48 protein-coding genes, 1 tRNA gene, 1 pseudogene and 1 riboswitch are annotated in these 57,671 nt (G+C 43.7%); of the genes and pseudogenes, 10 read left to right on the top strand and 40 right to left on the bottom strand.

The genetic code is table 11. From position 1 onward, the window contains the following. The first annotated feature begins 241 nt into the window (after positions 1–241). Positions 242–991 carry a PD-(D/E)XK nuclease family transposase gene (locus HUF13_RS09860; protein WP_173474966.1) on the top strand — a complete coding sequence of 250 codons (750 nt, stop codon included), beginning with the start codon at positions 242–244 and terminating at the stop codon, positions 989–991. A 569-nt stretch (positions 992–1,560) separates the two neighbouring features. Here HUF13_RS09860 and HUF13_RS09855 read toward each other — a convergent pair. The 21 genes and pseudogenes from HUF13_RS09855 to HUF13_RS09755 all read right to left on the bottom strand — a co-directional run. Continuing rightward, a pseudogene (locus tag HUF13_RS09855) lies at positions 1,561–1,665 on the bottom strand (transposase); the annotation flags it as partial. Between the two features lie 307 nt (positions 1,666–1,972). Continuing rightward, on the bottom strand, positions 1,973–3,085 hold the full coding sequence (locus tag HUF13_RS09850) for a thiamine pyrophosphate-binding protein (RefSeq protein WP_173474965.1): 1,113 nt from the start codon (positions 3,083–3,085) through the stop codon (positions 1,973–1,975). Between the two features lie 3 nt (positions 3,086–3,088). Further along, entirely contained in the window at positions 3,089–3,625 is a 537-nt protein-coding gene (locus tag HUF13_RS09845; protein ID WP_173474964.1) for a thiamine pyrophosphate-binding protein, read from the bottom strand. Between the two features lie 20 nt (positions 3,626–3,645). Then, positions 3,646–4,359, bottom strand: a complete 714-nt coding sequence (locus tag HUF13_RS09840) for a 2-C-methyl-D-erythritol 4-phosphate cytidylyltransferase (RefSeq protein ID WP_173474963.1) — start codon at positions 4,357–4,359, stop codon at positions 3,646–3,648. A gap of 10 nt (positions 4,360–4,369) precedes the next feature. Continuing rightward, positions 4,370–5,434 carry an NAD-dependent epimerase/dehydratase family protein gene (locus HUF13_RS09835; RefSeq protein WP_173474962.1) on the bottom strand — a complete coding sequence of 355 codons (1,065 nt, stop codon included), beginning with the start codon at positions 5,432–5,434 and terminating at the stop codon, positions 4,370–4,372. Positions 5,435–5,446: 12 nt separating this feature from the next. Further along, a complete protein-coding gene (locus tag HUF13_RS09830) occupies positions 5,447–6,277 on the bottom strand; it encodes a phosphorylcholine transferase LicD (protein ID WP_173474961.1) in 831 nt (276 codons plus the stop codon). Positions 6,278–6,338: 61 nt separating this feature from the next. Beyond that, the gene (locus HUF13_RS09825; RefSeq protein WP_173474960.1) at positions 6,339–7,544 is read right to left on the bottom strand and encodes a Coenzyme F420 hydrogenase/dehydrogenase, beta subunit C-terminal domain; all 1,206 of its coding nucleotides are present in this window, start codon (positions 7,542–7,544) and stop codon (positions 6,339–6,341) included. Between the two features lies 1 nt (position 7,545). Continuing rightward, positions 7,546–9,057, bottom strand: a complete 1,512-nt coding sequence (locus HUF13_RS09820) for an oligosaccharide flippase family protein (protein WP_173474959.1) — start codon at positions 9,055–9,057, stop codon at positions 7,546–7,548. Between the two features lie 262 nt (positions 9,058–9,319). After that, positions 9,320–10,060, bottom strand: coding sequence for an acyltransferase family protein (locus tag HUF13_RS09815; RefSeq protein ID WP_173474958.1), 741 nt, complete (start codon positions 10,058–10,060; stop codon positions 9,320–9,322). Next, complete coding sequence (locus HUF13_RS09810) at positions 10,061–11,179, bottom strand: polysaccharide pyruvyl transferase family protein (RefSeq protein ID WP_173474957.1); 1,119 nt, start codon at positions 11,177–11,179, stop codon at positions 10,061–10,063. Between the two features lie 15 nt (positions 11,180–11,194). Continuing rightward, positions 11,195–12,352: a glycosyltransferase gene (locus tag HUF13_RS09805; RefSeq protein WP_173474956.1), complete on the bottom strand. Its 1,158-nt coding sequence runs from the start codon at positions 12,350–12,352 to the stop codon at positions 11,195–11,197. Beyond that, positions 12,324–13,553, bottom strand: a complete 1,230-nt coding sequence (locus tag HUF13_RS09800) for an O-antigen ligase (RefSeq protein ID WP_173474955.1) — start codon at positions 13,551–13,553, stop codon at positions 12,324–12,326. Before HUF13_RS09800 ends, HUF13_RS09805 begins: the two co-directional genes overlap by 29 nt. Beyond that, positions 13,550–14,677 carry a hypothetical protein gene (locus HUF13_RS09795; protein ID WP_173474954.1) on the bottom strand — a complete coding sequence of 376 codons (1,128 nt, stop codon included), beginning with the start codon at positions 14,675–14,677 and terminating at the stop codon, positions 13,550–13,552. Before HUF13_RS09795 ends, HUF13_RS09800 begins: the two co-directional genes overlap by 4 nt. Positions 14,678–14,720: 43 nt before the next feature. Next, on the bottom strand, positions 14,721–15,827 hold the full coding sequence (locus tag HUF13_RS09790) for a glycosyltransferase family 4 protein (protein ID WP_173474953.1): 1,107 nt from the start codon (positions 15,825–15,827) through the stop codon (positions 14,721–14,723). Between the two features lies 1 nt (position 15,828). Next, positions 15,829–17,019 carry a glycosyltransferase gene (locus HUF13_RS09785; protein ID WP_304039059.1) on the bottom strand — a complete coding sequence of 397 codons (1,191 nt, stop codon included), beginning with the start codon at positions 17,017–17,019 and terminating at the stop codon, positions 15,829–15,831. An 11-nt stretch (positions 17,020–17,030) separates the two neighbouring features. Continuing rightward, the gene (locus HUF13_RS09780) at positions 17,031–18,200 is read right to left on the bottom strand and encodes an N-acetyl sugar amidotransferase (protein WP_173474951.1); all 1,170 of its coding nucleotides are present in this window, start codon (positions 18,198–18,200) and stop codon (positions 17,031–17,033) included. Between the two features lie 17 nt (positions 18,201–18,217). Then, on the bottom strand, positions 18,218–18,988 hold the full coding sequence (locus tag HUF13_RS09775; RefSeq protein WP_173474950.1) for an AglZ/HisF2 family acetamidino modification protein: 771 nt from the start codon (positions 18,986–18,988) through the stop codon (positions 18,218–18,220). Between the two features lie 2 nt (positions 18,989–18,990). Continuing rightward, on the bottom strand, positions 18,991–19,611 hold the full coding sequence (hisH, locus tag HUF13_RS09770) for an imidazole glycerol phosphate synthase subunit HisH (RefSeq protein WP_173474949.1): 621 nt from the start codon (positions 19,609–19,611) through the stop codon (positions 18,991–18,993). Between the two features lie 2 nt (positions 19,612–19,613). Then, positions 19,614–20,756 (bottom strand): N-acetyl sugar amidotransferase, encoded by a 1,143-nt coding sequence (locus tag HUF13_RS09765; RefSeq protein ID WP_173474948.1) that lies wholly within the window; start codon positions 20,754–20,756, stop codon positions 19,614–19,616. Positions 20,757–20,759: 3 nt separating this feature from the next. After that, positions 20,760–21,974 (bottom strand): glycosyltransferase family 4 protein, encoded by a 1,215-nt coding sequence (locus HUF13_RS09760; protein WP_173474947.1) that lies wholly within the window; start codon positions 21,972–21,974, stop codon positions 20,760–20,762. A 5-nt stretch (positions 21,975–21,979) separates the two neighbouring features. Next, positions 21,980–22,858 (bottom strand): NAD-dependent epimerase/dehydratase family protein, encoded by an 879-nt coding sequence (locus HUF13_RS09755; protein ID WP_173474946.1) that lies wholly within the window; start codon positions 22,856–22,858, stop codon positions 21,980–21,982. 140 nt (positions 22,859–22,998) lie between these two features. Here HUF13_RS09755 and HUF13_RS09750 point away from each other — a divergent pair, with 140 nt between their 5' ends. Next, a complete protein-coding gene (locus tag HUF13_RS09750) occupies positions 22,999–23,754 on the top strand; it encodes a PD-(D/E)XK nuclease family transposase (RefSeq protein WP_173474945.1) in 756 nt (251 codons plus the stop codon). 11 nt (positions 23,755–23,765) lie between these two features. Here the strand turns inward: HUF13_RS09750 and HUF13_RS09745 are convergent, their stop codons facing one another. The 6 genes from HUF13_RS09745 to thiE form a co-directional block, all read right to left on the bottom strand. After that, positions 23,766–24,398, bottom strand: a complete 633-nt coding sequence (locus HUF13_RS09745) for a sugar transferase (RefSeq protein ID WP_173474944.1) — start codon at positions 24,396–24,398, stop codon at positions 23,766–23,768. A gap of 17 nt (positions 24,399–24,415) precedes the next feature. Beyond that, on the bottom strand, positions 24,416–26,563 hold the full coding sequence (locus tag HUF13_RS09740; protein WP_173474943.1) for a polysaccharide biosynthesis tyrosine autokinase: 2,148 nt from the start codon (positions 26,561–26,563) through the stop codon (positions 24,416–24,418). Positions 26,564–26,626: 63 nt separating this feature from the next. Next, positions 26,627–28,699, bottom strand: coding sequence for a nucleoside-diphosphate sugar epimerase/dehydratase (locus tag HUF13_RS09735; protein WP_304039050.1), 2,073 nt, complete (start codon positions 28,697–28,699; stop codon positions 26,627–26,629). 74 nt (positions 28,700–28,773) lie between these two features. Then, positions 28,774–30,264, bottom strand: a complete 1,491-nt coding sequence (locus HUF13_RS09730; protein ID WP_173474942.1) for a hypothetical protein — start codon at positions 30,262–30,264, stop codon at positions 28,774–28,776. Positions 30,265–30,282: 18 nt separating this feature from the next. Further along, positions 30,283–31,107: a type III pantothenate kinase gene (locus HUF13_RS09725; protein ID WP_173474941.1), complete on the bottom strand. Its 825-nt coding sequence runs from the start codon at positions 31,105–31,107 to the stop codon at positions 30,283–30,285. A 141-nt stretch (positions 31,108–31,248) separates the two neighbouring features. Beyond that, positions 31,249–31,887, bottom strand: a complete 639-nt coding sequence (gene thiE / locus HUF13_RS09720) for a thiamine phosphate synthase (protein ID WP_173474940.1) — start codon at positions 31,885–31,887, stop codon at positions 31,249–31,251. A gap of 171 nt (positions 31,888–32,058) precedes the next feature. Here thiE and HUF13_RS09715 point away from each other — a divergent pair, with 171 nt between their 5' ends. Beyond that, complete coding sequence (locus tag HUF13_RS09715; RefSeq protein WP_173474939.1) at positions 32,059–32,838, top strand: Tfp pilus assembly protein FimT/FimU; 780 nt, start codon at positions 32,059–32,061, stop codon at positions 32,836–32,838. Between the two features lie 100 nt (positions 32,839–32,938). On the opposite strand, the gene thiH is transcribed toward HUF13_RS09715, so the two are convergent. The 8 genes from thiH to HUF13_RS09675 all read right to left on the bottom strand — a co-directional run bounded on the left by thiH (position 32,939) and on the right by HUF13_RS09675 (position 41,033). Next, positions 32,939–34,201: a 2-iminoacetate synthase ThiH gene (thiH, locus tag HUF13_RS09710; protein ID WP_173474938.1), complete on the bottom strand. Its 1,263-nt coding sequence runs from the start codon at positions 34,199–34,201 to the stop codon at positions 32,939–32,941. Between the two features lies 1 nt (position 34,202). Further along, complete coding sequence (locus HUF13_RS09705) at positions 34,203–34,973, bottom strand: thiazole synthase (protein ID WP_173474937.1); 771 nt, start codon at positions 34,971–34,973, stop codon at positions 34,203–34,205. A 16-nt stretch (positions 34,974–34,989) separates the two neighbouring features. Next, positions 34,990–35,634: a thiamine biosynthesis protein ThiF gene (thiF, locus tag HUF13_RS09700; RefSeq protein ID WP_173474936.1), complete on the bottom strand. Its 645-nt coding sequence runs from the start codon at positions 35,632–35,634 to the stop codon at positions 34,990–34,992. Continuing rightward, on the bottom strand, positions 35,634–35,840 hold the full coding sequence (thiS, locus tag HUF13_RS09695; protein ID WP_173474935.1) for a sulfur carrier protein ThiS: 207 nt from the start codon (positions 35,838–35,840) through the stop codon (positions 35,634–35,636). The genes thiF and thiS overlap by 1 nt, the downstream gene beginning before the upstream one ends. Continuing rightward, positions 35,831–35,935, bottom strand: a riboswitch (TPP riboswitch). It overlaps the preceding gene by 10 nt. Positions 35,936–36,231: 296 nt before the next feature. After that, a complete protein-coding gene (locus HUF13_RS09690) occupies positions 36,232–36,537 on the bottom strand; it encodes a hypothetical protein (protein WP_173474934.1) in 306 nt (101 codons plus the stop codon). Positions 36,538–36,724: 187 nt separating this feature from the next. Beyond that, entirely contained in the window at positions 36,725–38,626 is a 1,902-nt protein-coding gene (mnmG, locus tag HUF13_RS09685; RefSeq protein ID WP_173474933.1) for a tRNA uridine-5-carboxymethylaminomethyl(34) synthesis enzyme MnmG, read from the bottom strand. Positions 38,627–38,734: 108 nt separating this feature from the next. Next, entirely contained in the window at positions 38,735–40,051 is a 1,317-nt protein-coding gene (locus HUF13_RS09680; RefSeq protein ID WP_173474932.1) for an FKBP-type peptidyl-prolyl cis-trans isomerase N-terminal domain-containing protein, read from the bottom strand. Positions 40,052–40,142: 91 nt separating this feature from the next. After that, entirely contained in the window at positions 40,143–41,033 is an 891-nt protein-coding gene (locus HUF13_RS09675) for a DUF2914 domain-containing protein (RefSeq protein ID WP_304039049.1), read from the bottom strand. A 385-nt stretch (positions 41,034–41,418) separates the two neighbouring features. Between HUF13_RS09675 and HUF13_RS09670 the strand changes: the two genes are divergently transcribed. Further along, positions 41,419–43,113: a proline--tRNA ligase gene (locus HUF13_RS09670; RefSeq protein WP_173474930.1), complete on the top strand. Its 1,695-nt coding sequence runs from the start codon at positions 41,419–41,421 to the stop codon at positions 43,111–43,113. An 85-nt stretch (positions 43,114–43,198) separates the two neighbouring features. Here HUF13_RS09670 and HUF13_RS09665 read toward each other — a convergent pair whose 3' ends face one another. Beyond that, positions 43,199–44,371, bottom strand: coding sequence for a nucleotidyltransferase family protein (locus tag HUF13_RS09665; protein WP_173474929.1), 1,173 nt, complete (start codon positions 44,369–44,371; stop codon positions 43,199–43,201). A gap of 18 nt (positions 44,372–44,389) precedes the next feature. Then, complete coding sequence (locus tag HUF13_RS09660) at positions 44,390–45,565, bottom strand: nucleotidyltransferase family protein (RefSeq protein WP_173474928.1); 1,176 nt, start codon at positions 45,563–45,565, stop codon at positions 44,390–44,392. A gap of 148 nt (positions 45,566–45,713) precedes the next feature. On the opposite strand from HUF13_RS09660, the gene HUF13_RS09655 reads away from it, so the two are divergent. Continuing rightward, positions 45,714–47,006 carry a PAS domain-containing protein gene (locus tag HUF13_RS09655; RefSeq protein ID WP_173474927.1) on the top strand — a complete coding sequence of 431 codons (1,293 nt, stop codon included), beginning with the start codon at positions 45,714–45,716 and terminating at the stop codon, positions 47,004–47,006. On the opposite strand, the gene HUF13_RS09650 is transcribed toward HUF13_RS09655, so the two are convergent. From HUF13_RS09650 to HUF13_RS09640, 3 genes are all read right to left on the bottom strand, one after another. After that, on the bottom strand, positions 46,985–48,031 hold the full coding sequence (locus HUF13_RS09650) for an AgmX/PglI C-terminal domain-containing protein (protein WP_173474926.1): 1,047 nt from the start codon (positions 48,029–48,031) through the stop codon (positions 46,985–46,987). The genes HUF13_RS09655 and HUF13_RS09650 overlap by 22 nt on opposite strands. A gap of 281 nt (positions 48,032–48,312) precedes the next feature. After that, positions 48,313–50,841, bottom strand: coding sequence for a GH36-type glycosyl hydrolase domain-containing protein (locus tag HUF13_RS09645; RefSeq protein WP_304039048.1), 2,529 nt, complete (start codon positions 50,839–50,841; stop codon positions 48,313–48,315). Positions 50,842–51,031: 190 nt separating this feature from the next. After that, a complete protein-coding gene (locus HUF13_RS09640) occupies positions 51,032–51,628 on the bottom strand; it encodes a PadR family transcriptional regulator (RefSeq protein WP_173474925.1) in 597 nt (198 codons plus the stop codon). A gap of 362 nt (positions 51,629–51,990) precedes the next feature. Between HUF13_RS09640 and HUF13_RS09635 the strand changes: the two genes are divergently transcribed. The 5 genes from HUF13_RS09635 (at position 51,991) to HUF13_RS09615 (ending at position 57,531) form a co-directional block, all read left to right on the top strand. Beyond that, positions 51,991–54,477 (top strand): ATP-binding protein, encoded by a 2,487-nt coding sequence (locus HUF13_RS09635; RefSeq protein ID WP_173474924.1) that lies wholly within the window; start codon positions 51,991–51,993, stop codon positions 54,475–54,477. A 53-nt stretch (positions 54,478–54,530) separates the two neighbouring features. Further along, positions 54,531–55,208, top strand: a complete 678-nt coding sequence (locus HUF13_RS09630; protein ID WP_173474923.1) for a hypothetical protein — start codon at positions 54,531–54,533, stop codon at positions 55,206–55,208. Positions 55,209–55,227: 19 nt separating this feature from the next. After that, positions 55,228–56,922: a M3 family oligoendopeptidase gene (locus HUF13_RS09625; RefSeq protein ID WP_173474922.1), complete on the top strand. Its 1,695-nt coding sequence runs from the start codon at positions 55,228–55,230 to the stop codon at positions 56,920–56,922. 186 nt (positions 56,923–57,108) lie between these two features. Then, a tRNA-Ser gene (locus HUF13_RS09620) sits at positions 57,109–57,193 on the top strand. Between the two features lie 23 nt (positions 57,194–57,216). Continuing rightward, positions 57,217–57,531 (top strand): hypothetical protein, encoded by a 315-nt coding sequence (locus HUF13_RS09615; protein WP_173474921.1) that lies wholly within the window; start codon positions 57,217–57,219, stop codon positions 57,529–57,531. Positions 57,532–57,671: the final 140 nt, after the last annotated feature.

Genomic DNA, 57,671 nt, shown 5'->3' with positions numbered 1-57,671 from the left:
ATACTAAATATACTATCTAATGATTTTTTCTGTCAAGTAGCATTCGACTCAAGGCATGAAGGGAATACTCTTAAACTTTTGTAGAAGCACTTTCCCATTTTTCGGAAAATATTTTCGAGTAAAGCTTTAGCTGACAAAATGAACGATTTTGCAAGCGTTTGTTGGCAAAATTTGCAAAGTTTTGCTTTTTGAAAATTTTCCGTTTTAATTTAGAACCTCTAAACTTTACAGAGGTATAATTATGAACATAAAATCTTTTGACGACCTTGACATCACCGACCCGATTATGTTCGGGCTCGTTTTTAGCAACAAGCACATCGCGCAGCCATTCATAGAGCACCTGCTGGGCATCAAAATCGATCACTTAGAAACGCCTGTCCCAGAGGCGGTTTTGAGCTACGATGCGGAACACAAGGGTGTTCGATATGATGTTTTCGCACGAGAAACGAACGAGAACGGAGAAACGATTCGTTCCTTTGATTTAGAGATGCAGATGGTCGATACCAAGGAACTCCCGCAACGAGCTAGATACTACCAAAGCGTGGATGATGGAGTAGCCCTTTCAAAAGGTGGCTTTTACACCAATCTTAAAGATCAATACATCATTTTTCTGTCCCCCAAGGACATTTTTAAGCATGGATTCCCAGTTTACCACTTCGAAAATAGGGCTAGAGAGGACTCCAACATCACCTTGGGCGACCGTACCTTTAAGAATTTTTATATATTTAATAAATACGAAGAGTTCGAGAATCCGGTTGTAAAAGCTTACATGAAGTATTTTGCGACAAGGAATGCAGACTCCCGTGAAACAGAAACCATCGATGACCAGGTATCTTATTACAAAGCCGACACTCTCATAAGGAACAAGTATATGACTTACGAATTTGACCTTCATGAAAGCAAGGAAGAAGGAAAGACTGAGGCCAAGCTCGAAATGGTCGATGCCATGCTAGCAAACCCTAAATTGACAGACGAAGATATCGCCGTGTAATCAGTTTTTTTGATTACATTGCTATCCATAGGATGCCCTTTTGAGACATCCTATTTTTGCCCTTAAAAAAATTTGCGAAAGAAAATATACGTTACCTGAAGGGAATACTCTTAAACTTTTGTAGAAGCACTTTCCCATTTTGGGGAAACCTCTTAAACTTTTGTAGGAGTACTTTCCCAATTTTCGGAAACCCCTCAAACTTTTGTAGGAGCACTTTCCCACTTTTGGGAAAGCTCTCAAACTTTTGTAGAAGCACTTTCCCACTTTTGGGAAAGCTCTCAAACTTTTGTAGAAGTACTTTCCCACTTTTGGGAAACCCCTTAAACTTTTGTAGAAGCACTTTCCCACTTTTGGGAAAGCTCTCAAACTTTTGTTGAAGCACTTTCCCGTTTTGGGGAAACCTCTTAAACTTTTGTAGAAGCACTTTCCCACTTTTGGGAAAGCTCTCAAACTTTTGTAGAAGCACTTTCCCAATTTTCGGAAACCTCTTAAACTTTTGTTGAAGCACTTTCCCAATTTTCGGAAACATTTTTGAAAATTACATTTTACAAACCAGCAGAATGCTCTGCCACGACACGTTTCACCGTGTTGCGGGATACGCCCGCCGTCCTTGCGATGTTCCTCTCGCTGAAGCCGAGATGCTTCAGCCGGAGGATTTCGCGGTATTTGGTCATGTGACCTCCATTGGAAAACCCGTCGCGACATTGCGACGGGCTATCCCATTATAGAGTTTTTCTTGACCGTTTGTGGGATGGCTCTGTTCGACCGGAACGGTGGCTCCGCATTTTCCGGAAGGGTGGCTCTCTAGCACCGGACTCGAGGTACATAAACAAACTATTTCTGCGAAAGGCTCTTGACACTACTTGTTCCTCTCGCTGAACCCGAGATGCTTCAGGCGGAGGATTTTGCTGTATTGGGACTTATGACCTCCATTTGTAATTTCCAGATTGGCGACTCCGCCAATCCGGTATAATCAAAAAACTACCTTCCCAAAATAGCCTTTACCTGCATAACTATTGATTCATCTAATTTCGGGTTAATCACACCTGTTTCAAACTTGATTTTGGGAGTCAAGAAGCTTGCTTCTGGAAGTGAAATATCGAACAAACATGGTTCATTATCTGCAATCCATCTGGCATATTCATCCAACGCCTCATAAGATTCCAATTTTGCCGCACGGATTCCGTAGGCTTTAGCAACTTTCGTAAATTCGGGAACAGTATATCCGCCACTTACTGCCGTTGCGGCAAATCTATCATCATGATTAAAATGCTGAGTTTCGCTAATTTTGCCCAAGACCTTGTTGTTGAGAATAAATATCTTGATAGGCAGATTTTCTCTATGAACAGTTTCTAGTTCTTGAATGTTCATCTGAAAACCACCATCGCCAGCAATGCAATAGACTGGCTTCTTTTTTGAGGCTATGCAAGAACCAATAGCAAATGGTAAGCCACATCCCATTGTTCCGTACCCACCACTGATATGAATTCGCCCTTCATGTCCTTTTAAAACAAGAGACTGAGCGCACCAACATTGATGCATGCCGACATCTATAGAAACATTTGGATTTTCAGGTAACAATGATGCAATCTTTTCGACGGCCATGTTACCAAGCTGTTTATCGTATGCCGACAAAAACTGCTTTGCCTCTAAGCATTGCTTTTTCCATTCGGAGTAATCCGGAACGGATTCATTCATCAGCATACGCATGAAATCGCATGCATCTGTATGATATTTTTTCTCATTTGCCTTTATGTTTCGACTGAGTTCATATTCGTCAATATCACAACGAACTAGGTCTGCCTTGGGAGCAAAGTTCTTAGTAACTCGTCCTACCTGACGAATTCCAAGACGCGCTCCGACAGAAACGATCAAGTCGCATTCGTTAAGAATCATGTTTGCCACACGATTCCCGTGTGTACCAATAAAGCCGATACGCAAATCATCCTGAGCCAAATCAACGCCATTCATCGTTGTAAGTAAGGGAATATTTGTCTTCTGAGCAAATTCATGGACCAAGTCTACAGCCCCAGCTGTACGAACGCCATTACCGACCAATAAAATGGGCTTTTTATATTTCGATTCAAAAATCATAGACTAGTCCTCCTTTGAAATGAGAGCTTGTTGAATATCTAACGGAAAATCGATAATAACGCCTCCCTTACGCCCTAGCAAAGCCATGTTATATGCTCTACTTACAATATCGACAAATCCTTCACTCGTGTTAGCTGTAACAGAATATTTAGTGATGCTCCTTGTCATGGAAACAAGTTCCATTTCCTGGAATCCATTTTGACGAATACCCGAAAAGCCCTTCATTTCATTTGTCGGAACATTTCCACAAATACCCATAATCGGGAATCCGTCGAACCATGCATCAGCAAGTCCACCAAGCCCATTGACTGCGCCCGGGCCAGATGTCGTAAAATATACACCCAATTTTCCTGTAGTTCTTGCAAAACCATCAGCAGCTAGGGCACACCCTTGTTCATGATAGCAGACATGCGTAGTTATTTCGTCTTTGCGCTTATAAAGTGCATCCATGAAGGGCACAATATAGCCACCAGCGTAACCAAATACATCGGTTACACCATGTTCAATCAGAAAATCCACCAAATATTCAGAGCAGTTCATTTTTTTCTCCTATCTTAAAATCAGCTAAACAGCAGTTCTTCGGGTACTTTTAACAAAGCTCCGAATAAGGCCAAATCTTCTTTTTTAGTAACCTTGATGTTACTAGTCGTCCCTTTGGCAAAATACACGCGTTCACCATAGTGAATAAGCAGTGAGCTTGTAAATGTGAAATCATGCTTGTTTTCTTTTTCGGCTTTTTCATAGCATTTTAAAGCCAAGGAATACTTGTACACCTGAGGCGAGGCGGTAAGCATAACGTGCTCCCTATCAACATCTGTAATGCCAGATTTTCCGTCTTCCGTATAAACGATTGGCGGATGGCATGCTATCGACGAAGACGCATTGCCGTTTTCGTGAGCTACACGAAGAACTTCGTCAATCGCTTTTTGAGGAAGAATCGGCCTTACAGCGTCATGAACAATTATAAAATCATCAGCATCAATTTTGTCTTTCAAGAAAAAAACGCCGTTTCTTATGGAATCGTGACCAGTATTGCCACCTTCGACAATCCATTCAACCTTAGTAAGTGCGTATTTTGCAATCAACTCGCGTAGATGATCAATCCAATCCTTAACGCATACAACCACAATTTTTTCAATCTGTGGATTTTTCTGGAAGTTTTCAATGGAATAAACAATGATTGGTTTTCCATCAACTTCCATAAATTGCTTGGGAATGTCTCCTCCCATTCTTTTGCCAACGCCACCGGCCAATAATACCACATAGTTTTTCATAATTTTTTCCTTAACACTCTATTGATTTTAAAATGTTGATAGTCCTCTCAATTCCGGTTCTGATACCATACATGGGTTTCCATCCCAAAGCCCTAAGTTTGCTACCGTCTAACCTAGCCTTTGTAGCCTTGCTGTAGCCTGCAGATTCAACTTCATCGGGAATGTCAAATACAACTTTTTTCCCACAAACATCAGCTGTAATTGCGGCGAAATCTTTAAGCATTATATCACCGCTTTCGTCTGCAATATTATATGCTTCGCCATTTTCTCCGCACAACAGAACTGTTAATAAGCCACTTACAGCATCAGCGACATATGTATAGCTGAAAAATTGAGTTCCCTTAGATTTCAGAACTATATCTTCTCCCGCGACACCTTTTTTTATGAATTGGCTAGCAGCCTTCGTATCGGACATAGACATTGTTGGGCCGAAAGTTCGCGTCAATCGAGGTATGACAATATCAAGCCCTTTTTGCGCCTTGTACGCTTGACAAAGAGCCTCTCCGCATCTTTTGGATTCTGGATATCCGGCACGAAGCGTATTGCAGTTGATGTATCCGCAATAATCTTCGGTAAACAAATCAACATCGCCACGATTTTCGCCATACATTTCATTGGAGGATGCAAACGCAAAACGAGTTGCATGATGCTTAACTGAAAAATCAAGCATGTTCTTCACACCCATCATATTTGTTAAAATCGTGCCAATAGGATCCGTTGAATACAGCAATGGATGTGTATTGGAGGCTAGATGAAGAACATAATCAACATTGCCTAAATAAGAACAAGCAAGAGGTTCTTGTATATTGTATTGAACAAAGACTAGCCTAGCGTCATCAGCATATTTTGAAAAGCGTAATTTTAATTTGCCTTCATTTCGACCAAGAGCGTATACAGTGCAGTTGAGATTTTCAGAAATATTTTTCTCCATCAGAACATCAACGAGAAAACTCCCAATCATTCCTGTTGCACCTGAAATCAGAATGGATTTATTTTGTAGCTTAATCCAAGGAAGATTCAACACCACAACAGAATGAACATCTTCAAGATAATGTTTATTTGAGTATAGCGACATCACAAAGCACCTTTATTTCTGATAATTTGTATAGGGATTTTCTAAATCAATTTTGTCTGTATAATGATGCGAAATTCTTTTTTCAACAGGCGGTAAAGTCATATAATTTCCATAAATATGTCTTAAATAAAGATCGTATGCTGCCGGGGCCATCAATTGATACCCTTCAAATTCAAGTCTCACAAAATCATCAAAACATTCTGCAGGAACGATTTCTCTACGGCCCCAAGCACCATTATAGTTTCTCATCAATTTTGATTTTTTTCCTGATTTAATAATAAATTCCCTTGCAACAACAGCTTGTTTTGTTTTTTTGAAGATGACAGACAAGAAAAAATTTGCAATTTTTCTCAAAAATGTATGGTGCAATTTTTTTTCAAAAAAATAGATGCTGTAAAACCTTTGCGCAATAAAAACAAAAAGAAGGTTTTTTAAAGTTCCCCAAATTCTATTTTCTGGATAATAATCTATCGGAAATACATCTATGAACACTCCATGATTCATCTTAACATTTTTCACACAGGTTTCGATAAAAGTTGTTCTAGAATCCCTTATTTTCGTATAATTAAAAGGAACTTCAGAGTCAGTTTTATAATTTTGCACAAAAAGATTTTGGGGCAGGAATTTTTGTGCTTTATCAATAAAGATCTCATAATCTTTTCTCAGCATTCCTATGTCAATGTCGTCATCCCATGGAATAAATCCTTTGTGTCTAACGGCACCAAGTAGAGTACCTCCGACCAAGAAATATTTAATCCCAAGTTTGCTGCATACCGCATCAATGCTTAATAAAGCTTCTAGCTCTATTGATTGTAATTTTTTCACATTTACTTCTTCACTCATAAAAACATTATTCCCTATCCAACTGGATGACTTATTGAAATTTTTTTCATAAAATTCTCTGTTAACATTCAATTATAAACCAATTCAACAACTTTCTTTTTATTCTTCCAAGCATTCCTCTCACACGATAATACATTCGTTTCGCAAAGGAGGGAGGCGGACAATACATTGTTATTAATTGATTAAGGGTGTATTTATTCAAATTGGTAAAGAACATTGTCCTCTTTGGATGTTGTTGGCTAGAACGAACAATGCACAAATTTCCCGCAATGGCTTTTTCAACTTTTGACGCACATACTGATAATTTGCCTTCTACAGATTTGAATAGACTCAACCCGTGGGCAGTGTTTAGCAATACAACAGAAATTCCCTTATCATCATCCATTTCGGGATGAAATTGCGCAATATTCCAATAGTCCCCAAGCGTAATATCAGCAATTCGAGGCAATTTGCCATAATGGCAATCGGCGCAACTTGTGTTCAGGCAGATATTTTGCAAGAACACTCGCATGAACCGGTTTTCGCGAAGCGTTTCAGAAATTTGAAAACAGTCTCCAGAGATTGTACTCAATGACGAAGTCATTGAGTACAATTTCCACCCGTTCCGCTTATCGCGAAAACGGGTGGACTTCACAAGAGCCGACTTGTCGTTCTCTATTTCAGCAACATACTTTTCAAAAACTTTCACACTAGGCGAACCATGACACACAACATCAACCGTGAACAAGTCGGCAGAGGTCGCCGCATTACCGAGAACCGCATAAAGACCAGCCACCTGGCAAGGCGTCCCCGAAAACAGCACTTTGCGCCCAGTCTTGAGCAGGCTACGGACCTCTCGATACACAAGTCCGACATCGGCCTGCACATACTTGGATCCGCGCAGTTTTGCCACGTCAGCCTTGTTGTCAACAACAATATGCCCGAAACGGGTTGGAGCTGTCTGCGCGACACCAACCACCACCCCACCGTCATCCAAAATGCGCTCCGCCAAAACAGTGAATATTCCACCGCTGGAAGACTGCAAACGGACAGCCTCGTCTTTCGCATAGGCTGCCACCGTTTTGGGCGACACATCCGCGACATTCGGGTTTTCAACAGATTTATTCCATGGGCAAGCGCGTTCGCAAGCACCGCATTCGACGCACTTTTCCGCATCAATAACCGGGCGATAAAAGCCATCGGCATTCAACTGCATTGAAATCGCGCTACAGGAACAGATGTTGGCACAAGCCGCGCAGGAGGAGCAATTCAGGACGGGGATATTCATGTTACGCCCTCTTGAGAATCTTCTTTATAGGCTTTAAAATCAAATCGCGTTCGTAGGAGTTCATCGAAAACATAAAGAACAAGGGTAAATAAACCAACAGATAAAGAACTATGCCCGTAACGAGTTTCACAACCGAATCAATGGCGTAAAGATGCAAAACATGGTAGGTCAACACGGTCAATACAGCAGGAACAATAGACATCTTTACAATTTCAATCCAGAAACCGACAATATCAATTTTCTGCTTAATCTGATAATACACATTCATCACCAAAATTTGCCCTAGCACAAGCGCCCCGGCAATAGCACATGCACAACCTATTCCACCATAATATTTAGACAGAGGAATCTGTGCACCTAAGCTAACAAGAGAAATGATCAAATACAGGAGTGACCTGAATTTCATCTGATTGCGGGCTTGCAAGATTGTAATTCCCAAATTCTGAATCAGCGGAACAGTCAGTGGGACAAAGAACAGCATTGCGATAATATAGGCGTCATCGTAGCCGGCCCCAGCCCATAAATAAATAAACGGTCGACCAAAAAGGAAGAATCCCGTAAGTACAAGAATCATTACGCAATATTGAATTCTACCAGTTTTGATAAATAAGTCCGAAATAGATTTTCCATCGGAATCGCGCACTGCCATTGCAGTCACCTTTGGAAGAAAAACTCCACTAATAGCCGTTGAAAAACTCATATACATACTTTCCAACATTATTGCAACAGCAAATACAGCAACAACAGCTGTACCGGAATATGCTCCAAGCACGAACTGTCCCGTACTCCAATAAATACGGTCCATAATAGCATTCAGGAATATCCAAAAAGAATAGATTGATACTTCTTTCAAAAAATCCCACTTGAATCTAGCAAATTTCAGTTTGATTTTCAGGTAGTGCTTGCAATACCAGAAATTCAGTACAAGCGTCAAGACATTGAATATGGTCGTAACGACCACCATGGCAATCGCCTTGTAGCCAAAGTTCAGAAGGACAATCATCGTCGCAGTATTCAAGACAATGCGTACGATGGCGACCACCTTCTGGAACACAAACTGTTCGTACGCCGTGATGATAGAGCCAAAGAGGCTGAACGGAAACGTAATCGCCAAATTGAAAACCATCAGTGCAAGGATAACCTTTGTACGCGAAAGTTCATTCGCCGTCATGGACACATCAAAAATATTCTCAGCATTCCAATACAGAACTCCACCGGCTAGCAACGCAATCAGGCCAATACCGCAATACAGCAAGAAAAACATCCCGAACATTTCGTACTGTTCATCTAGTTTATCTTCGGCCCTGAACTTTGCCGTATAACGGACAATGGCGTTACCAAAGCCCAAATCAAGAATCGTCAAATACGCAACAATGGAGGCCGCAATAGAATAAAGTCCATACTCCGACTTGCCCATCATGCGAAGCATAAAGGGTGTGTAGAGTAACGCCACCAAATTTTGGAGAGCCAAAGCTACGTATGAAAGAAGTGCACCTAATTTAAGCTGAGACATGTATTCTCAAAATATTTTTTTAGTAAAAAAGACAGAAAAATTAAATTTAATACAATTAACAATGGATATAACCAACTCAACAAACCTATTTTATAGTCAACCTTGAAAAAGTGAAGACAAACAATGTTAAAAACAGAATAAACTAACATATGTATTATATAGATATTCAACGACAGTTTTTCTCCAACATATTCGAGCATTTTGCAATAAGATCTATTAGGCATTTTAAGTGCAATCATAAAAACGGCTATAGAATAAGCAATTATTCCAACACACGAGAAATCAATAGATGCTTTAATAATTTTTGACAAAACGGCAGCCCCCCCCAAAAAAAAAACAATAAGAAATAATAATACATATGGTATTTAACCAAAATGAATTTATGTTTATGAATTAAATAACCTAACAAAAAATACGGCATCGCTTCTGTCATAAAATTTGTATGAAACACCCATGAAATATTCAAAGAATCACAAATTAAATTAAGAATTATCATTAAAGAGAATAAAAACGGAATTGCCGATAAAAATTTATTTTCTTTATTATGTTTAACAACAAAATACCACAATGCATATGTTTCTGCCATGGCGATTAAATACCAAAGAACTGAAGCCAGCCAGTTGCAAAAAACAAAAGCCATAAACAAAATCTTTAATTGGAAAAAATGTATGAAGAATTCATTAAGAACACCTCGAAAAGCATAAGAAAATACATTTTGAATAAAATACAAAACGCTTCCAACAAAAAGAATTTTCAGAATTTTCTTTAATCTTCTTTTTATGATCAATTCATTCTTGTCAAAAGCGAAAAAGCCTGAAATCATAAAGAAAACTGGAACAGCAAATCTAGACAGTCTTTCAACAACAGAGCCAAACAATCCAGGAAAATTAACGTGGATAAACACAACCCCAATACAGCCAAAACATTTAAGAATGTTTAACACATAAATTTTTTCAGCTATTTGGCCATATTCATATTTTACAATATTTGACGAATTTTCCATTTATTCTACATTTTCTCCAATTACATTCCGAAGTTTTTGTTGAACATACATTTGTTCTTTAAAAAGAATGCTCTCAAAGAGATTGTAGTCAACATCTTTATCGTATTCATCTAGACTTCCTGAAAAAATTTGTTTCTCTAGGCCGTACTTTTTTAACATATCCGTAATTCGGTCATTCATTTTTGCAAAAGGTCCCGTCAAAAGTAGTGTTGTAAACCTTTTCCGATATATCATCGAAAATACAGTTCCATGGAATGAATTTGTCACAACCATTTCTGCATTTTCCACCAATTCAAGCCATCCTTCAATCGAAGGATATTCCTTAGAATATTTATCTGTTCGTCCTTGACTTGCTACATAAATCACATCAAGTCTTTTCTCTTTTGCATATTCATAAATCTTAGCGACATCAAATTGTAATTTATTTCCTAAAAGATAGAGCAATATGTAGGGTTTTCTTGAAAATAAAATTTTATCTTCATAAAGTTTTTTGTAATCATTCTTTGTAAGCAAGAGCGTCGGATCAGGTACACATTCTGCTTGACAAACATCATATTTTTTAAAGAATTCTAAAGCTTGTTTTTCTCGCAAAGAAACATAATCAAAATCTTTAACATAGTTTTTCAAAGCGATTCGTTCATTTTCGTTTGGTTTATATCCACCCATTGATGCTGCATAAGCTATTTTTTTTGCGCCATTTGGAGCGAATTGTAAAAAATAAAGTGGCGACAAAGAATTCCAAACTTGATCACTTCCTGTTATATAAGCGTCAAAGTATAATGGATTAGAAAAGAAATCTTCTATATAAATAACATCAGTTGATGGAATATGTTTTCTACGAAAATCATCGAAAAATCTTGGATGAGCATCATTCATAGCTCGACTTTTTTTTACAAGTTTTTTCTCCAAAAGAACATAAAATAGCTTGCTAGGAGTTTTTAATAAAGTTAAAAATGTTACAATTTTATGAAAAACAGTCGTTTTCACAACAGTTCGCATCTTTATCAGTTGCGGTTCGTATTCCATTTTTTTCAGAAATGAAGACAATGCAAAACACTGCAACAACTGCCCATAATTATCTTGTGAATTCCAGAAAGTAACAATTCCGATTTTTTTCATACAACTCTCATGAGGCTAAATAATAAATGTTGTTTCAAAAATAGATTTCAATCTTTGAAAGCCAGAATTAAAAGAGAAGTATTCTTCATATTTTTCTTGAATAAAAATTCTTGAAAAATTTTTTTCTTGAACATTCTCTATTAGTTCTATCAAATATTCTTTAAATTCCATTTCATTGTGAAAAATTTTAAAGAAAGGTGTATCGTAAAAAAAGTCATAACCTCTTGCCGCCTTTTCATGACAGAGCACAGGGATTCCGTTTCGTAAGCCGTCCATTACCCTTAATTTTAAACCGCCTCCAATTCTTGTTGGACAAAGATACACATCAGACTGTTGAATTACGTCATCCATATTTTCAGGGTTCTTTATTAATTTTACATTAGCATGTTCACGACAAAGCAGAATAATATCTTCTGTTGGATTTTTCCCCGAGATGATAACTTTGCATTTAGATGGCATGCAAGAAAATAACTTGCTAAAGAAATACTTAATTCCATCATTTGTTTGAAAACTACAAAGAGTTCCTGTAATCGAGAATGTTATACAATCACCATTTTCATTTTGTCTAATTTGGGGCAAATGAGTATTGGACATATATTCAAATGTTCCTAGAACCGCATTTTTGTTAAGAGAATGTTTGTAAACATTTTCGAAAGTTACAAGATCTTGTTTAGTCAAAAAAAGATTCAAATCAGATTTTTGATACGCTTTTTTTTCGTTCCTCACCACATGATGCAAAAAAAGCAATCGATTTAACCATTTTGAATTATCTTTATAATACTCGTATTCATAATTATGGTGTATAGTTATCGTTTTAACGCCATTTTTTTTCGCATAATCAACCAACTGACCTGCAATAGAGCTGTGGTCAAATACAACATATTCATAGTGTCCTTTTTTAATGATTCTTTTTGCAAATCTTGTGTATCGATTTAAACGACCTGTTACAACACTTAGCAGTTTATAAAAAAAAGGACGTTCAGGGGCAAAAAAAATTTTTCCCTTAGTAAAATTATCTTCACTATTGTTTTTTAATTCAATTTCATTAGAACATATTAAATCAATAGCACCATTAGCAAGTTTGCAGAACGCATTAAAATAAGCGTGAGATGCTAGGTCCCCTCCGTCTCCTCGCCCAAAAGGATTATGCATGCATATGTATAATATTTTCATTTTTTTTCTCCAAATTCAACCAAAAAAGAACTACTACACTCCAAAATTCGGAATGAAGAATTACTCCTTCAGTATTAAAGTTAACAAGCAAAATTCCTATCCAACCTATTGTAGCTGCTTTTGAGAAATCTAATTGTAACGTCATCATTATTATCATAAACAAAAAAAGAGCAAGTCCCCAAAGCCCCAACTCGGCAAGTATAACCAAATAGCAATTATGCGGCGCCGTTTTATAAACAGAGTTAATGCAATTCGCAATATCTTTATTTGGGAAAACCTGTCCCAATCCAACACCCATATAGTGAGATTCTTGAACAACATTTAAAGCTTTTTCAAATAAACGGTCTCTATTAGTCATAACATTTGCATCATATGATAATTGAACGTTCCTTTCTATTAAAGGATTAAAGAATCCTAGATGATAAGAACCAACAAACGCACCAAATATAAGGAAAATAAAGAAAATTTTTTTTACTGTTATTCCTTTTGAAAAATAGAACACCAAACAAACCGTAAACAAATAGATACTCCATGTAAAAATGGAAGCTCTGCTAATTGTAAGTAACATAGAAATTGAAGTAACCATATAAAGAAATATTTTAAGCATTATTGATATTTTATATTTCGAAGTACATATAAAGCCAAGAATCATCAAAATAAATGCCGTCCCAGTTGCAGATCCTATTGTTGTTGAAATTCTAAATATATTAGCAATCTCTTGATGTTCAATTTCATTTCCTGTTGACGATGTATAATTGAGAATTCCAAAAGAATACAGTATCGTTTCAACGCATAAAATAATTAATGTTGGAATCACAATATATTTAGAATTTTCCATCTGCTCTTTTGAAAGCGGATAAAATACAAATATGATTGTCACCCAAAGCCACGAAAAATCACTCGTCAAAGGTAAAAGTATCTCAGAATTATTATAGGCTACGCCTATAATAAAAGTATAGCCAATCAATAAAAAAGCAATAAGTTTAAGTTTTTTTTCAAAAGTAATTTGCCAAAGTCCCTTTCTAACTAGGCAAATTCTTCTTTGAAAATAAAGATATAAAAGTAAAGTTAAATCTGGTAAATATAGATTATAAAATTTAAAATCTATAACAAATAACGTTTCAATAGCAGAAGGAAAAATCCAACGGCTTATCATCGGAAAACAGAGTAAAAAAGGGACAATATAATTAATATAAATCATATTCGGTCAGATTGTTTATAATCATCGTCTTTAGAAATGAAACCGTTATATTTTTTGTACTCTTCATGAGATTGACTCGTTATTGCACCTTCTTTTAATTTCAATACAAATGTTTCTAACATTTTATTAGAAATTTGGTTATAAAAAGGGTAATCCTCTTTAAACTTCTCTACATTCTTTGAGGCGTTAAATTCAATTTTGGCTTTTTGCAGAGCTTTCTTTAACCCATCTTTGTTTTCGTAAACGACAAAATTTTCACCTAATAATCCAGCCGATTTTTTATTTATAGATTTATTTAAATAATGAGCGGGGACCCATTCTAAATAAGGCGTAAATATTTTTGCACCACACAACTGTAATTCAACAATTGGCAAACCAAAGCTTTCTCTACAGCTCACTAAATATACAGAAGCTTTTCTATAAATTGCTCGAATTTGTTTTGTTGTATAACGGCCGTGTAATTCGATGAATTTTACACCAAGTTCTTCTAATGTTTTTTTCTCTTCAGAACGTTTTATTTCATGCCCTGGACGAGGAAAATCAAGAAGTACGATAAAATCATCTTGTTCAGGATATAAATCTTTGCTATTTACATCCATGCCTATACAGGTATAAATTTTAGGAATTCCTTTCGGAATAGCAAATTCAGTCACCAAACCTACAGGAAGATACCAATCATACTGTTCTAAGCCCCTATAACCCTCATTCATGTATTTCCACCAACCTTGATTCGGTAAATAATGAAAATCGTAATTGACAATAGGCTTGTTAAATTTCTCTCTTAGCCAATCAATCCTTTTGTTTTTTAAAAATGCACTTGGGCAATTATTCACAATGATAATGCAATCACATTCTTTTAAAAGCTTTCGTCTTTTGGCTGTTAAGAAAAAAAACAAACCAAAGAATCGATAAATGAATAAATCTTTTTGTTTATGTTTTATATTTAAATAAATCCTATATATGTCAGCTATAACAACTTTAAAAAGATTTAAATCACTCAACCAATAAATTCCATTATATAGAATTTCAGAAGAGTGCCCCATTTCTATCAAAGTTTTTTGCAATCCATTTGCAAGAGGTTTTATGTAATTATACGATCTGTCTGCAAAAATAACAAATTTCATTATAGAAAACCTTCTTAAAGATGAAAATCAATGTGTCAACACCCTATGTATTAAAATTGTTCAAATAATTGTATATTACATGTGCCATATTTTCATAGCTATAATCTTTTATTTTTTCAAAATTATTCAAAGCCATCTTGTTACATAAATTTGGATTGTCAAGAAGTAAATCGATTTTTTCTACAAGAGCATTTGTATTTTCGGCAGGAACCAAAAAACCATTTATTCCATCATCGATTAATTCAAGACCAGCAACACATTTATCTGTCGTAATAATAGGCAAACCATAAGTCATGGCTTCATTTATTACTAGTCCCCAAGTGTCTTCTCTCGTTGGCAAAACGAAAAAATCTGCAGCCCTATAATATTTTTTCAAAGAGTTTAATTCAATATATTCCATAAAATGAATGTTTTTCAAGCCAAATTGGTCAATAATATCACGATATTCTTGAGTTTCTTTTCCGCCAATCAAATATAGACCAACTTCGGAATGAGTTATGGACAACGCATTCAACAAAACATCAACACCTTTTCTATAAATAAATTGTCCAACGAAAAGAACAACATTTTTTTCTTCTATTCCTAATTCGGTTCGTAAAATGCATTTTTCTTTTTGATTTAATAATCTGTTAGGAAAATCCTTTTTATATAACGAAGAAAACGGATACTGTTTTATTTTTTCTGTAGTTGCCCCATATGCTAAAAAGTAATCATGTTTCGGATTCATTCCACTTAGATACAAGGAGGCTCCTCGCATCACTATTTTCTTGAAATGTTCCTTTAGACCTTTGCCGTTTTTTGCAAGCCCACCTTCGCTTTGAATGATAAAGGGGATTCGCAACAACTTGCAGAAAAAAATGGATAGAATTCCACAAGGAGTTAAAGGATTTGCGATAATTATCCTTGAATTCCTATGTTTCCAAATTTGAAAAATAGGTTCAAAAGATATTTTATATATTCTGCCCAGAGGCAGTCCCTTCATTATAACTATTTTTTTCACATTTGGAGCTGAAAAAGACTTCCAGCTCGAATCTCGATGTTTAAAAGATTGTTTTTCGTATACAGCAATAACATTTGCTAATTTTCCCAACTCGTTTATATAAGCTATAGAATATGGAGAAGGAATGTTGGAAAAAAACAAAATATCCATATTACAGTTTCCCCACGAGTACAAAGAAGACATTTTCGATTTTCATTTTTTCAGCAAGTTGTAATATCCACTTTCCGCCTTTACTCTCCGACATGATGTTTGGGGCGACTGCAAGAACAACCTTACAATCTTCGGAAATTTTTAGTTCCTTTCTCAATTCATTTGCGTCAACAGGATGAAATACTCTTGTATCAATCCCATTGTGAATGACATTAATTTTTTTATCTTTCAAAAAAGATGTCTTTACCCTGTCTGCTAACCACTGCGACGGGGTGATAATCGTAAAGTTCCAATCACCGAGCAAATTCTTTTTCATTTCAAGCATTTGCCTGGTCTTATCAAGCCACAAGCTCTTGGGATAATCTTTTACAGCGGGGCAGTTGCCGCATTTATTTTGGTAATTTCTACATTCATACGCATGTCCACATTTGCCTGTATACATGTATTCACAATGGAATGTCCATACTACAGGAATATTTCTAGACTTGATATATTCGATAAGCGGTTTGATGTTTACAAAATAAGCATGAAGCTCATGAATGTGAATTAAGTCGGGCTTGAATTGTTCGATATAGTCTATTAGCCTTCGGGTCGAAAAATACGAGAAATATCCGTTGTACCCCGTAATACGAGAAAGCCCCGCATGAATATTCGTTTCCCAATCCAGACCAAATTTGTATATGTTTTCTTCTTCAATGTTTTTTCCACGACCATAGCAAATCGCAGCGGATCGTCCATCAGCTCGCAAGTTTGTGTACAAATCGTAAACAATCTTCCCTGTAGACGACCCCTTGCAGTTGACATCAATCAGCAAGACTCTTTTTTTTCGGCCTCCACGGTCGTATGTTTCCATGTACCGTTTGGACATGGTTTCCTTGGAATATTCCTTTTGGGCTTTTTCAGCAATATCTTTTGAATTACCGCATAATTTACACATCGTTTTTTCTGCAAGGGCGTCAATATCGCCGTAGCGTACAAAATCATCCTGAGATTCGATAGATGTTTCTTTTGTTCCACCAGTATCAAAACCAACCACAGGCGTTCCACAACATTGAGCCTCAACGCAAGTTGTCGGGAAATTTTCGCGCTTAGAGCAAATGGTAAACACATCGGCTAACGAGTAGTATTTAGCCAATAGCGTTTGGTCTGCTGTTTTGGGTAGAATTATATAGTTTTCCATCTTATGCTCAATTGCGAATTCGATTATTTCCTGATTCTCTTTTCCAGCCCAAGTAATTCGTACAGCCTTATTCCAAAATTGTAGAGTCTTTCCTGGCTTTTAAATTTTTCGGTACATGCAGGCATTTCATGGAACTTGGTGAGTTCATCTTCGCTAATTTCGAGTCGCCTTGCGACTTCCTTGAAAAGTTCCTTGCTTTCAGCTTCGCTCAAAGGTGGCTGTTCTAAAATTTCCAAAGCCTTGAGTCTATCCAATTGTCCCGTAACAACAAGGCTGCTCAGCTGCGCCCTTCTGATATCGTGGCCGAATCGGGTCGGTTGCCACCATCCTTCCAAAAATTTGGTAATCAGATCTTCAAAATGTTTCTGGCCATACGGCACATAGCCGTATTCGTCAGAAAGGGTCTTTATCATCGATTCCTTGGTGAATTCCACAAGGTTCAGCGGCTTGATGGTTTTTACACCCTTCAAATACGGAAGTACAAACTTGTGCTTAAACCCACTTGTGAAGGTATAGTTCTTTATAGGAATCTTGCAGTATTTCTTGATGACATCTCTGATGTAAGTACCATCACCAGTGGGACCCGCCCCCTTTTCCCAGGAAGCCGGATCAGCAACAATTTCGGTACAGATGTTGTAACCGTTCAGAATGTACTTGACACCAAGTTTCTGCGAATATTTGTCAATCAGCGAAATAAATGCATGGTCTTGCGGAGCATCGAGCATTTCGAGGCCCGTACGGAACCAAGCGAGTTGCATTTCGCGCATTTCGTTCCAGTCCATCTTATCGACATGGAGCTTGACGCCAAGTTTGTCAGTAAGTCGCTTGATATTCTCTTCGGCAACGGGAAGGTTCCAGCCAGCATCGATGTGGAATACGAACGGACGCAGTCCCCATTCTTTAACGGCAAGGTGCAGCATATAAGAGCTGTCGAGTCCACCCGAAAGACCAAGGATACAGTCGTATTCCTTGCCCTTACCACTATCCTTGATTGCCTGGATTAAATTCTGAAGTTGTTTTTCATGACCTTTGCCGTGATTCCATTCTGGTTCGATGCGTTCCTTGTATTCCTTGCAACGCATGCAGATGCCGTTTTCATCGAAAACAATGTCCTCGTCGCTGGTGTCCATAACACAGCACTTGCAAATTTGATAAGGTCTTTCAGACTTTGATTTAATTACGGGGTAATTCATCGTCAACCATGGCTCCTTCAATTTTTATAGATGCCTGCATCTGTCAATTCTTTTTCACTAGGTGCTGTTATCAGCACAGCTTTTAATTTGCCATAATAGACGAACATACTTCCGCCAGCTGCTGCATGGGCATGTCCTTGGTGCAGAACCTTTTGCAAATCACTTATTCCACCAGCACCACCAATGGCAATTACTGGGACCTTGACCGCACTAGCGATGCTTTGCACAAGGTTTATATCATAACCAGCCATCATTCCGTCATTATCGATTGAGTTGATGATGATTTCTCCAGCACCAAGTTCTTCGGCGCGTTTCGCCAAGGCAACTGGTTCCATATCAACTTTTTCAGATCCATCAGCAATAAAGCACTTGTATGCACCATCTACTTTCTTGGCATCGACAGATGCTACTATGCTTTGGCAACCAAACTGAATTGCAGCCAGTCGGACAAGTTCCGGATTACGGATTAGTCCTGTGTTGATAACAACCTTTTCGTAACCAATCGCGAGCAAATTACGGATTTGTTCTACAGTCTGAATGCCACCGCCGTAGCTGAGTGGCATAAACGCTTCACTAGCGATATCCTTCAGAAGTTCGTAGTCGGGCTCCCGGCCATTCTTTGTTGCTCCAATATCCAAAATTGAGAGTTCATCAATTCCCTTGCGATTGAATATCTTTACGGCATTCACCGGATCACCAAGGTATGTTCGCTTCCCAAACTGGACAGTCTTTATCAAGTCTCTGTCGTCAATGAGCAAAGTGGGGATAATTCTAGGTCTTGTAAACACAGTTAATTCCTCCTGCACATATCGACAAAGTTTCTAAAAAGAGCAAGTCCAAAATCATGGCTTTTTTCTGGATGAAACTGAACCCCGATTACATTACCATTGACGACAGACGCCGCAAATTCATAGCCATAATCGCATGTCATCAATACATTTTCGGCATGGTCACATACGGCGTGGAAAGAATGGATAAAGTAATATCTTTGTGTACCCTGCAGATTGTTGAGCAACGAGTGGTGTTGCTTGAAATCAACGATATCCCAACCCATGTGCGGAATCTTAAGTTCCGAGTCACTAGCGAAATTGAACCGTACGCATTCAAACGGAATTAGGCCAAGCCCAGGGAGTGTCCCTTCTTCGCTTTTTTTGCCTAATAGTTGCATGCCAAGGCAAATGCCCAAAATTGGGCGGCCCGTTGCCGCAAAATCTTTAACAACTTGGGCAAGCCCCGTTTCATTGAGTTTTTGCATTCCTGCATCGAACGCTCCAACTCCAGGAAGGATCAGTCCATCAGCCGCATTGATTTCATCATTACTGCTGGTTATTTTTGATTTTTCACCAATAACCTTGAGCATGTTGGCGATGGAGCCAAGGTTTCCAAGACCATAGTTGAGTATAGCAATCATCCTTAGACCCTCAAATTCCTGTTTTCAGAGCCCAAAAGTTTAGACAAAAAAACACCCAACTTTATAATCCACATTTGGTTCTTGTAGTCAGCCGGAGTCTTGTTTGGTTGAGCTATAATCTTGTCGAATTCAGCTGCCGTTATGCCCATTTTCTTTGCAACATATTCTTTGTCAAGTTCCATCTGTTCCGGGTCGTAAGGCGGTTTTTCTAAAACGCGCAACGCCTCGTCCCTGGTCATTGTCCCTGTTAAAATTTGCGTGGAGCAAACATTCTTTCTTGTATCAAAGCCAAATTTATGCGGAAGATAGTACCCTTCAAAGAAACGGGTGAACACATTTTCGTAATGTTTGTTCTCATACTTAGTCCATCCGTATTTTTCGTGCAAAAGCTCCATAGCCTTTTCTTTGTCGTAAACGACATAATCCAACGGGAACACGCGCTTCATGCCGTAGAAATAACGATAAAGAATTCGATATTTCAACATTCCACATAATGGATATGTTTTCAGGGGAACTTTGCCAAATCGCTTATGGATATCCTTAAGCATAACGGAATCATTCATATAAATCCATTCTACAGGTGGACGAATGAATTCCGTTGCACTGTTGGAACCTGTCAAAACGTATTTTATCTTGTGCTTTACGGCATAATTGTACAGGGCAGCAAAAATAGCATGGTCCTGCGGATGATCACAAGATGAAATAGAAGCCTTGAAGAAAGAAAGTTGCAAGTCAGCCATTTCTTTCCAATTGACCACCTCAGTATACATGTCGAGGTTCAGACCCTTAACAATCTTTTCGATATTTTCAACTGCAACATTTAAGTTCCAGCCGGTATCGACAACGAACACCAAAGGCCTTAAATGCATTATCTCTTTGGCGACGTATGCGAGGTAAGAACTGTCTGCGCCACCGGAAAGCCCCAAAATGCAATCATAGTCATGACCTTCGCCAGCTTTGCGAATTTGGGCGGCGATTTTTTCTAGTTCGTCAAAATGATTTTCTTGCGGTTTCCAAAATGGCTTGATGTTTTTCTCGAAATTCCGGCAATGATCGCAAACGCCATTTTCATCGAATACGATCTTGGAATCAGTCGTATCCATTACGCACTGGGTGCATCGTTGATATTTTCTTATTTCACCCATTCATTACCTCGTTACACCAAAATATTCTTCCAATTCGTCCATCAGTTTTGCCTTGCTGAAATGGACCTTGGAATATTCAACAGCATTTTTACCCATTTGAGGTAGAGCTGGGTTATTGATTAAACCGAGAATAGCTTGCGCCAAAGCTTCTGCATCGCCAATGGGCGCACACACACCACAATTTGCCTCGCACACAATGCGCTCAGTCTCTCCGCAGGCGCTTGCCACAATGGGCATTCCACAAGCCATGTAAGATTGTAGCTTTGCAGGAATAGTTTTTGCAAACAGAGGCGTATCCATGAACGAGATAAACGCGGCATCGCATTTGGCAAGTATCGCTGGGATTTTTTCGGCGGGTTGGCGGTCGACCATGGTAAACATGTCGCCAACATCATTCTGTTCAATCTGCTTGATAAGTTCCGCCTTGTTACGGCCATCACCCACGATGGTGAAGTTCACATTAGCCTTGCCTTTAAGGAGGGATGCCGTTTTCGGGAGGATTTCGAGGCCCTGCGCTTTGCCGATGTTACCGGTGAAAGCGATTTTGAAAACTTTACTGGATCCTTCGTCGTTACACTCCTCAGGATGACGAGTGGTGGCTGGTTTGTAGAAGTCTTCGGCGTATTGCGGGAGGTAGTGGACTTTCTGTTCCTGACCGGGACAATGTTTTTGGATGTCGATTACAAAACTCGGGCTTGTGGCGAAAATCGCATCGCAACGCTTGTAAATGTAGTTGACCATGCGACTGATAGGGCCGAGCACCGCCTTACTGTGGATTCCGGTCACGATTTCAACATTTTCAGGCCAAAGGTCTTGCACGTACAGGTAATTCGGAACTTTACGGCGCTTAGCAAACCACACTCCAAGCAAGGCCTGGGTCATGGGAGAAACTTCAAAGGTAAACACGTAATCTGCCTTGAGTCCCGTAAAATGCGACCAAAAGAACCCGCTCACCACGAAACTCAAGTAATTGAGCGCGAGTCGAATGGAACCTTGCCCGCGAGCGATAAGCGGTAAACGGATAATTTCTACACCATTCCATGTCTCGTGACGATTCTTGAACCAGCCGTAGCCTTTGTAAAATTCACCTTGCGGGTAGTTGGGGATTCCTGTAACGACGGTGACTTTGTGACCACGTTTAACCCATTCTTGACACATGTCATTAATCCGGAACTGCTCCGGATAAAAGTATTGGCTTATGACAAGAATGCGGGACATGTAGGTTACGTCTCCGTCCTTTCAATAGCCTCTTGTAGGCTGAATTTCTGATAAGGTTCCTTATACACGCTCATGGATTGGTCGTAGGCCAAGTTGCCAAACGCCTTGTTCACGAGGCCGGTGGCGTGGCTCAATAGTTTCAGCGCCCAGCCAAATCCGGGGATAAGCATACAACGCTTGTTGTGAGCGTTGGCAATGAGCGAGATGACCTCGCTGGTGTTGCTGTACTGCGGGTTCTGCGGCCAGAAGGTGCCGTGTTCGCCGTTTTCAATCATCAGGCGCACGAATTCCACCAGGTTCCCGATGTAGAGCATGCTGCGCTTGTTCTCGACCTTCGGGAACACGGGGAGTTTGCGGGCCAGCTTGCTGAGCAGCGGGTAGTTGCCCTTGCTGTTCTTGCCGAATATCATGGGCGGGCGGAGGATTACCACTTTGAAGGTGTCGCAGTCCAGCGGGCGGATGCCGTTTTCGGCCTGCACCTTGCTGTCGCCGTAGCAGTTGGCAGGGTTCACGGGGGTGTCGCGAGTAATCAGCTTTTCCTTGCCAATGGGGGCGCTGTCGCCGTACACGATGGCACTGCTCATAAATATGAACTGCTTTACGCCGGCGTCTTTCGCCTTCTTGGCGCATTCTACGGTCAAGTCGGTGTTTACCGCGTAGTAGAGTTTTGCGCGTTCATCGCTAATCTTGCCGTTGTCGCTATGGGCGATTCCCGCCACATGGTAAACGGTATCGTATGGGCTAAAATCAAAACTGCGCCAAGCGTCACCAATCATGTCGAGGGTATCCACCTGGTACTTGCCCGCAAATTCGGGTTGAGCGAGGTAATTCGCAAAGGAAGTGCCGATATAGCTGTTCGCGCCTGTGATGAGGATGCGGATCATGCGACCTCCGCATACGTATCAACAACAGTTTGCAAAATGATGTTATTTGCTAACGTTTGTTTGCAAAATTTGCAAGGTTTTACTTTTCTCAAATTTTTTGTTGTAGATTTGCGGGCGAAAAAACTGATGAAGGTATTTTTATGACCAAAAAGTTTCAAGGAAAAACTTATCTCGATCCCAAATACGATCCCGCATTCAAAGAACTTTTCGACGTTTTTATTACCACCAATTCCGGACGTTTCTTGAATATCGAAATGCAAAAGTGGAAGCATGAATTTTTTATTGATCGCACTGTACTCTACAATGCAGCGCTGGTAATCAAAGGCAAAATTGAATTGGATAATTCTGAAACGTTTAAGGCTTTGCTCGAAGCTGAACGTGAAACAAGACGTTACGAACTCCCGGAAACCATTTCTATTTGGATATGCGATTTTGAACTGCCTGGAATCGGAGATGAATATGTCGACGAATGGAGTATTTTCAGTCGCAACTCCGTAAAAAACGGTAGCATCATTCCAATTTTCAGCAAAAATAAGTATATTATGATTAGCCTGCCAAACTTCAGGAAGTCCGAAAAAGAAGTGCATTCCCATTTGGACGCTTGGCTTTACTTGATGAATCATGCGGGCACGGACAACATAGTTCCCGACTTTGGTAATAGAATCATCAGAGACGCTCTTGAACGAATTCGGGTGGACAAAGCAGACAACAAACTTTTGGCAAGGCAGGGTAACGCTATGAAACGTGACGAAGAATACCAAACGCGATTGGCAAGCGCTGTTGTCAAAGCCAATATCAAACTTCTTGGGGCTTTGATTGATGCAGGAAAAATTACTATAGACGATGCAGTCAAAGCTTCCGGATATTCCAAAGAAATGCTTGGATTTAAGCAATAGATTGGCCAACATTACAGGCCTCCCAATTGCGATTTACGCTGTTCGCGGTGCATTTCGCCGGTGCCGCCTTCCACGACGCCATCGCTCTTAAGCACGCTAATGAATGTGCCAAAGAAGCATTTACAATCAAACAAGAAGCTTTGGCGCTTTACGTATTCGCCGTCAAAGGCCGCCTTCACGGGAATTTCGAGTTCGTCGCGGCCGTTAATCTGCGCCCAGCCGGTCAGGCCCACGGGCACGTCGTTCGCGCCGTACTTATCGCGTTCTTCAATCAGGTCGTACTGGTTCCACAATGCCGGACGCGGGCCGATAATGCTCATGGTACCTTCAAATATGTTGAACATCTGCGGGAGTTCATCGAGGCTGGTCTTGCGGAGGAAGCCGCCCACCTTAGTAATCCACTTCTTGGGGTCGCTCAGTTCGTGCGTCGGGGCGTCCTTGGGCGTGTCGGTGCGCATGGTACGGAACTTGTAGATGTAAAAATGCGTCTTGTGCAGGCCAACGCGTTTCTGCTTGAACAGCACGGGGCCCTTGCTATCGAGCTTGATGGCAATAGCAATGACGAGCATCGGGAAAGCAAGCACCAGAATGCCAAAGCCCGAAAGAACAATATCGATAAAACGCTTGAAGAAATGCTTGTACATCAGAAAAAAATTAGTTCCTATTTCTTAGACTTTTCACCATAGTATCCGTAGTACCCATAATAACCATAGTGACTATCATGACTATCGCAATGGTTCAGTACAAAAGCCTTCGGCTTATCGCCATAGCGATCTAGGTTCTGCAACGATTCCTTAATGGCATCCATGGAATGGAGACCGTAATACAGAACAACAAGCGCCAAATCGACTAGCGGGTAAATCATGTAGGCATCGGCAACAAGGCCGGTCGGCGGGGTATCAATAATGATCAAGTCGTATTTCGGGCGGAGTTCATCCAGAAGTTTCTGGAGTTTATCGCCTCGCAATAGTTCAAAGGCAACCATCTTGAATTTTCCGGCTTCGAGAACATCAAGTCCATCGACTTCGACCCCCCTATAAACGGCTTCTTCAAAAGTCTTCTTGCCCATCAAGACATCGGTCAAGCCAATTTTTGAAAAACGGCATGATCCCTTACGCATATCGGCATCGATGTAAAGGACTTTCTTGCCAACAAGCGCATACGCTGCAGCAAGGTTTGTCGAAATAAAGCTCTTGCCCGCATTCGGAATAATCCCCGCCACCATGATAACTTGATGCTCCTTGTTCATGATGTACGAAAAATCAATCGCGGTGAGGATAGAACGGATGGACTCACTAACCGTATTATCCGGATATTGTACAACAAACGGTTTTCGGTTTTTCGTGTACTTGTGCATCACGTTCTTGTCGCCATTTTCGGGAACTCTTGCTATCACACTGGTATTCGTTTCGCGTTCAATTTCAGAGACGCTACGAACTCCGTTACGCATCATTCGCATAAAGAATACAAGCAAAACCCCAAGCATAAACGAAGCGGCCGTAGAGCAAATGATGATGTTCATTTTTTTCGGTTTGCTCGGTAAACGGTTGATTCGAGCCATATCGACGATACGCACGTTTCCGACTTCGCCGGCGCGGACGACCCGCAATTGCTGGACTTTGTTCAGCATTTCCGTGTAAACTTCGTTGTTCACGGCAACGTCTTCTTTCAGGCGCAAAACTTCCTGTTGCGTCAAGGGCATTTTTTCTGCATTCTTCTTGAGCTTGGATATTTCGAACCTAAGTCTATTTTGCTGCTTGACAATTGTTTGGACATTCGGGTGTTCTTCCTTAAACAAGCGCATGGCGGCCTGACGCTGCTGTTCCAAGTCCAGCAACTGCTTTTGCAATTCGCGTTCTTTTTCCAAGTGAGCCTGCGTTTCACCGGTCATGTCCACAGATCCAATGCTATAGCGGTAATCGGCCAAGATTTTCTCTGTGCTATCCAGTTTTTTCTTCACTGCGGGCAACTGCTTTTCCAAGAATTCAAGAGTCTTGGCGGCTTCGGCACTGCGCATTTCAACATTCTGGCGCAAGTAAGTCTTTGCAATTGTATTCATGATTGAAGCCGCCCTATCGGGATAGCGATGATTGTAACTCGCTTCGATAATTCCAGTCTGCTTGCCTTTTTCTGTAACTTTAAGTCCGTTTTTCAAAGCTAATATTGCCGCCAAGTCATCCGACTGAGAAAGTCTAAACAACTGATCCGGTTCTGTTAGCATTTGGGAAACATGGATATTGAGGGTATCACCACCATACGGAGCCCTAAACATCTCCCCCACTTTGCCCTGCAACAAAACGCGACCATCGGGAGCAATGACATCATAAGTTTCATATCCCGTAGCTTTCGCCATCCATTTTTCGGAGCGCGCCATTTCTGGAATATAAAGGGAATCGAGGTCCATGCGACCTTCTTTATGCCTAAAGCGGTCGCCAATTCCTACAGGAACGGCATTAAAGCAAAGGTGTTCCGTTTCTACAACATAGCTCAATACCATGCGGCTCTTGAGGAGTTCAATTTCGGCATCGGCGGGGCTTGCCACATCCAAGAGGGCACCCATCTCACCCATCGCCTTTCCGGCCTTGCCACCCTTGACATCGATTTGCAATAAGATGTCGCTTGTGTACTGCGGGCGTAACCAATTGGCAATAGTAAAGCCAACAGCAGCACCGACTACAAGGAACAACAGCAAAATAAATTTTTTATTCCAAAGAATTTGCAAAGCCTCAAGCAATGTAATGGTATTTACATTCTGGGGGATTTGAATAGCGGTTTGATTTATAACCTTTTGTTCTTCTTTTTCTACCATGTTATAAAATTAATTCTTTTTTGATAGAATATTACGTTTAAATTATTTTCAGAAGGCATTTTATTAATGTACCAACGGAACATATTCCACATGGCTATTGGGTACCATGCACGGTATATCGTCAACGAGGGTTTCATCAGGTACAACTTTGAGCGTTGGCGATTTCTTTTTGAATCCCCAGGCCTTCTTTGATTCCGATTTTTCCAGAACGGTTTTATTGAATTTTTCTGGAGTTGTGAACGAAGGAACAATAGCGTGTAATGCACGAATGGCGACTTCATCATTATTTTCGGATGCGGCGCACTTGAGTTTCCACAGCTCGTTAATAAACTTGGATGTATCGATATCGATTTGCTTTCCGATAAAGATCAGCTTGTTCTTTGTCTTTTTCAAGCCTTCTTCGTTCATCAAAAGTTCTTCCTTGATTTTTTCGCCAGGGCGCAGTCCCGTGAACTTGATGGGCACGTCCTTATAAGGCACCTTGCCGTACATACGGATCAAGTTTTCGGCAAGCGTTACGATTTTCACTGGCATGCCCATGTCTAGCACAAAAATTTCGCCGCCATGCGCAATACTTGCCGCTTCGAGCACAAGGCTAACGGCTTCTGGAATTGTCATGAAGTAGCGGATAATTTCGGGATGCGTAACGGTAACCGGCTTGCCTTGTTCAATTTGACGCTTAAACAGAGGAATCACGCTGCCGTTAGAACCCAGGACATTGCCAAAACGCGTGACGACAAATTCTGTACTGCTATCTTTGCACATGGACATGAAGCGCACAATCATTTCGCAACAACGCTTGGATGCTCCCATGACATTTGTCGGGTTCACCGCCTTATCCGTGCTGATCATCACGAACTTCTTGACGTTATTGAACATGGCAAGGGTCGCTACGTTGAACGTTCCGACAACGTTATTTTTTATCGCTTCCATCGGGTTGTTTTCCATAAGTGGCACATGCTTGTGCGCCGCTGCGTGGAACACCACATCTGGATGATAAGTCTTGTAGATCTTGTTCATGCGGAAATAGTCACGGACACTAGCGATAAGCGTCACTAGGTTCAATGAGTTTCCGTATTCCATTACAAGTTCTTGCTGAATATCGTAAGCGTTGTTTTCGTAAATATCGACAATGATAATTTGCTTAGGGTTGTATTTCGCTATTTGCCGAACTAGTTCACTACCGATACTACCACCACCGCCGGTTACCATACATACTTTATTCTCAATGTAGGCTCGAATATCTTTATTGTCGAACTTGATTGGTTCACGGCCAAGCAGGTCTTCAACCTTAATGTCTCGAATTTGAGTAGCGTAACTAGTCGCACCGTCTCCGATTTGAGAGGTATCTAAAAGGGATCCGACAAAAGGAATAACCTTCACCGGAAGTCCAGTCTTACCGCACGCATCCATGATCGTCTGGCGGTCTTTGGGCGGACAACTCGGGATTGAGAATATAATTTGTTCTATTTTTTCGTGCTTGGCAATTTTCGGGATATCGTTTGTAGAACCTGCCACCAATACACCCTCAAACGGTTTTCCGATTTTTTCACGGTCATCATCAATGAGGCAAACGGGGTTGATCCTTGCGGCAACCGATGTTGCAAGTCCCTTTTCGGCATCCAACGAACTATTCTTAATTTCGTTAAGCAAGAGCGCGGTTGCCTTCCCCGCTCCGATAATCATGGTGCGTTTCTTTAATGCGTCGCGGTGGCCCAATTCTACAAGAGAAATAAATGTATTGCGGAACATATAGCGGAAGAGGCATGCCCCAAAGCTAGCAATGCACGCTTGCACAAGGGCAAACTCCCAATGCAATGTTCCACGTACCAAATAGAAGAAAAAGTGCGTAACGATAAGACCCGAAAAAATTCCTTTTACACAGCTCAAAAAATCATAACGGTTGAGGTAGCGCCAAAGCTTGTTATATGAGCCAAAGAACTGTAACGCGCTAAAGCACATGATGATGCTCAAAAAGAAAATCGCAAACTGGTCGGCTCGGTCAATTGCCGTTGCATATAGAGGTAGCGGAAAGTTCGCGAACAACCCCGCAACAACAACGATAAATGCATCAGCAAATGCCAAAACTCGTTTACGAATCCTAAAATTTGCGAACAGTCCCATCACTTTAGACATGTTTAAACACCTATTTTTTTACTCAGAAAAGCTTACAATAAGCATTCTGTAATTTACAATATAGTTACAATATGCTACCAATGGAAGGTAGTGTTAACAAAAAAAACACTATTTTTTCCAAAAATCAGCTCTAATTCAAAAGAAGCATATTGCCCGTTATAGCTAAGCGAGGGCGAAATAGTGTATTGCAACGGGGCTTTTTCGATAAATTTTTTTCGAACCGTCTTGTAAGGGTCGTCTATGTCGCTCCCGTAATCCTTGCCTTTCCAAAGCCATTTGTTATGGATTCCCAAGAAAATATCGGTCCAGGGACTCCATAAAAGCCGGCTATAAACGGTCCAGTCGATAGCAAGAGAATTCGGACCGTTCGGGTTTCCTAGAGGGTGCCCCAAGTGTGCTATTTGCGCCTGGGCTGTATCGTAATGGCAATACGTAAACGGTTCTACGCGGGCTATTTCGGCTATAGTTCCGAGTTGAAGCACTTTGCCTTTTACTTCCATATCGTGAGCGACTTGGAAGCCAAACATCGCGGCCCAACGGTTGTTGCTGTAACGATTTTCGTAAACCGCATACGGCGATTCCATATCATCTAAAAAGAATTCACCATAGACGCGCGCCATTTTAAACAGTTGCACGTTAAAATCAAAGGCCACGGCACCATTGTTGACTCGTTCCGTATAATTCCCCTTTTCAATAAAAAGCGGAGCGATTGGCACAAAAAGCCAAGGTTTATTTTCGTTATAAAGGACTTGCAATTCCGAGATTCCGAAAGTCACATGCTTAAGAGCGACTTCATAGCGATGCGCGTAAAAATTGCGTTCGTTCAAATTATCTTTGCTGTAGCTCCAAGAATTTACGCGAAGGTCAGCATATACACTATAGATTCGCAAAGGGCCAAACGTCAGGTCTAGCGAAAGCATGTTGTACGGAAGCGCAAACTGGTTCAGCGAAAGATTGTTGTAGTAGCCTGGGCCCCAGTGCAAAACATCGCGAGCAAGCTGGAGGCGCGCCCACGCGTAGTTTAAAGCAAGGTGTGCGCGGTAACGGGCAAAGCTCACATAATCAATTCCCCCATCGCCTCGATCCTTGGACTGCACGTCGAAAACTTCGTAGTCGTAACTCTTGGGCTTTTTTGCTGAATGACCCTCAGAATAAATTCGCGCATCAAGATCAAAATCGAGGGAATCCGCATAGCCGCGAACATAAAGCCCGCCATCAATCGCAGGCCAAATCGTATCGCCAATCACGGTTGAGGATTTATATTCTATACCAAGTATCGGAGATACAGCAATAGCGAATTTATGGGAAGAATTGCTGTCGCTTTCAAAGAACGCCATCGAATTCTTGTGATTCTTGTAAAAATTCTTGCGAAATGTCGTATCGCGGCGCGGGTAAGTAAAGAAATGGCGCCCCTCGCCCAGCGTTTGGCGATGGTATTCCAAAAGCATTGGAGCGTATTCAAGGCCGCGCAAATTGCGGGTTCGCTCGGAACCGACGACTGTAGAAAAACCACTCTCGGCAAAAACTGCTGTTGCTAAAGCAAGACCTGCAAAAAATGCCCTCATTCTCCCCTCTCGAATAAATTATTCTTCGGCGTCCTTGTCGATGACTTCGGCAGCGGAATCTCCGCGAAGCGCAACAAGACGGACTCCGTCCAACGTTAAATATGGATCGTAAGTATCAATAATTTTTGTATGCCCGACGATGGTTCTACCCCAACCGCCAGTTGCAAAAACAGGAACATCCTTCTTACCCATTTCCTGCTTGATTTTTGCAACGAGCGTTTCGAGTTCGGCCATGAATCCGAACAAGAGGCCTGCGCGAATGGCATCGTCAGTGTTGTTTGCAATAAGGTGCTTAGGCCATTCAATGCTAACCGGCAAAAGGCGAGCCGCTTTTTCGGTAAGCACATCGAGGCTAGCGCTAATGCCAGGAATGATGATACCGCCGGCAAATCCGCCATCCTTCATTACGTCAAAAGTCGTGGCGGTGCCCATATCGATAACAATTGCATCAGAGTAGCCGCGTTCCTTGAGCGCAATAATATTGCAAAGACGGTCTGCTCCAAGCGTACTCGGGTTCGGGTATGCAATCGGGCAATTGAGGCAGTTCGTAGAACTCACCACTTGCACAGGGCGCTTGAGGAGCGTCTGCAAAGCCTTGACCCACGGGCGTTCAAGCGAAGGCACCACGGTCGAAAGCCCAACATGCGTCACCGATTCCGGCTTGATTTTCGAAAAATGAATGAGACCGCCTACGCGATTCATCACTTCGTCCGAAGTGGTTTCCTTGCGGGTCGTGAGTCTCCAATGGTCAACAACCTTGTCACCCTTGAAAATTCCAAGAACTGTATGGGAGTTTCCCACATCAACAACGAACGACAAAGAGTTCTTTAAATTCTTTTTCATCGCGGAGAAAGATAGTAAATAGTAGGAAGTTGGAAGTAGGAAGTCGGAAGTAGACGGTAGGAAGTAGGAAGTGGTTAGTAAGCAGGGATGTTTTAAGTGGTTAGTAAACAGGATCGTAAAAGGAACGTTCCTATTGTAATCCTAACCACCAACCACTAATTTCAAGAACGCTTGCTTCAATTCTCTTGTGGCGCGTTCTGGATCTGCGGCCTTCATAATTGCAGAAACAGCGCAAATGCCTGAAATTCCGGAGCCATTAAGCACATCGATATTATCCTTATTGAGCCCACCGATAGCATTCACCTTGATAGGCACGGCTTTTACAATCGCCTTGAGCGTATCGACACTCGTAAGGATCGTAACCACCTTTGTCGTCGTCGGATAAATCGCGCCCACGCCCAGATAATCGGCACCCTGCTCGTAAGCTTCAAGTGCCTGCGGAACCGTTTTTGTCGTCGCACCTATTATTTTATCTGCACCCATCAGCTGGCGAGCCACCGCCACTGGCATGTCCGTCTGCCCCACATGCACACCTTCGGCCCCGATGGCCAGAGCGACGTCAACACGGTCATCGATAATCAGCGGGATTCCATAACATTTCGTAACTTCGTGCGTTGCAGTTGCAAGTTCCATGTATTCACGTGTCGAGCGGTTCTTTTCGCGGAGCTGGATGAGGGTCGCCCCACCCTTACATGCGGCCTCAACCGTTGGCAAAAAACGATCCTCAGGTACACTTGTACTATCGGTAATAAAATAGAGCGTTGTATCAAGATTTTTCATGTTTTAAAGGTAGAAAATATTGCTCTGCTTTGGAATAGAGCATTTTATAGTTTAAAAATTGTGAAAAACTGCACAAAATTTACATTTTTATCACAATTATCTTTCCAAAATATATATAGTTATATATCTTTATGTAACAAGGATTAAGAATCCTAAAAACGGAGCGATATTATGAAAACTGTAAATTCAAAGAGGGGTATCACCCTCATGGAGCTTATGGTGGTCCTCGCTATTATGAGTATTCTTTCCACCGTGGCAATGCCGAAGATGTTCGGTGCCGGTGAAAAGGCTCGTGAAAAAATCGACCTGATGAAACTGTATGACCTCAGAAACTCAATCAATTTAGCGCTTATTGAGGATAGCGATGCCATGTCGCACTACGACCCAACCCAAAAGCAGAGTGCCGATAAGAAAAAAGAACTTTTGAGAAAACTGAATAACGGTCTTTCATCAAAACAAGGCGCAACACTATTCGTAATCGAGTTACATGGTAAGCTTTCCATAAACGTTCAGGGAAGCCATAATAGCGCTAATAATTCCAACAATATTAGCGAAATGATTGGCGAAGACGGAACATTCTATACAGCCTTGAAAGAAGCTAACTTCGATGGAGTCGCCGATATTATCGCCGACAGACTTAAAGGAGTTGGTAATTACAAAAATGGAGGCGAAACGTACACCTCTATTCCATGGCAAAAAGGCAGCACCACATACTACAGAACAGCACCTAAGAGAACGCTATTCCAAAGCAAAGCCCTTAATGCTGGAAAAATTAATGACAACACCCGTTATACGTTAAGTATCCGTTGGTCTGATGTAGATAATCCCGGCTATTCCGTAGAAGTATTCATTATTCCAAACGAAGGCGAGTGGAACTCGGCATACATGTCTGATTATGGAACTTGCTTCTCGACCTACGGCCGCAAAGGTTGTGCAAAGAGAAAGAAATAGATTGGTTGTTAAAGAACAAAAAGCTCCGGATCAAATCCGGAGCTTTCTGTATAGTTTCAATCGAAAAATCGTACTCTATGGCAAGAGAAATCTGTGCACGTTATACGTACAGGTAGTCGTTCAGCACAGGCTGCATGCCTTCGCCGCTCATGTCAGCGTACATTTTGTCGATGCTGCGACCATCGTTGATTTCGAACTGTTCGTCGCCGCCTTCCCCGTCATCGTGACCGCTGTACTTGCTCTCGTGGTCGCCGATACCCGTTGAAACGCCAGCAGAAACTTTCGTTGCGGCAATTTTCACGATACCGTTGCGGAATTCCTTGCTTTCGCGGCTCGAAACCGTGATGCCCACGAACGGGAGGAAGATGCGGTAAGCGCAAAGCACCTGGCAAAGTTCGCGTTCATGAACGTCGAGCGGGCTAATTTTTTCGTTATTCACGATTGGACGTAAACGCGGGCAGCTGAGGCTCATTTCTGCATGCGGATACTTCTTTTGTAAGTAGTAAACGTGCAGAGCGCTTGCGAGGGCGTCACGGCGGAAATCCGAAAGCCCGAGAAGCGCCGAGAATCCGCAACCACGCATGCCGCCCATAAGGGCACGTTCCTGAGAATCAAAGCGATAAGGGAATACGCGCTTGTGACCGAGCAAATGAAGTTGTTCATAACGCTTGCGGTCGTATGTTTCCTGGAACACCGTCACGTAATCAACACCGCATTCATGCAAATACTTGTATTCATCGACATTCACCGGGTAAACTTCGACGCCAACGAGCTTGAAATACTTGCGGGCAAGCTTGCAAGCTTCGCCGATGTATTCGACGCTGCTTTTCGCGCGGCTTTCACCCGTGAGCAACAAGACTTCTTCCATGCCGCTGTCGGCGATGACCTTCATCTCGTGCTCAATCTGCTCCATGTTTAGCTGCATGCGCTTGATGTGATTGTAGCAGTTGAAACCGCAATAGACGCAGTAGTTTTCGCAGTAGTTCGCGATGTAAAGCGGCGTAAAGAGATAGACGTTGTTGCCGAAATGGCGGCCCGTCTCAATCTTTGCCTTGGCGGCCATCTGTTCGAGGAACGGCGCTGCAGCCGGTGAAAGCAAAGCCTTGAAATCTTCGATAGAGCAAGTGTCGTGCTGCAAAGCGAATTGCACATCACGAGCCGTATATTTGGAAGCGTCGTAGTTTTCGAATGCATCGAGAACCTTGTCGCGGATGTCGGACTGGATGACTTCCATTCCCGGCAGGTATTCCATGATGTTCGTGCGAACAGACGGATCCGTTTCGATCCTGTGCTTGCGTTCAAGCGCCGCAGGAGAAAGATTCCCAGAATCAAAAAAGTAATTGTTGTCTTTGCGTTCAGCCATCTTAATCCCTCAAGAATCCTGTGAGCGGGTCAGATGCGGATGCGCCACGGGAAAGCACGCGACCAAGCCCAGCGAGGTAAGCCTTGCGGCCTGCTTCAATCGCCAGCTTGAATGCGGTTGCCATTTGTGTGAGATCGCCAGCCGTTGCAAGAGCGGTGTTTGCCATAATAGCGGCAGCGCCCATTTCCATGGCGGCACAAGCTTCGGACGGTTTACCGATGCCAGCATCAACGATAATCGGGAGATCGATTTCGTCAATCAAAATTTGAATAAATTCTTTTGTGCAAAGTCCCTTGTTCGAACCAATCGGCGATGCAAGCGGCATCACGGCGGCAGCACCGGCATTCACGAGGTCACGTGCCACGTTCAAATCCGGGTACATGTAAGGCATCACCACGAAGCCTTCCTTTGCAAGTGTTTCGGTGGCCTTGATCGTTTCGGCATTGTCCGGGAGCAAGTACTTGGTATCGCGCATGATTTCGATTTTCACAAAGTCACCGCAACCAAGTTCACGGGAGAGTCTTGCGATGCGGACTGCTTCTTCGGCATTGCGGGCGCCCGATGTGTTCGGCAAAAGCGTGACGTTTTTCGGAATGTAGTCGAGGATGTTTTCGTGTTCCTTCGTGTTTGCACGGCGAACGGCAAGCGTTACAATTTGAGCGCCCGCATCCTTGACCGCAGCTTCAATGAGCTTGAGGGAATACTTTCCAGAACCGAGAATAAAACGAGAATCAAATTCATGACCGCCAATAACAAGTTTGTCAGAATTCATTTGCATGTCCTTTATGTTAAACTTCTAGACCGGCAATAATCCGGATAATCGTGAGCGCCTCATGCGCTGCGCAAATCTGCACGCGTGGAGCGAGGAGCTCAAGCCCTTGAGTCACGTCGCTTTTGCCATCGCCACAAAGGTAAAAATGTTTTGAAATTTTGCGCGTCTTGATAGAATTCGCATCGTCCGTGCCCGCCATTCCAGAGGCTGCGACGAGATATTTTTGCGGATACTTTTCAAGCACCGCATTCACGAGCATCGCTTTCGCTTCGGGATTGTCGAACGCTTCGCACACAACATCGGCATTTGCAACGAACTTGTCGATGTTTTCTTCCGTGATTTTTTCATCGTACGCTTCGAGTTCTGTGTACGGCGCGATTTCTTTCAAGTTCTCGACGAGAGCAAACGCTTTAGGCGTTCCGACTTGAGAAATCTTGTACTGCTGGCGCTGCAAGTTCGTCACGTCAACACGGTCAAAATCCACGAGAATGAGCTTCTTGATGCCCGCGCGAGCAAGATTGATGGCAACGTTAGAGCCGAGTCCACCTACACCACAGATGGCAACTGTGGCCTGTTCTAGTTTCTGAACGATTTCTTCGCCCTGCTTTTGTACGAGTGCGCGTCTGAACTCTTCCCTGCTCGGGATTTTATCGCAGGTCATCACCCGCCCCCGACAAAGTTTACAACTTCAACGACATCGCCCGCTTCAAGAACGACTTCAGCATACTTTGCTTTCGGGACGATTTCCAAATTGCGCTCAACGGCGATGCGTTTTGTATCGTAATTTGCGGACGCCAAATATTCGGCAATGGTCATGCCTGCTGCCGTGACGTTTTCACCGTTGATTTTGACTGGATTTGAGTTCAATGGAACCTCCCTACGTTGGCATTATCCAAATCAGGTTCGGTCGAAGTTTTCAACTTCCTCTCAGCCCGTTTTACGAGCTCCCGTAAGCGCCATAAAATTAACTATTGAAGGGGTATTTGGCAAGTTAGGATAAGGCATTCTGCCTTGAGTGGATGCTTCTATTTTAATCAAAAAAAAGTACTTCATGCGGGCGGGGCCCCAGCTCGGAGTTGCGAAGGCCGCACGGGCCCCTCCCTGCACCCTCCCCATCCTTGGCCGACGCTTTTGTTATCAATACGATTTCTTGGCAATTTGATTTTGAAGTAAAATCTCGCTTTTGATATTTTAAAATTCTATAAAAAAAATGCCCCGCGGCATTGCGGAGCATTTCAAAAAATTTTGAGAAGTAAAATTACTTATCCTTAGCAAATTTCTTAGAGGCGGCCTTGACCTTCGGATCGTTCTGAGCGTCCTTGATCTTCTGCTTGATACCATCTTCGATGGACTTCTTGAGCTTTGCAGCGAGGTTCGGGAAACGATCTTCCAGGGAATCACTAAAGACAGCCGGCTTCTTTGCAGCAGGAGCAGCGCCCTTGCGCTTACCGTTGAACGGGCGCTTTTTCTTGGACGGAGCCTTCTTAGCTTGAGATTTTTCTTGGGATTTTGTTTCCTGAGGCTTAACTTCTTCTGTGGATTTGACTTCTGCTTCTTCTGCCATAAATATACCTCTTGGAAAATTGTTTAAGTTGACGGGCGCAAAAATAGTAAAAAATTGGGAAAATGCAAGTGAGAGGTTAGGGGTTAGGTATTAGGTTTTAGGGGTTAGGGTAAATAATCATTTGCTACGCAAATTTTTAAAGGGCGGCGAAGCCGCGACTATTTCCCTATAACCTGTAACCTAAAACCTACGACCTATTTTCCAGCCAATGCGCGAGGACGGTGATGTCGGCGGGGCGGATGCCCGGAACGCGGCTTGCTTGCCCAAGCGTGAGCGGCTTGTGCGCGTTCAGGCGCTGGCGGCTCTCGATACTAATGGCAGAAATCGACATATAATCCAAATCCGGTGAAAGTTTGACCTTTTCCATCTTCTTCTGGTCGTCAATTTCGCGTTCCTGGCGATCAAAGAATCCAGCGTAGAGCTCTTCGGCGTACATGTACCACTGGTCGCGGCGCGTGATTTGGGCATCCGGAGCAGCCTCCTTGAAGAACGTTTCGGGATCGATGCCCGGTCGGCGGAGCACGTTGATCCAGCGGGTGCGCTCCGTTGCAAGAGCCTGACCGCCCGCTTCGAGAATGATATTTGCCTCTTCCGGCGTTGCGGATGTTTCTGCAAATTTCGTTTTGAGGTCCGCCATGAGGTTCTTGCGGCGATCCCAATCAAACCAGTCGCGGTCGCTAATCATGCCAATCTTACGAGCCTTTTCCTTGAGACGCATCTCGGCGTTATCGCTGCGGAGGAACAAGCGGTATTCGGCGCGGCTCGTAAACATGCGGTACGGTTCGTCGAGCAAAATGTTCACAAGGTCATCGACCATTACGCCGAGGTAACTTTCGGAACGTCCGAGAATGAACGGTTCCTCGCCCTTGACCTTGAGAGCAGCGTTGATGCCCGCCATAAGACCCTGACCGGCGGCTTCTTCGTAACCGCTTGTGCCGCAAACCTGACCTGCAAAATAGATGCCGGGAACGTTCTTGCATTCGAACGTCGGATAAAGCTGAGTAGCATCGACAGAATCATATTCGACAGCGTAACCGATTTGCAAAACCTTAGCGCGGGTAAGACCCGGAATCGTATGAATTGCAGCCAACTGGATGTCTGCTGGCAAGCTGGAGCTGAAGCCGTTGATATACACGCGCCCGATGTCAGCCTGTTCCGGTTCGAGGAACAGCTGGTGCCCGTCGCGGTCGCCAAAACGGTTGATTTTATCTTCGATACTCGGGCAGTAGCGCGGGCCCTTGCCGTGAATACGGCCGCTAAACATCGGGCTATCTTTGAAGCCACTGCGCAAAATATCGTGCGTCTTGATGTTCGTGCGCGTAATCCAGCAAACGCAATCATTACGAATAAACTTGTTGGCTTGGTCACCCCAGAATTTATCGGGAGTTGCACCATCAAAATGTCGGTCGCTCATCGGCCACGGCTTATCGTCGCCATGTTGCACATCGCATTCGTTAAAGTCAATCGAATCTGGATCGAGGCGGCTCGGAGTGCCAGTCTTCAAGCGGCGCAAACGAATTCCGTTTTTCGCCAAGCATTCCGAAAGTTTGTCTGCACTCGGTTCACCCACTCGTCCACCGATGCTTGTTTCAAGACCGGTAAACATCTTGGAGGCGAGGAACGTTCCACTCGTAATAACGAGCGCGCGTGTAATGTAACGGTCGCCATTCAAGAGCGTGAGTTCTAAACGTCCATCGTTCATGCGCTCGAAGGCAGCTAGTTCGCCTTGAATCAGCGTGAGTCCTTGCAAACTTTCCATCGTTTCACGAGCGACTTCGCTGTAATACTTCATATCGCATTGCGCACGCGGCCCCCAAACGGCAGGACCCTTGCTCATGTTGAGCATGCGGAACTGGATGCCAGCCTTGTCTGTCAAAAGCCCCATGAGGCCGCCCAAAGCATCAATGTCGCGAACGATTTGGCCTTTAGCAACGCCACCAACAGCCGGATTGCAAGACATTCGACCAATTGCGTTCAAGTCCATCGTAAGCATGGCGGTTTTTACACCAATCTTCCATGCGGCATGAGTTGCTTCAATTCCGGCGTGACCGCCACCGACAACAACGACATCAAATTCTGCGATAATCATGCGCCAAATTTAAAAAATAACGGACAATGCGGCTATAGAAAAACGCACTACAAAAAAAGAACACATCCCGCAATGCGAGATGCGTTTCTAAAAAATACACCAGAAGAATTACTTCTTAGCTTTGGGCGGCTTTACTTCCTTCTTGGGTTGCTGCTTAGCTTCAGGAGCCTTGGCAGGTTCTTCAGGCTTCTTGACTTCGATCTTCCATTCGACATTCTTGCCTTGGAGGAGTTCAGCAATTTCTTTCTTCAAGTCATCCTTTTCGCGTTCGAATGCAGCGTACTGCTTGTACGAGCCATCCGGATTTACGAGGTAGACCTTCGGAACATAGCCATCGCTGTAAAGTTCGCCGAACTGACGAGCTTCATCCCACATGACGCTGATGTTATCATCAAACTTAGCATCGTCAATAAAGCGACGGATGCCCGGCTTGTTGTTTCCACCGCTAGCGATAGAAACAGTCGTAAGGCCCTTCGGTGCAAATTCCTTTGCAATTTCAAGAATCTGCGGAGCGGCATGTGCGCAGTGACCGCAAGTTGCAGAGAAATAGAACATGAGAAGCGGCTTACCAGCAAATGCGCTCAAGTCTTCGCCCTTGACCGTAATGCCAGAGGCCTTCACCTTGAAGTTCATCTTGGCAGGCATGCCATTGGCAAGCGTATCGCCACGGAGAGAAGCAACTTCAGCCTTGAGCTTTTCTTCTTCAGCCTTAGCCTTCTTCATCCTTTCTTCGTTAATCAACTTCGATTTTTCCATAAAGCGGTCGCCGACAGCCTTCAAAGTATCATCCGGAAGAGTCATTGTGAACGTGGTATCGCGAACGCGCTTGCCTGCATCACGGAGACCGAGGACGAAATAGTCCCCGTCAAATTCTGTTTCGAACTGACGACCGATGCCATAGAACTGGTTACCGAACTGGAAACCAATGAGGTAAGAGAACTTTTGCTGTTCAGAAGGAACTTCCGGGAGCGTCACTTTTTCATTCTTCACTGCCGGAGCTGGATTTACGGGCAAAGCCTTACGAAGAGAATCAATAAGAGCGTAGCGCTGTGCGTCAGCTAAATCCTTAGCGCTTGAATCCGGCTGAGTCTTGAGATAGCGTTCACGCATGGTGTTCTGGATACGACGGCTAATGACGCCAAGAGAATCCTGCGGAATCTGCAGCTTGTGGGTAGAATCCTTCATGTTATCCAAAGCATCACGGAAAGCCTGAACAACAACGTCTTCGTCAATGCCTTCACCAGTTTGCCACGGAAGATTCGAAAAATTCTGAAGACCGAACTGGGCACCGAGCATGTATGCAAATTTCTGGTCATCTGTAGAATTCGGGGTTACTGCAGCAACTTGAGGAACCGGTTTCTGGGCTTCGCCGCAAGCGATAAGTGCAAGAGCGGCAGCACCAAGAGCAATTTTTTTCAATTTCATTATATAGACTCCTTAAAGTCAAATAATAGGAATAACCATTCCTAATTTTGCATTCCAATATAGCTTATTTTTTTTGGCGCGACACCTCGTTTCAATGCAAAGAATCACGAACAAACCCCAATTTGGGGAGACCTTCGAGTACTTCGAAGTTTTCAGAGCCGATTACAGCACCGTCTTTATACGCCGTTTCTACCCGATAGATCCCAGACGGGATGTTTTTCTTTTTGGAATAGCTTCGGTAACCTTGATCTCGTCCACCTCGAATAATCATCCGGCTCGATGTAATTTTATCCGTTAATTTAAATTTATTTGTGGAAGGTTCTTTGTAGTACCAACGAAATTCAATCGGAGCCTTGAGTTCCGCAGGCGCATAAACCGAAGACATAAAATAAATTTCATCACCGTCTTCTTTGTGGATTGTAGCGCCTTTGAGCCCCGTCCGTTGCCAAAAGTCTAATTTATCTACATCACATGAATACGTTTCGCGGTCGAAATTTTTGCAAACGATTTGCTGCTTTAAAACGAGCGGAACAGGTGCTATCCAGTTGGCGAGATACGCTATTATTAGGACAAAACTAATGGATATAGGCGCGATCAAAAAACGCTTGTGACGCGAGACATCATTCGAAGATTTTAGCGAAAATTTCATCCAAAGTAAATAGCAAATTCCTGCGGACAAAAGCGTACTCAAAAAGAACCAGAATGTTCCCATTCCATGAACCAAGTGCGGAATCAAGAAGTTAAAGAACATCGTCCCGAGCAAGCAGAAAAATGCAAGGCAAACTCCAAAGTTTTCATACTTTTCTTTCAAGAATTCATTGCCGACAAGCAAAGTTGCAAGCACCAACACAATGATTAACGATGCGATGGACCCCGAACTTTTGAAATAGCAAATAACAAGGGCGCTATAGAGGTTTCCAAAGCAAAATTGCACAAGCCAAGTCAACCGGTCAATCCATGTTTGCGGCCATTCATAAGACAAAATCCTGTGGTAAAAATTTTGAAGAATTTTAGTATTGGAATCCGCATTATTTACGTTGTCACAACCATCAACAACTTTTCGTGTGGCTATAAAAGATATCGAAAATAGCGCTAGGATATAGTAAAAAGACAAAAAGATCAGGTCCGAGCCGTAAACCTTACTCCCGATGGTCATCGAATCCCAACTGAATCCGCCTAAAAAAGCGAATGCCGGGAAAAACTTCTCCGTTTTTTTAACAGCGGATTTTTCCCGCAACCTATTTAAAAATTCCATGGATGCAAAATAAAAAAATACATTCAATAAGATTACTATTCTCTCGTCTCTCGTCTCTAGTCTCTACTCTAATTTCTACATTTACGCCGTAAAATTTCAAAAGGCAAAAACAATGAAACTCTCCAAGTACTTTTACGTGACGCTCCGCGAAACGCCGAGCGATGCCACCATGCCCTCCCACATCTTCCTCATGCGCGGCGGCTACATCAAGCCCGTCTCTACCGGTATCTACTCCATGATGCCGATGGGTTTCCGCGTGATCCAGAAGATCGTGAACATCATCCGCGAAGAAATGAACAAGATCGGCGGTATCGAGGTCGATTTGCCGGTGGTGCAGACTGCCGAACTCTGGAGCGAATCGGGCCGTTACCAGGCCATTGGCGAAGAACTGCTCCGCTTCAAGGACCGCAACAACCACAACATGGTGCTCGCCATGACCCACGAAGAAGCCATGACCGACCTCGTGCGCTACGTGCTCAACAGCTACAAGCAACTGCCGGTGATGCTCTACCAGTTCAAGACCAAGTACCGTGACGAAGCTCGTGCCCGCGGCGGCCTTATCCGCGTCCGCGAATTCCTGATGAAGGATGCCTACAGCTTCCACACCAGCCAGGAAGACCTGGACCGTCACTACCAGGAAGAATACGACGCCTACCTCCGCATTTACCGTCGCGTGGGCATTGAACCAGTGGTGGTGCAGAGCGATACGGGTATCATGGGCGGTAAGGTCGCTCACGAATTTATGCTCGACACTCCGAACGGTGAAGACTACTTGATTCTCTGCAAGAAGTGCGGCTACCAGGCCAACCGCGAAATCGCCAAGTTCCAGCGCGTGCCGTTCAAGGGCAACGAAAATGCCGCTCTCGAAAAGGTCGCTACGCCGAACAGCGAAAGCATCGAAGAAATCACCAAGTTCCTGAACGTGCCTGCCGAATCCACCGCCAAGTGCGTGTTCTTCGACTTCGAAGGCAAGCTCATCACGGTCGTGGTTCCGGGCAACCTCGACGTTTCCGAAATCAAGCTCCACAACTTGCTCAAGGCGAAGGAACTCTATCCGGCCGAAGACAGCCTCATCAAGGCCTGCGGCATGGTTCCGGGCTTTGCTTCCCCGATCAACGCTCACGACACCCGCATCATCGTGGACGAAGCGATTGCCGATTCCTTCGACCTCGTGACGGGCGCGAACGAAGAAGGCTACCACTTCAAGCATTGCAACCCGAAGCGCGACTTCCCGAAGTTCGAAGTGGCCGACATCGCCGAAGCTTCCGAAGTCTGCAAGTGCCCCTGCTGCGGCGAACTCCTCACAGAAACTCGCGGCATCGAAATGGGCAACATCTTCAAACTCGGCACCAAGTTCTCTGAATCTATGGGCGCCAAGTTCCTCACCGCCGAAAAGACCACCGCTCCCGCCATCATGGGCTGCTACGGCATCGGCGTGGGCCGCCTGATGGCCTCTGTCGTGGAAAACAGTCACGATGACTTCGGACCGATTTGGCCCAAGTCCATCGCTCCGTTCCAGGTGGAAATCGTCCCGATCGGCAAGGAAGCCGAACTCGTGGAACTCGCCGAGAAGTTCGAAAAGGAACTCGAAGCCGCCGGCATCGACGTGCTCGTGGACGACCGCGACGAACGTCCGGGCGTGAAGTTCAAGGACGCCGACCTGTGGGGTTCTCCGGTGCGCATCGCCATCGGCAAGAAGGGCCTCGTGAACGGCGAAGTCGAATGGAAGTTCCGCAACGAAAAGCAGTTCACTATGGTCAAGGTCGAAGACGTCGTCGCCAAGGCCAAGGAATTCTTCGCCGAATAACTTTGTCATTCCGACCTAGAGCCGGAACCTTAAACACCTCTGCTTTGACGGAGGTGTTTTTTATTCCTATTGCGACATTTTACACTTACGCAACAGCTTTATCTTTTTGCAAAAGTGTCCTCACCACTAATTTTCTAGCTCTAAGCCGAATAGAAATAGACCGCAAAAAGCCAATCCATTTTGCGACAACACTCCAAAAAACTTCTATGGGGTCAAGCCAAAATAATTGGAACGGGAGAAACATATAGCTTATCCATTCCATCAAGAAACCATGCTTTTTTCTTTCCGCAACACAGCCAAAAACACCGCCATTTAACACATCGCGTAAGAATCTTTCTCCCGATTTGTAATTGGGCGTACAAAGCATTTTCTGTTTTTCTAGGCCAAAAATATTTTTTAAAAGTCCCATCAATGCGGCCGCAGTCCTGTACATGCCAAAGCGAGGCAATAAGGCAGAAACGTCCGCTCGCTCATCATCCGAAGCCTGTTGTAAAAGAACGTAATAATCAACAAGTTGTTTTAACCCAATACCATCTGTAAAAAAATGATGTTGGATATGAGAAAGCTGCATAACCAACGCAAACTTTACCGAAGGAACGCAAAATCCTTCTGCAACCTTTTCGCTTTTTTCAATTTCCTGTTCCAAAAACCGTTGCAATCGTTTATTTGCAATCGGGTTGAAAATTCCTGATGATGGTTTAAAATGAACTTCAATCATAATACCATCAATCGTTTGTTTCAAATGGATGTGATGAGGTGTAGATACAGATATGTTTTCACGCAAACTTTCGCGATAAGCTTTATAATCAAACCAACTAATTTTCGGTGGGACCTTGAACAATCCCAAACGTTGCAGCAAGTCTATTACTTTTTGCCTTCCGCCTTCAACCCATATATCAATATCACCACATTGCCTTGCCAAACGGTAAGGGTAAAGTCTTGCATTGGCGGGTCCTTTAAGAATAGCACTGCAGAATACTTCTGCCGCAAATGTTGCCGTCAAACGAGCCGAGATGTCGTTCAACAACTGGTTATGTCCCTTAATCGCTTCGGCATTTCTCGCCCACCGCATCAAAATCGCACGTGGCGGACACTTCGATGCGGGCAAACGGCAAACGCCCTGATATGCAAGCCCAACAACGCACTGTTTTACTGCAGATGCATATACTTCAGCCCATTCGTCTGGCGAACAAGAACACTCTGGCTCAACACCAGTCAATGCAGAACGCAGCAAAGTTAAAAGCATATCGCTAGGCATCAGAATTTTAACGCGCCATCAAGACCAATATCCTTTCAAGGATAGCTTTCTCGCTTTAAGACGAACAGGAATCAAACGTACAAATTCAATCCAGTTATGGATAAAGCTCCAAAATACTTCTACCGGATCAAACATAAACAATTGCAACGGACGGTGCATTCTTGCAAACCATTTGAAAAAAGCACGTCGCTTTTGCCTTGGTGCGTAAGAACCGAATGCGCCCCCTTTAAAGATTTCTTGTAATAAAACCGTTCCCAATTTACAATTCGGTTCACAAAGCATCTTTTGCGGATCTAGTTTGAAAATGTATTCCAAAACCCACATTACTGCAGAAGCTGTTCTGGACAATCCAAATCGATGTAACATCGAAGAAACCTCGATACGATCTTTTTCCGAAACATTCTGCAAAAGCACATAGTAATCTATAAGCTGTTTTAAACCGATGCCAGAAGTAACAAAATGATGCAGGATATGAGCCAGTTGCATGACCAACGCAAACTTCAGAGACGGCACATAAAAGCCTTCAGCAACAAATTCGGTTGTTTTTATTTCTTGTTCCAAAAAGCGTTGCAACCGTCTATTAGCAACCGGGTTATTGATTGCAGACGATGGCCTAAAATGAACTTCAACAGACACACCATCTATCTTTTGATGCAAATGAATATGATGCCATGACAAACGCTGACACAATTCATGCAATTCTTTTCGATAAGCTTTATAATCGTACCAACTAATTTTGGGAAAACTCTTGTACAGTCCCATGCTTTGTAACAAATCAGCCACTTTCTGTTGACCGCCTTCAACCCAAATGTCGATATCACCGCATTGCCTTGCAAACGGGTCAGGATAAAGTCTTGCATTCGCAGGCCCTTTAAGAATGGCGCTACGAAAACCTTTGGCCGCAAACATTTTAGTCAAGCGTGCAGCACCCTCATTCAACAAGCGATTATGCCCTTGAATCGTTTCGGCTTCACTCGCCCACTGGAGCAATAACTCAAGCGAAGGTCGATTTGCTGCAGGCAAGAAGCTAATTCCGCGATACGCCAGTCCTACAACGCACTGTTGCGCAGCAAGAGCATACACCTTAGCCCACTCCTTTGGTGAACAAGAACCTTCACATTCTGTTCCCGTCAAAGCGGAACGCAACAAAGAAAAGAGCATTTTTATTTTCGGCGAGAGTTGTATTTCGGACATCGAGAGCCAAGCTAATGTATTTTGAGACTTACTAAAGATATATTAAAGGTATAAAAAAACACCCAAAACGTCCAAAACAATCTTTTCGAAACAATAAAATATTCCGCCTCTTGCCTTGCATCTCCAAAAATGATTATTTTATAAACGTATGATGAACTCTATTGATTGGTCTGTTGGTTGGTGCTACGTTTGCACAGTACTTTTGCTTTTGCTGATTGTCACAATTTTGCTATTGCTCGACTATTGGAAAAGGCAAAGACTTTACACCCTTTTTGCAGGGAACCTCGGTGAATTCATCGTCGTTCTTTCGGATAAATTCGAATTCATCAGTTCGCTGCCGCAGTTCATGTCGGACCCGTTGTTTGACAATTTGAGCAAAGACCGCCTGTTTAGAGACATTTTGCCACCCAAAGACTGGGCTCGACTCAAACTTTATTTTGACGACATCGACAAGCACCCCGAAATGCCGTTCATGTTTTCGTACAAGCGCGATGACGGAACCATGCTCTGGTTTGAAATGCGCTGTAAACACCAGCGACTTTCCATGGACGAATCGCGTTACATCTGCTTAATCAAAAACATCTCGAACACCGTTGAAAACCAACACCGCCTTGACGAAGCCGAAACAAAGCTAAAATCCCTGCTCCGCAACACGGGCGACTTCTTGTGGAAATTCGATTTCGAAAGCAGACAGCTGTACCTCCTTACGCCAATGATGGACGATGACTATCGCGATGTACCTCGTTCCGGTGGTGTTGTTGACATCGAAACGCTCATGCCCGCAGACGATTTTAAACTGCTTGAACGCGTGATGAACGAATGCATGATGAAAGCGGGCGGCGAAGCAGCCTACGATGATAAAGGCCACTTGCTTGACGAACAGAGCCAGCTCAATCGCCTCGCTAATGAAAACGCACGCTTTGGCACACTCAAGATTCGTTGCTGGAACAGCGAAAAGAATCTTGTGTGGTACGATTTCCGCGGGCACCTCGCTCCCGATGACGAAGACCGCATTGTAATGATGGGTTCGGCCCGCCGCGTAGAAACATCTCCTGAAATTCCGTTCCTGATGAAGAGCGGCGTTGAAGAATCTCTGATAAATTCGCTTTTCAATTTCCCGAACATCGGTATTTTCTGGGTTGACCGCAACTTCACTATTCTCGGATGCAACAACGCTTTTGCAACGGACGGCGGTTTTGCAAGCACAGACGAAATCGTTAACAAATCTCTGAAAGACGTTCTTTCGGGTAAATTTCTACCCTACTACGAATCCATGATCAAGGACATATTTGACAACGGTTCGTCCAAGAGCTGGAAAGGAAAATTTGATGACAGCGACTGGATTTGCACCATAAACGTCGTGCCCATGCTCAAGTCTCTCCTCAAGTCCGGCTATACCGTGAGCCGCGTGCTTTGCGTTTATATGCGAATTTCGGGATAAGTCGGTTTCTTATAAGGTGTAGTATTTTCAAAAAACACTAACGGGAATGTAACGACTTCGCTTGAATTCATCTTCAGGAATTTCCAATGGCTTAAAGCTCTCTTGACTTCGTCATCAAAATCCTTATTGCCGGTATTCGAAGATTGAATTTCTGCTTTTTGAACAGAGCCATCATCGTTTATATTCAACTTAAAAACAATCATCCCGTTAAAATCAGGTTTGCTGTTGTCTTGATTGTTCTTTAAACATGCTTTTGCGCGATTTTTCCTTAAATGTTTATTGTAAATGTGGCGCAATCCAGGAGTCCGTTGGCGAATGACCTTTAAAATTGAATCTTTATCATGTTCATCACCACCAGCAGATTTCATTTCGTCGCTCGTTGGTGCACTCACTGCACCATTTGTTTTCCTTATAGAATATTCCTTCCATTGTAAATCATGTAAAAGCGCATTAAAATCGTTCGCATCTATAAAGGGACGGCAAAAATTAATAGACAATAAAATATTATTTCGCCCAACGTCCTGAAAATTGATTTGCTTTACATATTCAATAATTTTATTTGTAAAATTCTGATCGGCATAGAGAGAAGATGATTTTTTGACTTTATCAACAACACCATTAGTCCCTAAGGAAACTTTTAAAGATAAAGACACTTCATACAATTCGTGACAAGTTTCTTTTTTGTAAAACGAATCAAAAATTTCATAAATGGATTTGCTTTCTTTGTGAATAATTTGAGCGATTTTTTCAACATCATCGTTATAAACTAAAGAACTCTCTACAGAATAGTCTTTAAAAACTTGTATTGAAACTCCATTAGCATCAAATAGAGAATCTTGAAATTGAATAGGACGGAAAGGGATTTTTAATGTCACATATTTCGAGTCCACAGGAAACTCAAATACGGTGTTTTCCTGTTCCGTAGATTTTTCCGCATTCTTATCCGCCTCGCTGCACCCCGCCCATAAGGCTATCGCCGCCATAAGCGCAAACTTAACCAAGTAATTTCTGAAAAAAGATGCCATAATTTATATATACAAAATAGATGGATAAAAAAACACCAGCCTCGTGAGTGACTGGCGCTCAAAAACGTGAATTGATTAAAGAAACGTAGAGAGCCTAGCGAGAGCAAAACAAAAAGTCTGCTTCGTTGGAAGCAGACTCTTAAATTCCGAATTTGGATTAGAACGAATCTTCTCATTCAAGAAACACAGAGAGCCTAGCGAGAGCAGGAAAGATCGCCCGTAGCGTAGTTTCCTACGTGAGGGCGAGATTGACGAACTATCGCGACGGCTATATGTGTTTCTTAACCCAAAGTCACTTCGACCTTGTGCACACCCTTCGTAAAGACCGGTGCGACGTTGGAATCGATTTCCTGACCGTCAACAACCATCTTTGCCACACCCTTGCAGACGTGGTTCGGGTTCTTCACGGTGATCTGGTAGGTAGCACCGCGGAACTTACGGGTGGCTTCGAAGCCAGCCCATGCGCTCGGGATGCAAGGATCGACAACGAGGCCGTCGAAGCTTGCACGGATACCGATGATGAACTGCGTTGCAGCCTGGTAAGTCCAAGAGCTTGTACCGGAGAGCCATGCATTACGGCCCATACCGAACTGCTTGTGTTCGTCACCGAGGATGTTCTGCGGATAGCAATATGGTTCAGATTCGAAGATGTCGAGGATGCCGTTCTTGGAAGCCGGGTTGATCTGGCAGTAGTATTCGAAAGCCTTGTCGCCACGGCCGAGAATCGTTTCGGCAATCATCACCCACGGGTTCGTGTGGAGGAAGATACCGCCGTTTTCCTTTGCTCCAGGAGGATAGGTGGAGATGCCACCGACAGCCGGTTCAAAGCCACGGTAACCCGGAGTAGAGCTCTTCACGCCGTACTTGGTGTTGAGGAGTTTGTTCAAGCTGTCCATGCCCTGCACAGCGCGGTCGCCGAATGCAATGCCGGAGATGACCGGCCAAGACTGGCCGTTGCAGTAAATCTTGCCGTACTTGGCAGAGGAAACGCCGTAGCCGTTGCCGTCCTTGTCGAACCAACGAGTCCACCACTTGCCGTCCCAAGCGCTGTCGTTGAATGCCTTCTTGACATCTTCGTACCAGCCCTTGTACATTTCAACGGCTTCCTTGTCGCCGAGAGCTTCTTCAATGCCCATCATTTCGAGCAAAGCCTTTGCGTACAAAGCAGTGTTGAACGTAGATTCTGCACCGAGCGGGAGGTTCATGCAGTCGTTCCAGTCAGCAAAGCCGAGGAGCGGAAGACCGTGCTTACCGAGGTGTTCGCGAGAGAACTTGACAGAACGCTTCAAGTGTTCAAGGACAGTGCCCTTTTCACGCTGAGCGCGCTTCTTGCCAGCTTCGTAGAACGGAATTTCCTCGTCGAGGAGTTCCATCTTACCCGTTTCTCTGAGGTAGTTAGCAACAGTGAGGACGATCCAGAGGTGGTCATCGCCGTACCAGTCTGCGTAAGCCGGGTTGCCGTTTTCGTCGAGCACGCCCTTCTTTTCGCGGGAGTCACCGGCGTTAGCTTCGTTGCCGTTGTCTTCTTCGAGGGCAAGCGGAGCGTACTGGTGCATAGCGTTACCTTCCGGACGCTGTACGGAGAGGAGGTTCTTCGTAAGGACGAGAGCTTCTTCCGGCATGTGGCTCATCACGCCCATGAGGTCCTGGCTGGAGTCACGGTAACCGATACCGCGGCTGGTGCCGTAGCCCAACTGGTAGAGGGACAGGTAGCGGCTCCAGTTCTTGGTGGTGTGGCACTGACGCGGGTTGTGCACGTTCACCATGGAGTTGAAAGCTGCATCCGGAGTGTTGACCTGGATTGTAGAGAGGTAGTTTTCCCAGAACTTGGCGAGTTCTTCGAAAGCCTTATCGACGTTCTTGAGGTCACGGTACTTCTTGATAGCCTTGGCTGCAACCTTAAGGCTCTGTTCCTGACCGAGCTGGGTGCAGGTACGGAAAGTCTTCTTGGCCGCAATCTTGCCAGCGTGGATCATGAGAGCGGCAATGTTGTCGCCACGGTCGCATTCGCTGTTTGCAAGTTCCTTGTTCTGGAGGCTGAGCGGATTTGCCCAGGAACCCATTTCGTTCTGGCCGAGGAACACGCGGCGGTCGCCATCGAAGGAACCGACCTTGCAGTCAGCAGTAACGTAGTTCACGGCGTAATCGCGCTTCATGTAAGCGTACTGTTCCAAAACAACGTGGCCGTCCTTTTCCCAGTGGCCCTTGAGGGTCATGGTCTGCGGAACCCAGTCGGCGTTCGTGAGCTGCTTTTCAGCTTCGAAGTGGCTGAATTCATAAACCGGGATAATGTCCACTTCCTTAGAGCCACCGGCGATGTTGGTCACCTGGATGTCCTGGAGGAGAGTGTTGGAGCCCGTCGGAACAAAAATCGTCACCTGAACGCGGAGGCCGTAAACTTCGGCAATCCAGCGCATGTAGGAAAGACCCACGTGGCATTCCCACTTGTCGAGCTTGACGAGAGTCGGAACGTAGAACGGGGAGAAAATCTTGTAGTTCTTGCCATCCTTGATACGGATGTAGATAGTGCTGGCCTTGAAGTCAGAGCACGGCATCTGTGCAATGTACTTGGTGATACGGTTGAGAGCCGGGTCGCCTTTGCAAACGAGAGTGCCGCCGGTCGTATCGACGATACCGCCGAAATTGAGAGTACCGACGTAGTTGCACCACTTGATCGGGGTTGCCGGGGTGGTGAGCACGTATTCTTTTGCAGCGTCATCAAAGTAGCCATACTTCGGGGCAGCGGCCTTTGCGGGCTTCTTTGCCGGGGCCTTCTTTGCAGCGCTCTTCTTCACTGTTTTTGTAGCCATTTTATCTCCGTTAGAGAGGGGTGTTGTAAAAAGTGATTAGTGGTTGGTGATTAGTGGTTAGGAACCCTATCAGAAACCGTTAAAACTTTTGCGAGGTAAATTTAGAAATAGTAGGAAGTAGGAAGTTAGAAGTAGGAAGTGAAAAGACGAAAAAACTGTCTACTTCCTACCGTCTACTGTCTACTAAAAACTACTCATTAAACTTTTCGAATTCTCTACTTCCGAAATTGATGTAGAAATAACCGCCGAGTTTCTGGCTGCGGACCGGGTCGCGCAAAATGCCGATGGCGGCACGCACGTACTTGAGCTCCACCAAAATGTGGTCACGGCTCATGCAGTTGAGGAACGGGCCTTCCGGGTAAAGCGTCGGGCGCGGTTCTTCGGCAATCATCTTTTCAAGGTTTTCGATTTCCTGAACCAAACGTCTTTCATGCACTTCGAGCGTACGAATGACTTCCTTGTTGTCGGCACCAAAGAGGAAAGCAAAGCCAAGCGTGCGCGGATCGTCATTGAATCCAGTCAAGTGCTTGAGGACTTCCTTGCGGAGCACTTCCCTCCCCTTATCGGTAATGTTGAACACCATGCGTTCCGGGCGGTTTCCATCACGTTCGGAATGTCCCACAATGCATTCGTTTTTTTCAAGCGTAATCAGTCTATTGTAAACGGTCGATGTGCTAATCTTCGCCCAGCGGTCGAGCTCTCTATCGCGGATTTCCGTGATAATGTCATAACCACTGCGTTCATGCTCAAGAATGAGTCCCAGCAATACTAGATCGTAACGGTTCATTTAAATCCCTTGATTCTTCGGTATTCCAAGTTGGAATAAGTAACCATTAAAAAACTACATTTTTTTCTCAGAAAAGAATATTTGCGAAAAAAAAATCATAAAAATTTTGATTTTTATCAAAAAAAATTCCCTTCCGATAAAAAAATAGTAAGCATTGAATCTATTCAATTAAACAATCCTAGGCAATCCGCCATTTTTTCCGTGATTGTAATCAATAGCATTAATATTAGTTTATATTTCTAATTGTGTAGAATGATTTTTGGTTAGGGAGCATCGTGCAGAGTTTCCAGAAAATAAAAAAGAAAAACAAACGCCTTAAGTACACGATAATAAGGTTTGCGCCCCTTATTCTTGTGGTTTATTTGGTTATCGAAGCATTTTCAGCATTCCAGGAAGAAGATAAAAGAGCCGTCACAGCACGCAATAGCGACTACATTAAAGATATCACCCTGGCAATGGCAAACAAGCTAGACGAAATTTTTTCGAACTCCGTCAAGTCCATCGAAGCGCTTGCAAAACTCAGTTCTGACAAAGCTGCCCAAAACCTGCTGAACGAAGTCTATCTTGCAGAACTCGAAAAAATAGCACAGTTCGACCACATGCGGTTCACAGATGCCAACGGTAAAACGCAGACAACATCGGGCGATACCATCTACTCCGGCGACAAATGGTATTTTAGCGAAGGGATGAATGGCAATAGCGGCATATTCGTTGTCATGCCCACAAATACAAGCATGGCGTATGTTGTTTTCTATGCACCCGTGTACGTTCAAGAAAAAGTCGTTGGCATCCTCTCCTCCTCGTTTGACGAAAAAACAATCAAGAGACTACTCGATTACAAGGTCTACGGAGCAAGCGCCTCAGCAGGTATCGTCAACACCGAAGGCAATAGTTTCATCTCGCTAGAAACCATGAAAATTCCGCAAACTACAGTTCATGGTCAGTCCCGCTACAATTTTAAAAGGTTCCTTTACACTCCGCAATTCGATGAAAAAAACAGAAACAAAATCATACGCGCCTACACAACGCGCACGCCTTCAAGCTACAAGTTCAACGGCGATACAGACGAAATTCACGGCTACATAGCGCCACTCCAAACCATACCGTTGTGCGTTTATTCGAACTTCCCGATTGACGCCGCAAAAGACCTTTATTCCATGGGTATCATGGCCGGGCGCATGTTGCAGTATTTGCTCATCGGCATATTCGGTGGATACATCGCCTACCTCCTACTCATCCAGTTCTTTATTCGACGGGCTGATTCGCGCGAGAACCGCCTCGCAGGCTACATTGCCAAAGCAGAAAGCGTCATCGCAAGAGCCATGATTTATGTCGATGCCGAAAACGGGACATTCGAAGACCTCTCTGTCATGCCAATGCCGTTTCCTAAAAAAGGTTTCCTCAAAAACCTCGAAAAAGGTTTTATAAGGATGAACGACGACTTGCAAAATGGCGATGATTTTAAGAATTTCTTTAAAGTTATCAAGAAGCGCAAGGCTCTCGATAAAATTCCAAGCGTTATATTCAAGAGTCCTGGGCGAGATGGAAACATTGAATACATCACCATGGTTTATATTCCCGTTCAAGTAAAATTGAACATTGTATATAAAGCAATTATTTTATTCAGAAACATCACTGCAGAAAAATCCAAGGAAATCGAAGCAAACCAAAAACTCTCGTATGCCCTTTCTGCCGCACGTGAAGCAAGCAAAGCAAAAACCACGTTTCTGTTCAACATGTCACACGACATTCGCACGCCTATGAACGCGGTAACAGGCTTTACTGCCATGGCAAAAAAACACATCGACAATCCTAAAATGGTCAAGGATTATCTCGACAAGATCGACATTGCCGGGAAGCAGTTGCTATCGCTAGTAAACCAAGTGCTTGAAATGTCTCGCATCGAATCTGGAAAGATCACTCTGCAAGAACAGACATGCGACTTCGAGAACGTCATTACCGCGCTCATGACAACTTATGGCACTCATGCAGAATCAAAGGGCATTAAATTTACGGCTACAATCGCGAACGTCGAGCACAGGTTCGTTTCCATCGACAGCGACCGCATCAACCAGATTACCGCAAACATCATCGGGAACGCCATCAAATACACGCTTGAAGGCGGAAGCATCGAATGCACAATAAACGAGCACCCCTACGATCGCGAAGGCTATGGACTATACACCCTAGTTGTAGAAGATACAGGCATCGGTATGTCGCCCGAATTCCTCAAACATATCTTCGATGAATTTACCCGCGAAACATCAACAACTGTAAGCAATATCCAAGGAACTGGCCTTGGAATGACCATCGTAAAAAAGCTCACCGACTTGATGAACGGCACCATAGACATCGAATCGGAAAAAGGAAAAGGCACAAAAATTACTGTATCCCTCCCCATGAAATGGAGCAAAGAAACGACATCCGATGCGATGGACAAGAATAACGCAAAGACGCTTTCGCTCAAAGGAATGCGGATTCTGCTTGTCGAAGACAACGAAATGAACCGCGAAATAGCCCAGGAACTTTTAGAAGAAACTGGAATTATCGTCGATACCGCCGAAGACGGAGATATCGCCGTCGAAAAGATCCGTAATGCACCCCCGAAAAAATACGAACTCGTATTGATGGATGTCCAAATGCCGCGCATGAACGGTTACGAAGCCACAAAACAGATCCGCAAGCTCTCGGACCCACAAAAATCAAGCATTCCAATCATCGCCATGACCGCAAACGCCTTCGAAGAAGATAAGCAAAACGCCCTAAATTCCGGTATGAACGGGCACTTGGCAAAGCCAATCGACATACAAAGGCTTATTCAAACACTAACAGAATTTAGAACCAACTGACAAAGTTGCAAATATTTTTTTATAATAAATATTGAAAAGACAAGGAGATAAATATGAAAACCAAATTCTCACGCCTCACACTATCACTCATTATAGCAGGTGCACTCGCACTTGTGACAACCACCTTCACCGGCTGCTCTTTGATAAAGAAGGTGCAGGCGGCAAAAATCCTCATCGAGACCAAGTTTGAATACAAGGACCTTACCTTTGACAACGTTGATGTCTATGATGATGTTATGGAGCTCGTGAATAACGGGATGAACGGATTCTTGCCGAACCCGAAAGCCGTCATGCTGGTCAAGGACTTGTCGCAGAACATCATCAACAAGAACCTTGGTAATGCCAACTTTGACGTTTACCTGAACGCCAACAACACCGGCAAGGATACCTTGTGGATCAACAAGCTCAATATCGAAATCAAGTTCGATACGCTCGTTACGGTTCCGCTCACACTCAAGGACACCATCAAACTCGCTCCGGGTGACAACGACTTGCACTTCAACGCAGCCTTCCCGTTGGATGCAAAAATCTTTAAGTTTAAAGAAATCCAATACTACGCCATCGCAGGCTTTATCGATGTATCCCTCACCGAAGGTGGAGAATCCGTTTCTCAGGGCCTCGAAATCAAGAGAGACGTAAAGCCTGAAGATGTCGAAAAACTCCAGAACCTCGTCCGCGACAGATTGTTCGACCTCCTCGTGAACAAATGGCTCGGAAAATTAGCTAAGTAATACAATAAAAAAAACGGATATGACAAAACGCAACTTTGTTCCGGAAAATTTAAATCCGGACGATGAAAAAGAAATATCAAGATTATATCGCTCTCTCTTACAACGCGATATTCCAGTGAACACAGACAAGCTCCGCCAATGGATATTGGATTGGAGTGAACTCGAATCGGTGCTTGGCGAAGTCAGTTGCAGACGCTATGTCGCGATGACTTGCGACACCCGAGACGAGCAAGCGTCTAAGGCATACGAACAGTTTGTCGAAAATATTCAACCGCTCATGATTGAATACGACGACAAGCTGAACCGTAAGCTGATGGCCCATCCGTCCAAAGATGCCCTCAAGGGAGAATTTGGCGAATGGCTCAAAGGCGTTCAAGTATCGCTGGACCTGTTCTCTCCGGACAATATTCCTCTTGAAACCGAAGAGAATAAAGCCGTGCAAGCGTACCAGAAAATCACAGGCGGCATGAGCGTCGAGTTCGATGGCGACGTGAAAACCATGCAGCAGCTAGCTGCCTACATGGAAAAGACCGATCGCGACCTCCGTGAACGCGCCTGGAGAGCCATGTGGGAACGCCGCCTCAAGGACAAAGAAGCGCTTGATAATTCTTACGACAAGTTGTTCGGTATCCGAAAACAAATTGCGAAAAATGCTCACTGCAAGGATTTTATCGACTATATCTTCCTTGCAAAGCATCGTTTTGACTACACTCCGACCGACTGCGAAAATTTCCACGAAAGCATCGAAAAGCTGGTGCTCCCGTTGCAAAAGGAAATGTACAAGCGTCGCGCCCAAAAGATGGGGCTTACAAAGCTCCGTCCGTGGGACTTGGATGTGGACCCGCTGAGCAGGCCGCCACTGAAGCCGTACCAGAGCGGAGACGAGCTCATCGAAAAAGTCGATTGCATTTTCGAAAGCATTCATCCGCAGGCTGGCAAGTGGGCCCGTGAAATGCAGGCGAAAAAGTTAATCGACCCGGATAGCCGTTTAGGGAAAGCTCCCGGCGGTTACCAGATCGGTTTTGACGAAAGCCGCCTCCCCTTCATCTTCATGAATTCTGCCAATACGGACCGCGACATTTACACGCTGTTGCATGAATCCGGACATTCCTTCCACCAGTTTGCGCTTGCGAACCAGCCGATTTTCGCCTACCGCGATGTGCCGGCTGAATTTGCCGAAGTTGCAAGCATGAGCATGGAACTCATTGGCATGTCGAACTTGAAGCCGTTCTACGGTGACGACCACGAAGCCATTGTCCGCAGTACCGAAGGCGAACTCGCCGACGTGATTTGGCTGTTCCCGTGGGTCGCAAGCATCGACAGTTTCCAGCATCGCCTGTACAACTTCCCCACGCATACCGCCGAAGACCGCAGCGATATCTGGAGTGAAATCATGGACCGCTACGACGCAGGCATCGATTACAGCGGTCTTGAAGCCGTACGCAGGAACCTGTGGCAGAAACAGCTTCATTTGTTCGAATGTCCGTTCTACTATATTGAATACGGCATCGCACAGATTGGCGCTTTGCAGGTTTGGGCCAACTTCAAGAAGGATCCGCAAAAGGCAATTGATGACTTGTTCAAGGCCGAAAGCCTGGGCAGCAGCCGTCCGATTCCGGAACTCTTCGCAACGGCAAACATCAAGTTCGATTTCACGCCTAAGACGCTGGAACCCTTGATGCAAGTAGTTTGGGATGAACTTGGTAAATTATGAATTAGTGGTTAGTGATTGGTGGTTAGTGGTTAGGATTGCTATAAGAACGTTTCCTTTACATTCCTGTTTACTAACCACTGTTTACCAACCACTAAATTTTCAAAAAAATCATTTTTTTTTTGAAAATTTCAACAACATCCCTTGACAAAGCAAAAATAAAAAGTTATAATTGGCGCACATCCTAATGGAGGGATGGCCGAGTGGTTGAAGGCGCACGCTTGGAAAGCGTGTTTACCTTACGGTAACGAGGGTTCGAATCCCTCTCCCTCTTCTAAAAATTTTTCGAGGTACCTAATGGCTGAGTCTCAAAGAGTTTATCTTGATGATATCTATGCTAGTGAAGAATGCCAAGGTTCGGTTTTCCGTGCCGTTGTTATGATGGCTCACGAAGCTCGTTTCATCAATAATCAGTCCAAGCAAGGTTACATTCAGCTCACTCAGAAGCCCACCACTATTGCTATGAACCGTTTCAAGGAACATAAGCTTACGATGGTTGAAAAAGGCGTTAATGACGTGACTGATGAAGCTGTAAAGGCTTCCGTTGCAGAAGTTGCTCCGACTGCAGAAGCAGTTGCCGAAGCAAGCGATGCTGCAGCCGACGCATTCTAATCTCGAAAAAAGAAAACTCAAAAAGACCGCTCAGAAGCGGTCTTTTTTATTAAGTCCTTTAGGTAAGAAGCCGATGCGTAGCATCGGCTTTAACAACCACCCGCTATGCGGGTGAGATTAGAGCTTAAGCCATTACGAAT

Origin of the sequence: Fibrobacter succinogenes (assembly GCF_902779965.1) — a bacterium.
Classification (GTDB): Bacteria; Fibrobacterota; Fibrobacteria; order Fibrobacterales; family Fibrobacteraceae; genus Fibrobacter; species Fibrobacter succinogenes_F.
The sequence above is the reverse complement of the archived record's forward strand: the minus strand, read 5'-3'. Positions and strand labels throughout refer to the sequence as shown.

What these genes read in the sequence shown, in the direction of transcription:
- HUF13_RS09860 (WP_173474966.1), top strand. Translation starts at nt 242, where the DNA reads ATGAACATAAAATCTTTTGACGACCTTGACATCACCGACCCGATTATG.
- HUF13_RS09850 (WP_173474965.1), bottom strand. Translation starts at nt 3,085, where the DNA reads ATGATTTTTGAATCGAAATATAAAAAGCCCATTTTATTGGTCGGTAAT.
- HUF13_RS09845 (WP_173474964.1), bottom strand. Translation starts at nt 3,625, where the DNA reads ATGAACTGCTCTGAATATTTGGTGGATTTTCTGATTGAACATGGTGTA.
- HUF13_RS09840 (WP_173474963.1), bottom strand. Translation starts at nt 4,359, where the DNA reads ATGAAAAACTATGTGGTATTATTGGCCGGTGGCGTTGGCAAAAGAATG.
- HUF13_RS09835 (WP_173474962.1), bottom strand. Translation starts at nt 5,434, where the DNA reads ATGTCGCTATACTCAAATAAACATTATCTTGAAGATGTTCATTCTGTT.
- HUF13_RS09830 (WP_173474961.1), bottom strand. Translation starts at nt 6,277, where the DNA reads ATGAGTGAAGAAGTAAATGTGAAAAAATTACAATCAATAGAGCTAGAA.
- HUF13_RS09825 (WP_173474960.1), bottom strand. Translation starts at nt 7,544, where the DNA reads ATGAATATCCCCGTCCTGAATTGCTCCTCCTGCGCGGCTTGTGCCAAC.
- HUF13_RS09820 (WP_173474959.1), bottom strand. Translation starts at nt 9,057, where the DNA reads ATGTCTCAGCTTAAATTAGGTGCACTTCTTTCATACGTAGCTTTGGCT.
- HUF13_RS09815 (WP_173474958.1), bottom strand. Translation starts at nt 10,060, where the DNA reads ATGGAAAATTCGTCAAATATTGTAAAATATGAATATGGCCAAATAGCT.
- HUF13_RS09810 (WP_173474957.1), bottom strand. Translation starts at nt 11,179, where the DNA reads ATGAAAAAAATCGGAATTGTTACTTTCTGGAATTCACAAGATAATTAT.
- HUF13_RS09805 (WP_173474956.1), bottom strand. Translation starts at nt 12,352, where the DNA reads ATGAAAATATTATACATATGCATGCATAATCCTTTTGGGCGAGGAGAC.
- HUF13_RS09800 (WP_173474955.1), bottom strand. Translation starts at nt 13,553, where the DNA reads ATGATTTATATTAATTATATTGTCCCTTTTTTACTCTGTTTTCCGATG.
- HUF13_RS09795 (WP_173474954.1), bottom strand. Translation starts at nt 14,677, where the DNA reads ATGAAATTTGTTATTTTTGCAGACAGATCGTATAATTACATAAAACCT.
- HUF13_RS09790 (WP_173474953.1), bottom strand. Translation starts at nt 15,827, where the DNA reads ATGGATATTTTGTTTTTTTCCAACATTCCTTCTCCATATTCTATAGCT.
- HUF13_RS09780 (WP_173474951.1), bottom strand. Translation starts at nt 18,200, where the DNA reads ATGAATTACCCCGTAATTAAATCAAAGTCTGAAAGACCTTATCAAATT.
- hisH (WP_173474949.1), bottom strand. Translation starts at nt 19,611, where the DNA reads ATGATTGCTATACTCAACTATGGTCTTGGAAACCTTGGCTCCATCGCC.
- HUF13_RS09765 (WP_173474948.1), bottom strand. Translation starts at nt 20,756, where the DNA reads ATGGGTGAAATAAGAAAATATCAACGATGCACCCAGTGCGTAATGGAT.
- HUF13_RS09760 (WP_173474947.1), bottom strand. Translation starts at nt 21,974, where the DNA reads ATGTCCCGCATTCTTGTCATAAGCCAATACTTTTATCCGGAGCAGTTC.
- HUF13_RS09755 (WP_173474946.1), bottom strand. Translation starts at nt 22,858, where the DNA reads ATGATCCGCATCCTCATCACAGGCGCGAACAGCTATATCGGCACTTCC.
- HUF13_RS09750 (WP_173474945.1), top strand. Translation starts at nt 22,999, where the DNA reads ATGACCAAAAAGTTTCAAGGAAAAACTTATCTCGATCCCAAATACGAT.
- HUF13_RS09745 (WP_173474944.1), bottom strand. Translation starts at nt 24,398, where the DNA reads ATGTACAAGCATTTCTTCAAGCGTTTTATCGATATTGTTCTTTCGGGC.
- HUF13_RS09740 (WP_173474943.1), bottom strand. Translation starts at nt 26,563, where the DNA reads ATGGTAGAAAAAGAAGAACAAAAGGTTATAAATCAAACCGCTATTCAA.
- HUF13_RS09735 (WP_304039050.1), bottom strand. Translation starts at nt 28,699, where the DNA reads ATGTCTAAAGTGATGGGACTGTTCGCAAATTTTAGGATTCGTAAACGA.
- HUF13_RS09730 (WP_173474942.1), bottom strand. Translation starts at nt 30,264, where the DNA reads ATGAGGGCATTTTTTGCAGGTCTTGCTTTAGCAACAGCAGTTTTTGCC.
- HUF13_RS09725 (WP_173474941.1), bottom strand. Translation starts at nt 31,107, where the DNA reads ATGAAAAAGAATTTAAAGAACTCTTTGTCGTTCGTTGTTGATGTGGGA.
- thiE (WP_173474940.1), bottom strand. Translation starts at nt 31,887, where the DNA reads ATGAAAAATCTTGATACAACGCTCTATTTTATTACCGATAGTACAAGT.
- HUF13_RS09715 (WP_173474939.1), top strand. Translation starts at nt 32,059, where the DNA reads ATGAAAACTGTAAATTCAAAGAGGGGTATCACCCTCATGGAGCTTATG.
- thiH (WP_173474938.1), bottom strand. Translation starts at nt 34,201, where the DNA reads ATGGCTGAACGCAAAGACAACAATTACTTTTTTGATTCTGGGAATCTT.
- HUF13_RS09705 (WP_173474937.1), bottom strand. Translation starts at nt 34,973, where the DNA reads ATGAATTCTGACAAACTTGTTATTGGCGGTCATGAATTTGATTCTCGT.
- thiF (WP_173474936.1), bottom strand. Translation starts at nt 35,634, where the DNA reads ATGACCTGCGATAAAATCCCGAGCAGGGAAGAGTTCAGACGCGCACTC.
- HUF13_RS09690 (WP_173474934.1), bottom strand. Translation starts at nt 36,537, where the DNA reads ATGGCAGAAGAAGCAGAAGTCAAATCCACAGAAGAAGTTAAGCCTCAG.
- mnmG (WP_173474933.1), bottom strand. Translation starts at nt 38,626, where the DNA reads ATGATTATCGCAGAATTTGATGTCGTTGTTGTCGGTGGCGGTCACGCC.
- HUF13_RS09680 (WP_173474932.1), bottom strand. Translation starts at nt 40,051, where the DNA reads ATGAAATTGAAAAAAATTGCTCTTGGTGCTGCCGCTCTTGCACTTATC.
- HUF13_RS09670 (WP_173474930.1), top strand. Translation starts at nt 41,419, where the DNA reads ATGAAACTCTCCAAGTACTTTTACGTGACGCTCCGCGAAACGCCGAGC.
- HUF13_RS09665 (WP_173474929.1), bottom strand. Translation starts at nt 44,371, where the DNA reads ATGCCTAGCGATATGCTTTTAACTTTGCTGCGTTCTGCATTGACTGGT.
- HUF13_RS09660 (WP_173474928.1), bottom strand. Translation starts at nt 45,565, where the DNA reads ATGTCCGAAATACAACTCTCGCCGAAAATAAAAATGCTCTTTTCTTTG.
- HUF13_RS09655 (WP_173474927.1), top strand. Translation starts at nt 45,714, where the DNA reads ATGATGAACTCTATTGATTGGTCTGTTGGTTGGTGCTACGTTTGCACA.
- HUF13_RS09650 (WP_173474926.1), bottom strand. Translation starts at nt 48,031, where the DNA reads ATGGCATCTTTTTTCAGAAATTACTTGGTTAAGTTTGCGCTTATGGCG.
- HUF13_RS09645 (WP_304039048.1), bottom strand. Translation starts at nt 50,841, where the DNA reads ATGGCTACAAAAACAGTGAAGAAGAGCGCTGCAAAGAAGGCCCCGGCA.
- HUF13_RS09640 (WP_173474925.1), bottom strand. Translation starts at nt 51,628, where the DNA reads ATGAACCGTTACGATCTAGTATTGCTGGGACTCATTCTTGAGCATGAA.
- HUF13_RS09630 (WP_173474923.1), top strand. Translation starts at nt 54,531, where the DNA reads ATGAAAACCAAATTCTCACGCCTCACACTATCACTCATTATAGCAGGT.
- HUF13_RS09625 (WP_173474922.1), top strand. Translation starts at nt 55,228, where the DNA reads ATGACAAAACGCAACTTTGTTCCGGAAAATTTAAATCCGGACGATGAA.
- HUF13_RS09615 (WP_173474921.1), top strand. Translation starts at nt 57,217, where the DNA reads ATGGCTGAGTCTCAAAGAGTTTATCTTGATGATATCTATGCTAGTGAA.